General features: G+C 58.2%; 57 protein-coding genes (2 of these 57 only partly in view). 36 read left to right on the top strand and 21 right to left on the bottom strand.

The window, feature by feature from the left end:
* From KFS80_RS22380 to KFS80_RS22365, 4 genes are all read right to left on the bottom strand, one after another.
* Positions 1-208, bottom strand: the 5' end (the start) of a protein-coding gene (locus KFS80_RS22380; RefSeq protein ID WP_212545950.1) for a heavy metal sensor histidine kinase. Its footprint begins 1,199 nt before the window's first position; the window shows 208 of its 1,407 coding nt (coding positions 1-208); its start codon is at positions 206-208; its stop codon lies beyond the left edge, outside the window.
* Positions 205-876 carry a heavy metal response regulator transcription factor gene (locus KFS80_RS22375; RefSeq protein ID WP_159812423.1) on the bottom strand — a complete coding sequence of 224 codons (672 nt, stop codon included), beginning with the start codon at positions 874-876 and terminating at the stop codon, positions 205-207. The genes KFS80_RS22380 and KFS80_RS22375 overlap by 4 nt, the downstream gene beginning before the upstream one ends.
* Positions 877-885: 9 nt before the next feature.
* The gene (locus KFS80_RS22370) at positions 886-1,143 is read right to left on the bottom strand and encodes a DUF2790 domain-containing protein (RefSeq protein ID WP_053121035.1); all 258 of its coding nucleotides are present in this window, start codon (positions 1,141-1,143) and stop codon (positions 886-888) included.
* A 219-nt stretch (positions 1,144-1,362) separates the two neighbouring features.
* Positions 1,363-2,076, bottom strand: coding sequence for a murein L,D-transpeptidase catalytic domain family protein (locus tag KFS80_RS22365; protein WP_053121034.1), 714 nt, complete (start codon positions 2,074-2,076; stop codon positions 1,363-1,365).
* A 150-nt stretch (positions 2,077-2,226) separates the two neighbouring features.
* Here KFS80_RS22365 and KFS80_RS22360 point away from each other — a divergent pair, with 150 nt between their 5' ends.
* From KFS80_RS22360 to KFS80_RS22350, 3 genes are all read left to right on the top strand, one after another.
* On the top strand, positions 2,227-3,843 hold the full coding sequence (locus KFS80_RS22360; protein WP_212545949.1) for a L,D-transpeptidase family protein: 1,617 nt from the start codon (positions 2,227-2,229) through the stop codon (positions 3,841-3,843).
* A gap of 215 nt (positions 3,844-4,058) precedes the next feature.
* A complete protein-coding gene (gene glsB, locus KFS80_RS22355; RefSeq protein WP_212545948.1) occupies positions 4,059-4,967 on the top strand; it encodes a glutaminase B in 909 nt (302 codons plus the stop codon).
* A gap of 182 nt (positions 4,968-5,149) precedes the next feature.
* Entirely contained in the window at positions 5,150-6,652 is a 1,503-nt protein-coding gene (locus tag KFS80_RS22350; RefSeq protein WP_212545947.1) for an aldehyde dehydrogenase family protein, read from the top strand.
* Between the two features lie 117 nt (positions 6,653-6,769).
* Here the strand turns inward: KFS80_RS22350 and KFS80_RS22345 are convergent, their stop codons facing one another.
* Positions 6,770-7,429, bottom strand: coding sequence for a carbonic anhydrase (locus tag KFS80_RS22345; RefSeq protein WP_053121028.1), 660 nt, complete (start codon positions 7,427-7,429; stop codon positions 6,770-6,772).
* Positions 7,430-7,489: 60 nt separating this feature from the next.
* Positions 7,490-7,957 (bottom strand): cyanase, encoded by a 468-nt coding sequence (gene cynS, locus KFS80_RS22340; RefSeq protein WP_053121026.1) that lies wholly within the window; start codon positions 7,955-7,957, stop codon positions 7,490-7,492.
* Positions 7,958-8,077: 120 nt separating this feature from the next.
* Between cynS and cynR the strand changes: the two genes are divergently transcribed.
* Positions 8,078-8,965 carry a transcriptional regulator CynR gene (cynR, locus tag KFS80_RS22335; RefSeq protein ID WP_212545946.1) on the top strand — a complete coding sequence of 296 codons (888 nt, stop codon included), beginning with the start codon at positions 8,078-8,080 and terminating at the stop codon, positions 8,963-8,965.
* A 231-nt stretch (positions 8,966-9,196) separates the two neighbouring features.
* Here cynR and KFS80_RS22330 read toward each other — a convergent pair whose 3' ends face one another.
* From KFS80_RS22330 to KFS80_RS22320, 3 genes are all read right to left on the bottom strand, one after another.
* Positions 9,197-9,526 (bottom strand): hypothetical protein, encoded by a 330-nt coding sequence (locus KFS80_RS22330; protein WP_212545945.1) that lies wholly within the window; start codon positions 9,524-9,526, stop codon positions 9,197-9,199.
* 509 nt (positions 9,527-10,035) lie between these two features.
* Positions 10,036-10,539 (bottom strand): GNAT family N-acetyltransferase, encoded by a 504-nt coding sequence (locus tag KFS80_RS22325; RefSeq protein WP_212545944.1) that lies wholly within the window; start codon positions 10,537-10,539, stop codon positions 10,036-10,038.
* Between the two features lie 172 nt (positions 10,540-10,711).
* Positions 10,712-12,631: a DNA topoisomerase III gene (locus KFS80_RS22320; RefSeq protein ID WP_246541977.1), complete on the bottom strand. Its 1,920-nt coding sequence runs from the start codon at positions 12,629-12,631 to the stop codon at positions 10,712-10,714.
* Between the two features lie 367 nt (positions 12,632-12,998).
* On the opposite strand from KFS80_RS22320, the gene KFS80_RS22315 reads away from it, so the two are divergent.
* Positions 12,999-13,367, top strand: a complete 369-nt coding sequence (locus KFS80_RS22315; RefSeq protein WP_159815188.1) for a DUF427 domain-containing protein — start codon at positions 12,999-13,001, stop codon at positions 13,365-13,367.
* Here KFS80_RS22315 and KFS80_RS22310 read toward each other — a convergent pair.
* The 3 genes from KFS80_RS22310 to KFS80_RS22300 all read right to left on the bottom strand — a co-directional run bounded on the left by KFS80_RS22310 (position 13,364) and on the right by KFS80_RS22300 (position 19,300).
* On the bottom strand, positions 13,364-15,577 hold the full coding sequence (locus tag KFS80_RS22310) for a C1 family peptidase (RefSeq protein ID WP_212545942.1): 2,214 nt from the start codon (positions 15,575-15,577) through the stop codon (positions 13,364-13,366). The two genes, KFS80_RS22315 and KFS80_RS22310, sit on opposite strands and share 4 nt — an antisense overlap.
* 293 nt (positions 15,578-15,870) lie before the next feature.
* Positions 15,871-17,493: an MFS transporter gene (locus KFS80_RS22305; protein WP_053121012.1), complete on the bottom strand. Its 1,623-nt coding sequence runs from the start codon at positions 17,491-17,493 to the stop codon at positions 15,871-15,873.
* A gap of 160 nt (positions 17,494-17,653) precedes the next feature.
* Positions 17,654-19,300, bottom strand: a complete 1,647-nt coding sequence (locus tag KFS80_RS22300) for a GMC family oxidoreductase (protein WP_212545941.1) — start codon at positions 19,298-19,300, stop codon at positions 17,654-17,656.
* Positions 19,301-19,433: 133 nt separating this feature from the next.
* On the opposite strand from KFS80_RS22300, the gene KFS80_RS22295 reads away from it, so the two are divergent.
* The 17 genes from KFS80_RS22295 to KFS80_RS22215 all read left to right on the top strand — a co-directional run bounded on the left by KFS80_RS22295 (position 19,434) and on the right by KFS80_RS22215 (position 32,978).
* Entirely contained in the window at positions 19,434-20,321 is an 888-nt protein-coding gene (locus tag KFS80_RS22295; protein WP_212545940.1) for a LysR family transcriptional regulator, read from the top strand.
* Between the two features lie 138 nt (positions 20,322-20,459).
* On the top strand, positions 20,460-20,807 hold the full coding sequence (locus KFS80_RS22290; protein WP_212545939.1) for a metalloregulator ArsR/SmtB family transcription factor: 348 nt from the start codon (positions 20,460-20,462) through the stop codon (positions 20,805-20,807).
* 20 nt (positions 20,808-20,827) lie between these two features.
* Complete coding sequence (locus KFS80_RS22285) at positions 20,828-21,298, top strand: arsenate reductase ArsC (protein ID WP_212545938.1); 471 nt, start codon at positions 20,828-20,830, stop codon at positions 21,296-21,298.
* A 9-nt stretch (positions 21,299-21,307) separates the two neighbouring features.
* On the top strand, positions 21,308-22,006 hold the full coding sequence (gene arsH, locus KFS80_RS22280) for an arsenical resistance protein ArsH (protein WP_212545937.1): 699 nt from the start codon (positions 21,308-21,310) through the stop codon (positions 22,004-22,006).
* A 117-nt stretch (positions 22,007-22,123) separates the two neighbouring features.
* On the top strand, positions 22,124-23,386 hold the full coding sequence (locus tag KFS80_RS22275; RefSeq protein ID WP_212545936.1) for an MFS transporter: 1,263 nt from the start codon (positions 22,124-22,126) through the stop codon (positions 23,384-23,386).
* Between the two features lie 155 nt (positions 23,387-23,541).
* Positions 23,542-23,757: a DUF4287 domain-containing protein gene (locus tag KFS80_RS22270; protein ID WP_212545935.1), complete on the top strand. Its 216-nt coding sequence runs from the start codon at positions 23,542-23,544 to the stop codon at positions 23,755-23,757.
* A gap of 42 nt (positions 23,758-23,799) precedes the next feature.
* Positions 23,800-24,630, top strand: coding sequence for a diaminopimelate epimerase (gene dapF / locus KFS80_RS22265; protein ID WP_212545934.1), 831 nt, complete (start codon positions 23,800-23,802; stop codon positions 24,628-24,630).
* A 525-nt stretch (positions 24,631-25,155) separates the two neighbouring features.
* Positions 25,156-25,515 (top strand): DUF6124 family protein, encoded by a 360-nt coding sequence (locus KFS80_RS22260; protein WP_212545933.1) that lies wholly within the window; start codon positions 25,156-25,158, stop codon positions 25,513-25,515.
* A gap of 139 nt (positions 25,516-25,654) precedes the next feature.
* Positions 25,655-27,196 (top strand): DUF2235 domain-containing protein, encoded by a 1,542-nt coding sequence (locus KFS80_RS22255; RefSeq protein ID WP_053120993.1) that lies wholly within the window; start codon positions 25,655-25,657, stop codon positions 27,194-27,196.
* Positions 27,197-27,853, top strand: a complete 657-nt coding sequence (locus KFS80_RS22250; RefSeq protein ID WP_212545932.1) for a DUF2931 family protein — start codon at positions 27,197-27,199, stop codon at positions 27,851-27,853.
* Positions 27,840-28,523 (top strand): DUF2931 family protein, encoded by a 684-nt coding sequence (locus tag KFS80_RS22245; protein ID WP_212545931.1) that lies wholly within the window; start codon positions 27,840-27,842, stop codon positions 28,521-28,523. The genes KFS80_RS22250 and KFS80_RS22245 overlap by 14 nt, the downstream gene beginning before the upstream one ends.
* A gap of 81 nt (positions 28,524-28,604) precedes the next feature.
* The gene (locus KFS80_RS22240) at positions 28,605-29,258 is read left to right on the top strand and encodes a DUF2931 family protein (protein ID WP_212545930.1); all 654 of its coding nucleotides are present in this window, start codon (positions 28,605-28,607) and stop codon (positions 29,256-29,258) included.
* A 7-nt stretch (positions 29,259-29,265) separates the two neighbouring features.
* On the top strand, positions 29,266-29,919 hold the full coding sequence (locus KFS80_RS22235; RefSeq protein WP_212545929.1) for a DUF2931 family protein: 654 nt from the start codon (positions 29,266-29,268) through the stop codon (positions 29,917-29,919).
* Positions 29,906-30,589 (top strand): DUF2931 family protein, encoded by a 684-nt coding sequence (locus tag KFS80_RS22230; protein ID WP_212545928.1) that lies wholly within the window; start codon positions 29,906-29,908, stop codon positions 30,587-30,589. The genes KFS80_RS22235 and KFS80_RS22230 overlap by 14 nt, the downstream gene beginning before the upstream one ends.
* Before the next feature lie 11 nt (positions 30,590-30,600).
* Positions 30,601-31,260 carry a DUF2931 family protein gene (locus tag KFS80_RS22225; RefSeq protein ID WP_212545927.1) on the top strand — a complete coding sequence of 220 codons (660 nt, stop codon included), beginning with the start codon at positions 30,601-30,603 and terminating at the stop codon, positions 31,258-31,260.
* A 225-nt stretch (positions 31,261-31,485) separates the two neighbouring features.
* Complete coding sequence (locus tag KFS80_RS22220; protein WP_212545926.1) at positions 31,486-31,887, top strand: hypothetical protein; 402 nt, start codon at positions 31,486-31,488, stop codon at positions 31,885-31,887.
* Between the two features lie 686 nt (positions 31,888-32,573).
* Complete coding sequence (locus KFS80_RS22215) at positions 32,574-32,978, top strand: nuclear transport factor 2 family protein (protein ID WP_212545925.1); 405 nt, start codon at positions 32,574-32,576, stop codon at positions 32,976-32,978.
* A gap of 138 nt (positions 32,979-33,116) precedes the next feature.
* Here the strand turns inward: KFS80_RS22215 and KFS80_RS22210 are convergent, their stop codons facing one another.
* Positions 33,117-34,220 (bottom strand): Gfo/Idh/MocA family protein, encoded by a 1,104-nt coding sequence (locus tag KFS80_RS22210; RefSeq protein WP_192379754.1) that lies wholly within the window; start codon positions 34,218-34,220, stop codon positions 33,117-33,119.
* 223 nt (positions 34,221-34,443) lie between these two features.
* On the opposite strand from KFS80_RS22210, the gene KFS80_RS22205 reads away from it, so the two are divergent.
* Positions 34,444-35,664 carry an MFS transporter gene (locus tag KFS80_RS22205; protein ID WP_246541975.1) on the top strand — a complete coding sequence of 407 codons (1,221 nt, stop codon included), beginning with the start codon at positions 34,444-34,446 and terminating at the stop codon, positions 35,662-35,664.
* 1 nt (position 35,665) lies between these two features.
* On the opposite strand, the gene KFS80_RS22200 is transcribed toward KFS80_RS22205, so the two are convergent.
* On the bottom strand, positions 35,666-36,553 hold the full coding sequence (locus KFS80_RS22200; RefSeq protein ID WP_064118371.1) for a LysR family transcriptional regulator: 888 nt from the start codon (positions 36,551-36,553) through the stop codon (positions 35,666-35,668).
* Positions 36,554-36,781: 228 nt separating this feature from the next.
* Between KFS80_RS22200 and KFS80_RS22195 the strand changes: the two genes are divergently transcribed.
* From KFS80_RS22195 to KFS80_RS22175, 5 genes are all read left to right on the top strand, one after another.
* Positions 36,782-37,762: an MBL fold metallo-hydrolase gene (locus tag KFS80_RS22195; RefSeq protein ID WP_212545924.1), complete on the top strand. Its 981-nt coding sequence runs from the start codon at positions 36,782-36,784 to the stop codon at positions 37,760-37,762.
* A gap of 240 nt (positions 37,763-38,002) precedes the next feature.
* Positions 38,003-38,683 (top strand): alpha/beta hydrolase, encoded by a 681-nt coding sequence (locus KFS80_RS22190; RefSeq protein WP_212545923.1) that lies wholly within the window; start codon positions 38,003-38,005, stop codon positions 38,681-38,683.
* A 59-nt stretch (positions 38,684-38,742) separates the two neighbouring features.
* Positions 38,743-39,498 carry an SDR family oxidoreductase gene (locus tag KFS80_RS22185; RefSeq protein ID WP_062378588.1) on the top strand — a complete coding sequence of 252 codons (756 nt, stop codon included), beginning with the start codon at positions 38,743-38,745 and terminating at the stop codon, positions 39,496-39,498.
* A 237-nt stretch (positions 39,499-39,735) separates the two neighbouring features.
* Positions 39,736-40,842, top strand: a complete 1,107-nt coding sequence (locus tag KFS80_RS22180; protein WP_212545922.1) for an alkene reductase — start codon at positions 39,736-39,738, stop codon at positions 40,840-40,842.
* 120 nt (positions 40,843-40,962) lie between these two features.
* Positions 40,963-42,174, top strand: coding sequence for an MFS transporter (locus KFS80_RS22175; protein ID WP_212545921.1), 1,212 nt, complete (start codon positions 40,963-40,965; stop codon positions 42,172-42,174).
* A gap of 86 nt (positions 42,175-42,260) precedes the next feature.
* On the opposite strand, the gene KFS80_RS22170 is transcribed toward KFS80_RS22175, so the two are convergent.
* Positions 42,261-43,205: a GlxA family transcriptional regulator gene (locus tag KFS80_RS22170; RefSeq protein WP_064118086.1), complete on the bottom strand. Its 945-nt coding sequence runs from the start codon at positions 43,203-43,205 to the stop codon at positions 42,261-42,263.
* Between the two features lie 305 nt (positions 43,206-43,510).
* Here KFS80_RS22170 and KFS80_RS22165 point away from each other — a divergent pair, with 305 nt between their 5' ends.
* Positions 43,511-44,233 (top strand): SDR family NAD(P)-dependent oxidoreductase, encoded by a 723-nt coding sequence (locus KFS80_RS22165; protein WP_212545920.1) that lies wholly within the window; start codon positions 43,511-43,513, stop codon positions 44,231-44,233.
* A gap of 350 nt (positions 44,234-44,583) precedes the next feature.
* On the opposite strand, the gene KFS80_RS22160 is transcribed toward KFS80_RS22165, so the two are convergent.
* Both KFS80_RS22160 and KFS80_RS22155 read right to left on the bottom strand, forming a co-directional pair.
* On the bottom strand, positions 44,584-45,687 hold the full coding sequence (locus KFS80_RS22160) for a DNA alkylation repair protein (RefSeq protein ID WP_212545919.1): 1,104 nt from the start codon (positions 45,685-45,687) through the stop codon (positions 44,584-44,586).
* Between the two features lie 2 nt (positions 45,688-45,689).
* On the bottom strand, positions 45,690-46,295 hold the full coding sequence (locus KFS80_RS22155) for a glutathione S-transferase (RefSeq protein ID WP_212545918.1): 606 nt from the start codon (positions 46,293-46,295) through the stop codon (positions 45,690-45,692).
* Between the two features lie 576 nt (positions 46,296-46,871).
* Between KFS80_RS22155 and KFS80_RS22150 the strand changes: the two genes are divergently transcribed.
* From KFS80_RS22150 to KFS80_RS22140, 3 genes are all read left to right on the top strand, one after another.
* A complete protein-coding gene (locus tag KFS80_RS22150; RefSeq protein WP_007907888.1) occupies positions 46,872-47,276 on the top strand; it encodes a TraR/DksA family transcriptional regulator in 405 nt (134 codons plus the stop codon).
* A gap of 226 nt (positions 47,277-47,502) precedes the next feature.
* Complete coding sequence (locus tag KFS80_RS22145; protein ID WP_212545917.1) at positions 47,503-49,107, top strand: methyl-accepting chemotaxis protein; 1,605 nt, start codon at positions 47,503-47,505, stop codon at positions 49,105-49,107.
* 113 nt (positions 49,108-49,220) lie between these two features.
* On the top strand, positions 49,221-49,424 hold the full coding sequence (locus tag KFS80_RS22140) for a hypothetical protein (protein ID WP_053120974.1): 204 nt from the start codon (positions 49,221-49,223) through the stop codon (positions 49,422-49,424).
* Between the two features lie 6 nt (positions 49,425-49,430).
* Here the strand turns inward: KFS80_RS22140 and KFS80_RS22135 are convergent, their stop codons facing one another.
* Positions 49,431-49,667 carry a DUF2789 family protein gene (locus tag KFS80_RS22135; RefSeq protein ID WP_212545916.1) on the bottom strand — a complete coding sequence of 79 codons (237 nt, stop codon included), beginning with the start codon at positions 49,665-49,667 and terminating at the stop codon, positions 49,431-49,433.
* A 49-nt stretch (positions 49,668-49,716) separates the two neighbouring features.
* Entirely contained in the window at positions 49,717-49,968 is a 252-nt protein-coding gene (locus KFS80_RS22130; protein ID WP_082341449.1) for a hypothetical protein, read from the bottom strand.
* Positions 49,969-50,391: 423 nt separating this feature from the next.
* On the opposite strand from KFS80_RS22130, the gene KFS80_RS22125 reads away from it, so the two are divergent.
* From KFS80_RS22125 to KFS80_RS22115, 3 genes are all read left to right on the top strand, one after another.
* The gene (locus KFS80_RS22125) at positions 50,392-50,841 is read left to right on the top strand and encodes a hypothetical protein (protein ID WP_053120970.1); all 450 of its coding nucleotides are present in this window, start codon (positions 50,392-50,394) and stop codon (positions 50,839-50,841) included.
* On the top strand, positions 50,838-51,035 hold the full coding sequence (locus KFS80_RS22120; protein ID WP_053120968.1) for a hypothetical protein: 198 nt from the start codon (positions 50,838-50,840) through the stop codon (positions 51,033-51,035). Before KFS80_RS22125 ends, KFS80_RS22120 begins: the two co-directional genes overlap by 4 nt.
* Before the next feature lie 127 nt (positions 51,036-51,162).
* Entirely contained in the window at positions 51,163-52,176 is a 1,014-nt protein-coding gene (locus KFS80_RS22115; RefSeq protein WP_212545915.1) for an ABC transporter substrate-binding protein, read from the top strand.
* A gap of 106 nt (positions 52,177-52,282) precedes the next feature.
* On the opposite strand, the gene KFS80_RS22110 is transcribed toward KFS80_RS22115, so the two are convergent.
* Both KFS80_RS22110 and KFS80_RS22105 read right to left on the bottom strand, forming a co-directional pair.
* Entirely contained in the window at positions 52,283-54,415 is a 2,133-nt protein-coding gene (locus KFS80_RS22110; protein WP_212545914.1) for a TonB-dependent receptor, read from the bottom strand.
* Positions 54,416-54,514: 99 nt separating this feature from the next.
* On the bottom strand, positions 54,515-54,904 hold the full coding sequence (locus KFS80_RS22105; protein WP_212545913.1) for a DUF2946 domain-containing protein: 390 nt from the start codon (positions 54,902-54,904) through the stop codon (positions 54,515-54,517).
* Positions 54,905-54,999: 95 nt separating this feature from the next.
* On the opposite strand from KFS80_RS22105, the gene KFS80_RS22100 reads away from it, so the two are divergent.
* On the top strand, positions 55,000-55,156 hold the beginning of the coding sequence (locus KFS80_RS22100; protein ID WP_053120960.1) for a DUF3995 domain-containing protein. Its footprint extends 284 nt past the window's final position; the window shows 157 of its 441 coding nt (coding positions 1-157); it begins with the start codon at positions 55,000-55,002; the stop codon falls past the right edge of the window.

Here is a 55,156-nt window from a genome sequence, read left to right as displayed (position 1 = left end):
TCTTGATCAGCTCGAGGGTGTTACTGTCGTTAAGGAAGGTGCGCAACTGGTCGACGCGGCTGACCAGCGAAATGTCGTCGCGGCGAATCAGCTGTTCTTCCAGCTCGCTGTACAGCGCCGCGCCGAGCCCGGCCAGCGACGCAAAGGCGAGCAGGGCGAACACCAGCGCCAGGCGCAGGGTCAGGGAATACGTACGTTTCGCGCTCATGGCTGCGTGTCAAAACGGTAGCCGATGCCGCGCACGCTGTGGATCAGCTTGAGCTGGAACGGGTCATCGATTTTCGCCCGTAAGCGGCGTACGGCGACATCGACCACGTTGGTGTCGCTGTCGAAATTCATGTCCCACACCCGCGACGCGATCAGCGAACGCGCGAGCACTTGCCCGGTGTGCGTGGCGAACAGTTGCAGCAGGGCGAACTCTTTATTGGTCAGGGTGATGCGCACTCCGCCGCGACTCACTCGGCGTTTGAGCACGTCGATTTGCAGGTCGGCGACTTGCAGTTGTTCATCTTCATGAATCGGCCCGCGTCGGGTCAGGGTGCGCAGACGCGCCACCAGTTCGGCGAAGGAAAACGGTTTGATCAGGTAATCGTCCGCGCCCAGTTCGAGGCCTTTGACGCGGTCGGCGATGTCGTCGCGGGCAGTCAGGAACAGCACCGGCGTGTCGGCCTCCTTGCGCAGTCGGCGCAGGACTTCCCAGCCATCCATTTTCGGCATCATCACATCGAGCACGATCACGTCGAAGCTGTGTTCCAGCGCCAGGTGCAAACCATCGGCGCCGTTGCGCGCCAGGCTTACGCTGTAGCCGAGTTCCTGCAAGCCGTTGAGCAAGTAATTGCCGGCCTTGGGTTCGTCTTCGACAACCAGAATATTCATCGATCACTCTCAATGGTCATTGATGCAGCCGCTGCCTTGCACGTCATAGTTCAGCACATGTTCGCGGCCCTGATGGTCGAGGTAGTTGAGTTGCGCCGGAACCACACCGCAGGCCTGAGAAATATCGGTGCTGGAGAGTACTTTGTCGACATCCAGATTGACGTAGAAGGCGGATTTGTCATGGATGACGGCGGTGTCGGGCATGTTCGCGGCGAACACGGAGCCGGTGGCGAGGAGGGTGGTAAGGGCGAGCAGGAGGGTTTTCATGGTCAGTCACTCAGTGGTTGGTGTTGATCGGCGTTAGCGCCGGGACAACATCAGGCTACCGAGCGATCCGCACGGCAAACCGACAGCTGAATGACAAAGTTGTAATGAAACACACCCCTGTAGGAGCTGCCGAAGGCTGCGATCTTTTGATCTTGTTTTTAACAGTCAAAATCAAGAGATCGCAGCCTTCGGCAGCTCCTACAGGGGGATTTGTGTTGGTTAGCTCGCGTGGGTGCTGAGGATGCTCGCCACCTGCTGCGGCTGGCAGTTGAGGTACGGCGAGGATTTCAGCCAGCGCTGATCCGGGTACCAGGAAAACATGAACTGGCCATCCTTCAGTCGATCAATCACTTGCTTGGCAATCTGCGGCCGAACCGCCGGGCAACCCTGGCTGCGGCCGATGCGTCCCTGTTTCTTGCTCCACAACGGATTCACATAACTGGCGGCGTGAATGACGATCGCGCGATCGCGGGCCATGTCATTGAAGCCCGGTTCCAGACCGTCCATGCGCAACGAATAACCGTGGGCGCCGCTGTAACTTTCCTGGGTGCGGAACAGACCGAGGCTGGATTGGTAACTGCCTTCACGGTTGGAAAACTGCGTGGCGAAGTTTTCGCCGGAGTTGGAACCGTGCGCCACCAAATCGCGTAGAACCAACTTCTGTTTGCTCAGGTCGAAAATCCACAAGCGGCGTTCTGTGGACGGTTGCGAATAATCGATGACGGCCAGGTGGCGGGACGGCTTCGCCCCATTATTGACCGCGCATTGCATGGCGCTTAATGCACCTTTCAGCGCCTGGGGATTGAGTTCTGGCGCGGCGTGGGCGAGGCTGTTGTAGAGAACCGGCGATGGTTTGCCGGCGGCAAAAACTGGACTGGTCACAGCGACAAGGGTCGCGGTGGACAGCAGAAGTCGGCGCAAAAACGTCAACATTTATAAAGTGTCCTCACTTGCTACTCATTTGGCACTTTGGCTCCTGACTCCCAGTCATAACCGCCACGCCCGAAGATCGAGCCTGACTGTTCAGCACACCTGATGTAAGGTTGACCGTCATCTGGACGGCCATGGATTGGAGTAAAGCAGTTGTTCAAAAAGTACGCATGCTACTTGAGCATTTGTTTGCTCGCTGCGCCGTTTGTCGCTTGTGCCGATGAGCCGCTGCCGCCCTTGCAGACGCTGCCGACGCCACCGGCCGAGTTGCCGGTCGAACCGCAGAGTCCGTTGCAGGCTGTTTTGATCAGTCTGCCGCAGGCCTGTCCGGCGATTGCCGCGCGTCTGAGCGTGGCGGCGTTGACCCAGTTGCAGGCGTTCTATGAACAGCAGGACTGGATGCCAGTGTGGGCCAGTGAATCCGGACGTTTGCAGGCTTTACAAGCGCAATTGCCGCTGTTGGCCGACGATGGCCTGAATCCAAAACGCTACCCAGTAGCGAGCATTCCTCCGCAGGATGGCGAACTCTGCGCCGACATCGACATCAGCCGCTACTACCTGCAAGCCCTGCAGGATCTGCATTACGGCAGCCTGTTGCAGTCGCACTTCGAGCCGCTGTGGCATGCCGATGACACCCCGCGTGACCGTCAGGCGGAATTGTTGGCGATTGCCGTGCCGGGCATGCAGGACATTCCCGGCGCCTTCGATCGCGCGCGTCCACACCTCGCGCAGTATCAGAGCCTGCGTCACCTCTACGCCGCACAACGTCTCAAGGCCTTGCCGCAGTGGCAATCGGTCGGCAATGGCCCGTTGCTGCGTCCGGACATGGAAGACAAACGCGTGCCGGAACTGGCGCAGCGTCTGTACAGCGAAGGCTATCTGGCCCACGCCGGCAGCACGCCCGGCAACGCTTACGAGGGCGTGCTGGTCGAGGCGGTGAAAAGTTTTCAGGCCAACCATTCGTTGCAGGCCGACGGCGTGGTCGGGCCGGGGACGATTGCCGAACTCAACATCAGCCCGCTGACTCGCCGCGAACAGCTGCGGGTCAACCTCGAACGTTTCCGCTGGATGGCGCAGGACATGGAACCGGATGGGTTGCTGGTCAACGTCGCCGCTGCTGAACTGACTTTGTATCAGGGCGGCCAACCGGTGTGGCAGACCCGCACCCAGGTCGGACGCGCCGAGCGGCAGACGCCGCTGCTGAAATCCCGCGTCACGCGCCTGACCCTCAACCCGACCTGGACGGTGCCGCCGACCATCTGGAAAGAAGACAAACTGCCGGCGATCCGCAAGGATCAGACTTTCCTCAGCCGCCAGAATCTGCAAGTGCTCGATGCCAACGGCCAGCCTTTGGCTGCGGCGGATGTCGACTGGGACAATCCCGGCAACATCCTTTTGCGTCAGGACGCCGGCCCGCGCAATCCGCTGGGGCAGATGGTCATTCGTTTTCCCAATCCGTTCTCGGTGTATCTGCATGACACGCCGAGCAAGGCGCTGTTCGACAAGGGGCCGCGTGCGTTCAGCTCAGGTTGCGTGCGGGTCGAGCACCCAATGCAGCTGCGGGATTTGTTGCTGAGCCCGTCGGAAAAGGCCCGCACCGAAACGCTGTTGGCGACCGGGACGACTCACGAATTTCGTCTATCTGCGCCGGTGCCGATCCTGATGACCTACTGGACGGCGCAAGTCGGCAGCGACGGCCACGTGCGCTATGCGCCAGACATCTACAGCCGCGACAGCGCCTTGCTCGCCGGCCTCGACCGCGCACACTGACTCCCCAGCCATCCCCCAATCCCCTGTGGGAGCGGGCTTGCTCGCGAAGGCGTCGGCACACATTGCACTGATGTGGCTGACACACCGCCTTCGCGAGCAAGCCCGCTCCCACATTTTGTTCATCAGGGTGTCAGTGAGGTGTGATCTGATTTGCCCGCGCAACGTCTAGCCCCAGTGTCCCCGCAATCCCATGGGGCGAGACTTCGGAACCCGGCATGCAAGCGCTGTTGAACGAGATCCTTGACGCTGTCCGTCCTCTGATCGGACAGGGCAAGGTGGCTGACTACATCCCCGCCCTCGGCACTGTGCCGGCCAATCAATTGGGCATCGCTGTGTACGGCAATGACGGCGAAATGTACTGCGCCGGCGACGCCGACACGCCGTTCTCGGTGCAGAGTATTTCCAAGGTGTTCAGCCTGGTGCAGGCCATCGAACATTCCGGCGAAGCGATCTGGGAACGTCTGGGTCATGAGCCGTCAGGCCAGCCGTTCAACTCGCTGGTGCAGCTGGAGTTCGAACGCGGCCGACCACGCAATCCGTTCATCAATGCTGGTGCGTTGGTGATCTGCGACATCAACCAGTCGCGCTTCGCCGCGCCGACCCTGTCGATGCGTGATTTCGTGCGGCGCCTGTCGGGCAACCCGCAGATCATGATCGACGGCAAAGTCGCCGAGTCCGAATACCAGCACCGCGCGCGCAATGCGGCGATGGCGTATCTGATGCAATCGTTCGGCAACTTTCACAACGACGTTGAAGCAGTGCTGCGCAGTTACTTCAGCCACTGCGCACTGCGGATGAACTGCATCGATCTGGCTCGGGCGTTTTGCTTTTTGGCCAACGACGGTTTTTGCAAACACAGCGGCGAGCAGATTCTCGCGCGGCGACAGACTCAGCAGGTCAACTCGATCATGGCCACCAGTGGGCTGTATGACGAGGCGGGCAATTTTGCTTATCGCGTGGGTTTGCCGGGCAAGAGCGGCGTCGGTGGCGGGATTGTCGCGGTGGTGCCGGGGCAATTCACGGTGTGCGTGTGGTCGCCGGAGCTGAATGCTGCGGGTAACTCGCTGGCGGGGATGGCGGCGCTGGAGATGCTAAGCGCCAGAATTGGCTGGTCAGTGTTCTAACCCAAACACCTCAATCTGTAGGAGCAAAGCTTGCTCGCGAAAGCGTCCTGACATTCAACAAACCCGTTGCCTGATAAGCCGTCTTCGCGAGCAAGCTCTGCTCCTACAAGGGTTTTGTGTTGCCTGCGGGGAGGGTGTTCCTATACATTTTCCGGCCGCTCCCTGCATGGTGAATCCGCTTCATGTCTCTTGCACTCGAACGTCTCGTCGCTGGCACCCCGATCCCTTTCGCTGGCAACCGCGTCACCGTGGTCAGCCCCGAACTGGCCGCGCGGTTTCAGCCCGGAGACCACCTGCTGGTCGAGCAGGTGAGTGGCGAGTTGCTGCTGATTCCCGTGGTCGATCAACAAGCCGCCTCGGTGGCGATCGAACGCGCGGCCTCGGCTTTCATTGCGTTGTCGGCAGTCTCTGATGAAGCCATCAGCCAGTTTTTCGACCTGTTCGCACAGCGTCTGGAAACCGCAGAGTGCTGGGCGCAGATCGAAGCGGCGAACCTGGCCGACATCGAACGTGCCAAGTCCCGCGGCCGTTCCACCACCCGATTGCTCGCCGATGAGCGCATGCGCCGCGACATGATCGCCGGCCTGCGCGCCTGGCGTGATGCCGCCGCGACGCGCGGCAAAGTCATCAGCAGCGTCGAGCACGATGGCTGGAAAGTTGAGCAAGTGGTCTCACCGCTGGGCATCGTCGCATTTGTCTTTGAAGGTCGACCGAACGTGTTCGCCGACGCAGCCGGCGTATTGCGCACCGGCAACACCGCCGTGCTGCGCATTGGCAGCGATGCCTTGGGCACCGCGCAAGCCATCGTCACCCACGCCTTGAATCCAGCGCTGGCCGAGGCAGGTTTGCCGGCCGGTGCGGTGTCGTTGGTGGAAAGCGTCAACCACGCCGCCGGTTGGGCGATGTTTGCCGATCGGCGTTTGTCGCTGGCCGTGGCGCGCGGCTCGGGCCGTGCGGTGAGTCAATTGGGCAGCATCGCCCAGCAGGCCGGCACCGCCGTCAGCCTGCACGGTACGGGCGGGGCGTGGCTGATTGCCGATCGTCACGCCGATGCCAAACGCTTCGCCGCGGTGGTGCGGAATTCGCTGGATCGCAAAGTGTGCAACACGCTGAACGTCTGCCTGATCCAGCGTGAGCGTGCGGCAGAATTGGTGCCGCTGTTCCTCGATGCGTTGCAGCAGGCCGGCACCGCACGCGGTCAGGGCTGCAAATTGCACATCGTCGAGGGCAGTGACAGTTGCCTGCCGAGTGAATGGCAGAACGCGACGGTCGAGGTGTATCGCGCCGAGGGTTATCAGACTGAAGCCTTGGCTGAACCGCTGGCGCAATCGGCATTGGGCCGCGAGTGGGAGTGGGAAGAAACCCCGGAAGTCAGCCTGATGATCGTTGACGATCTGGATCAGGCAATTGCGCTGTTCAACCGCTATAGCCCGCAGTTCACGGTGTCGTTGATCAGTGAAGATGCGGCGGTTCAAGAGCGTTTTTACAACGCGGTGAATGCGCCGTTTGTGGGCAATGGCATCACCCGTTGGGTCGATGGGCAGTACGCGCTGAACAAGCCGGAGCTGGGGCTTTCGAACTGGGAGAGTGGGCGCTTGTTTGCGCGCAGCGCGATTCTTTCGGGGGATGGCGTGTTCACGGTGCGCAGCCGCATGAGCCAAATCGACCTCAGCGTAAAACGCTAACCCCCATCGACACGATTCGCTTCCTGTAGGAGCTGCCGAAGGCTGCGATCTTTTGATCTTGTTTTTTAAGATCAAGATCAAAAGATCGCAGCCTTCGGCAGCTCCTACAGGGGTGTTTCAGGCTGCGTCAGCGCTGTTTGCGTAAACCGCACACGTCGCCGGCTGTTCCGCCAACGGCACAAACGTGCGCCGATCCGACGACAGCGCATCGATCGATCCCGTCTCGATGTCGTACACCCAGCCATGCAGATTCAGCAGGCCTTTCTCCTGGGCCAGGCGCACGCTCGGATGCGTCTGAATATTCGCCAGTTGCGCGATGACATTTTCGCGCACCATCGAACTCAACTTCGCCGCATCACTGGCATGCGCTCGCGCTTCATTCACCACTTTCGCCGACTCGGCATGCTGCAGCCAACCGCTGACGGCCGGCAGGTGATCCATGCATTTGCACTGGGCGATCGCGGTCATCGCGCCGCAATCCGAATGCCCGCAAATCACAATGTCGGTCACACCGAGCACGGCAACCGCGTATTCCACCGTGGCCGAAACCCCGCCCGGATGCGGGCTGTAGGACGGCACGATATTGCCGGCGTTACGGATCACAAACAGCTCGCCGGGCTCTTGCTGGGTCAGCAATTCCGGCACGACTCGGCTGTCGGAACAGGTGATGAACAAGGTGCCGGGCTGTTGGGTTGTCGCCAAGTGTTTGAACAGTTCGCTGCGTTGCGGAAAGGCTTCGTGCTGGAATTTCAAGAAACCGTCGATCAGGGCTTTCATGTGCGTGTCCTCTTCAGGGGCGATCGGATGGCCCGCACGCGGGGTGCGGGCCGGGGCAGATCAGAACGGACGCAGCGGCAGGAATTTGCCGTCGAGGGTAACCACGGCGCGAGAACCGCCTTCCGGGTCTTCGACTTTTTTGATGTCGAGTTTGAAGTTGATTGCGCTGATGATGCCATCGCCGAACTGCTCGTGAACCAGTGCTTTCAGAGTGGTGCCGTAGATCTGAATCATCTCGTGGAAACGGTAGATGGTCGGGTCGGTCGGCACGCCGCTGAGGCTGCCACGCAGCGGAATGATTTGCAGCGATGCAATCGCATCGGCGTCCAGTTCCAGTTTGTCGCCGACGACCTGAGCAGCATTTTCCGGTAGCGGATGTTGGCCGAGCAGGGCAGCGGTGACGTAGGCCAGGCTCAGGCCAGTGCCGTCGGCAAGATCCTGCCATGAGAGATTTTTGCGCGCCTTGATGTCGAGAATGCGAGTGGTCAGGGCCAGGCTTGCGTCGTTGTAGGCGTGGGACTGTTGCATGGTGTCACTCCTTTCAGGGTTGGCTTGCTGTGTGGGAGCAATCTTCTGCCGATTGATCCATAGCGTCCAAGACCGATATACAATGCTTCGCATAAGCCCTGCCTATAGATGGTGTGCCCCATGCTGCTGCGACATTTGCGATACCTGCTGGCCGTTGCCGATCACGGCGGCTTTACCCGTGCGGCCGAGTCGCTGCACGTGTCGCAGCCGACGTTGTCGCAGCAAATCCGCCAGTTGGAAGAAACCCTTGGCGTGACGCTGTTTGATCGGACGTCGCGCACAGTCAAACCCACCGATGCCGGCGAGGCTTACATCGAATGCGCGCGGCGAGTGTTGGTTGAGCTGGAGGCAGGGCAGCGCGCGTTGCATGACGTGAAGGATCTGTCGCGCGGTAGCTTGCGCCTGGCGATGACGCCGACGTTTATGGCGTATCTGGTCGGGCCGTTGGTGCGCGACTTTACGGCGCGGTATCCGGGGATTCATCTGCAAATTTTCGAATTGTCGATGGACGACATCGAGGCGGGATTGGCGGATGACTCGCTGGACATTGCGATTGCATTTACGCCGGTGCGCAGTCCGGATATCGAGTGTATTCCGGCATTTACTGAGACGTTGGGGGTTATGGTCGGGCGTGAGCATCCGCTGTATGAGAGCACTGCGGTGCTGGCGCCGGATGACATTGCGCAGCTGGATTTCGCGTTGCTGGCGTCGGACTTCATCACGCGGTTATCGGTGGATGAGTATTTTCGTCAGCACGGGATTACGCCCCAAGTGCGGATCGAGGTGAACTCGGTGAGTACGTTGCTGGAAGTGGTTCGGCATTCGCCGATGGCGACGATGTTGCCGGAGGCGATTGCCACGGAGGATCGAGCGCTACGCCGGTTGCGGGTGGCGAGTGAGGCGCCGCAGCGGGGCGCGGCGTTGTTGCGGCGACGGAATAATTATCACAGTGCGGCGGCGGTGGCGTTTGTTGAAATGGTGTTGGAGCGGGAGATGCCCTCACCCTAACCCTCTCCCGGCGGGAGAGGGGACTGACCAAGGTGTTTGTGCAAGTTACGCCGACCTGAAAATGCTGTGCCGAACTCATATTTTGAAAGCACCACAAATCGGCTCCCTCTCCCTCGGGAGAGGGCTGGGGTGAGGGGCTACAATTCCAGTCAAGCCATATCAATAAAGCGAACAAAAAAGGGCCCGCTTCTTTATAAGGAAGCAGGCCCTTTCAATTATTAAAGTAGTGAATCAGCAGAACCGATCAATCACCCGAACTTCGTTCTTGTTCTGCATCGAGTCCCACGCCTGTTTCAGCGTTTGCAGAACATTACCGATGAAGTCCCGATCGGCCGCGGCTTTCTTGCCGACATAGCCGTGGCCGCGGCGGTACATCTTCAGGCGGGCCAGCAGGTTCTGGTTGTTCTGGTCGAACTCGTCTTCACCAGCGTGCGGCGCCAGGCAGTCGATATGCACCTGACCCGATTTGCTGATCCACAGAATGTGGCTGTCGTGGCTGTCTTTTTGCGCAGCGAACATACGAGCCAGCTCTTCGATAGTAGGTTGATTGTTCAGATTCATATTGTTGCCCCTTGACCAGTCTGGTTATCTTTCAAAGTTGATTCGCTAATACAGGTAGCCCATCGGTTAGTTGATCCCTGGCACCGAAACCAGGACGTCAGCGCTCGCCCGTTGAAATACGGGGTCGTGCATCTGTTGCATGTAGTCGTGTTGAATAACTGCTACGCAATAGCGTCACAACGAGGAGAAGCAGCGAAAACCGGGAGGCTCCTTGCCGACCTGTGCAGCGTCGACCACAAGCGTCTTGAGAATTTTCGCCAGCGCTTCTCGTCCTTGTACTGGACGTTCAGGCCAGGTCAGCTTCTTCAATCTGCCTTGTGGGCAGCGTGTATCCGGAAAAAACAACTCGGCGGTCAGACGAGTTTGCTCAAGCGTGTTACCGATGTTCCCGATCGGGGAACGTCTTCATCATGCAAAAGCAAAACGACGCCGTCAACAGTTATGTAGTGATTATTTTTGCTCACTACATATTGTCGGACAAAGCTGTTTTGGAATGAGAAAGGATCCGTTCAAGCAACGGAAAAAGGTGCGTGCAGGACGTAAAAGGTGCAAGGGTAACCGTCCACTTCGCGCTGCTGCCGGGTGAATTCGCCACCGCTCAATCGAGGGATGAGCCCGGCCCATAAGCGTTTTGCGGGCAGATTGGCGTCTATATGGAAAATTTGCCATTGCCCGGGGATCCGGCTCAAGAGGGTGGAGACGACAAACTGGGCGACACCTTGGCCACGCCAGCGTCGGGCGAGGAAGAAATAGCTGATGTTGTATTCGGTGTCGGGGAGGTGGGTCTGGTTGTCGACGATGATGAAACCGGCGAGTTCGTCGTCGACGTGGATCAGGAAGGGTTGGGTGGCAGAGTGGCGCCAGTAGCTTTCTTCGAGTTGGTTGGGGAAAAAGCCGTGGTGGGCTAGTTTTAGCGGGAGCCATTCGCTGAGATCGTGCAGATAGAACTGCATGAGATTGTTGACGGTGTCGAGGTCGTCGCGTTGGGCGGGGTGCAGGGTGATGATGGGCATGGCGTCGGCTCCGCAATGGCATTCCCCCAGTGTGGACTCTGTACTCTGTGGCGAGGGGATTTATCCTCGTTGGGTTGCGCAGCAACCCCTCTTTTGACTCTTAAAAAGCAGGGGACTGCTGCGCACTCCAGCGGGGATAAATCCCCTCGTCACAAGGTTGCAACAATCAGAATTATTTGGCTGTGCGCTTGGCCGGGCTGCGGGTGGATTTGCGCTTTTTCTTCCACGGTGTCGCCGCTTTGCCGGTCGGCGGTGGGCCGCTGATGGTCAGGCTCAGCGCGGAGCAGCGTGTCACTTGCTTGCTCATCCACGCCGCTTGTTTGGTGACGAATTCTTCCAGACTCATCTCGCCGCTTTGCACCATGTCCAGCGCCTGTTCCCAGATCGCCGTGGTGCCGGGGTCGGCAATCGCGCGGGGCACGGCGTCGATCAGGCTGAACGCGGCGGGTGTGGCGGCCAGCGCCTTGCCGTTCTTCACCAGATAACCACGATCGAGCAATCCTTGAATGATCGACGCGCGAGTAGCCTCGGTGCCAATCCCGGTGGTGTCCTTGAGTTTCTGCTTGAGCAGCGGATCTTCCACCAGTTTGGCGACGTTCTTCATCGCCTTGATCAGATCGCCCTCGGTGTAAGGCTTGGGCGGCTGCGTCCACAGATCCTTGAATTTCACATCGGCCACCGCGCACTCAACACCTTGGCTCAGCGCTGGAAGCGTTTGCGGTGCTGGCGCCTCACGTCCCTTGGCCGGTGCGAGTGCTTCGGGCAGTGCGCGTTTCCAGCCCGGCTCAATGATCTGCTTGCCCACCGCGCGCAGCGCTTCACCGGCGCAATCGAAGTCGGCCTGAGTGCGATCGTATTCGTGGTTGGGCAGGAACTGCGCCAGATAGCGCGCGCGAATCAACGTGTAGACCGCGCGATGTTTGCCGGTCAGGCGCTCAAGGTTCTTCGCTGCTGCTGTGGGAATGATGCCGTGGTGAGCGCTGACCTTGGCGTCGTTCCACGCCCGCGACTTGCGCTGAGGCTCGAGAAAGCCGTTCAACGCTTCAAGGCTCGGGTCGGCCTGGCGTAACGCCGCAAGAATCCCCGGCGCCTCGCTGTGCTGACTCAGCGGCAGGTAACCGCAATCACTGCGCGGGTAGGTGACGACTTTGTAGGTTTCGTAGAGTGCCTGGGCGATGTCGAGGGTTTCCTGCGCGCCGAGGCCGAGTTTCTTCGAGCAGACTTCCTGCAACGTGCCGAGATCGAAGGGCAGGGGGGCCACTTCGCGCATACGTTCGGTGCGCAGTTTGACCACTCGGGCAGTCGCCGCATTGCCGATGGCCGCCGCCGCTTGCTGGGCCAACGCTTGATTGAGGCAACGATCCTGATCATCACAAGCATCCGACGGCGCCCGCCACTGCGCAGTGAACGGCGTGCCGTTGTGCAGCAGATCCACGTCGATCGCCCAGAACGGCACCGGCACAAAATCGGCGATGCTGCGGTCGCGATCCACCACCAGACGCAGGGTCGGTGTCTGCACGCGGCCCACCGGCAATACGCCTTGATAACCCGACTGACGCCCCAGCAGCGTGAACAGCCGACTCATGTTCATGCCGATCAGCCAATCTGCCCGCGATCGCCCCAGCGCCGAGTGATACAGGCTGAAGGTTTCGGCACCCGGTTTCAGCGCGGCGAGCGCCTTGCGGATCGATGCTTCGTCCAGCGCCGACAGCCACAAGCGCCGAATCGGCCCGCGATAGCGGCAGTGCTCGACCAGTTCGCGGGCGATCATTTCGCCCTCACGGTCGGCATCGGTGGCGATGATCAGCTCGCTGGCCTCGCCGAGCAGACGCTTCACCGCTTTGTACTGGCTCGCGGTGCGCGGCTTGACGGTCATCTTCCATTTTTCCGGAATGATCGGCAGATCGGCCAGCACCCAGCGTTTATAGCGTGCGTCGTAGGCATCCGGCGGCGCGGTTTCCAGCAGATGGCCGATGCACCAGGTCACTGTGACATCCGTCCCCAGCCAGCAGCCGTCGCCCCGGCGCTTGGCACCGAGTACGGCCGCAATGTCTTTGGCCTGGGAAGGTTTTTCACAGAGGTACAGCCGCATAACCACCATCGTTGATCGTTGTTCTGGAGGTGCACAGGATGGCTTTTGTTGCGCTGGGGGGCAACTTTTATCTGTATGGATATACAGATAAAAAGTGTTGCGGGGTCTGTTGGCCCTCACCCTAGCCCTCTCCCAAAGGGAGAGGGGACTGATTGGGGGATATTGGGGAAGTACGCCGACTTGAATGATCGGTTGGGAATCCATAATCGACACAGCACATCCAGGTCGGCGCTTGACGCAAGACAACTTGGTTGGCCCCAGAGGGCTGGGGTGAGGGGCTCTTGCCGTTCGGCTGTCAACCACCCGCAACCACATCACTTGGGCTATACCTGAACCGGTCTCTTCGCAGTCCTCAGGAGAAACCCCCATGAAAACCTCCGGCCCCAGCCCTGTCATCAACCTCGAACAACTCGTCGGTTGCCTGCTGGTGAAATTCCACGGCATCCAGGTCGCCGCTTCCTCACACGTGCTGATCCTCAACGAAGCCAATTACCCGCCGGTCTATTACGTCCCCCGCGAAGACATCGACGAAAAATATTTCGCCCGCACCGACCACACCAGTTATTGCCCATACAAGGGCGACGCCAGTTATTTCAGCCTGCAAATCCCCGGGCACGAAGGCGCCAACGCCGTGTGGACATACGAAAACCCGAAAGTCTCGGTCGCGCCGATCCGCGATTACGTGGCGTTCTACCCCGATCAAGTGAAGTTCGAAGTGATCAAGGCCGAGCCCTAGTAGTTCAGGTCGATAAATGGCTGATCCAGTTTCGCATCGGGGCCGAGCCGCAGAATCGTCTTCAGCGTGGTGGTCATCGCGTTCAAGTCATTATCAAAACCACCGTGCGAGGTGTCTGCTTTAGTGCCCGGCCCATAGGTCATTTTCACGTCGTTGTAGAGGTGCAGGGTTTTCGCCGACTCTGCACTCAAGCCGTTGCCGGTCAGGGCAAAACCTGTGGGGATTTTGTTGCCCCAGTAGAAATTGTTCCATTGCACGGTCATGTCCTGCGCGGCGATGTTCCACTCGCACAAATCAGGTTTGCTGAAGTCCTGATACGCGCCGTCGAGACTCTTGGCCATGCCCAACAACGGCATGCGCTGCAATTCTTCATAGGAGCGCGACACCAGATAGAGCAGCGACTTGTGATAGATACCGATGACGTTGTCATCCTGCTCGCGGTTGTCCGACATCATGTGCAGGTGGAAGTCCTTGCGCTTGAGGCCGCCGCCCTCGATGACTTTGCGGAAGGTCGAGTTGGCGAAGTCGAGCGTGCAGGCTGGCGCGAGCAGCGTTGAAGTCGCAATCGTCAGGCCTCTCGCCCAGAGCAACTGGATCAGGTGGCCATTAATCAGCGAGCCGGCGGAGTGGCCGATCAGGTGCAATTCGATCTTGTCGGCGCCGACATCCGCCGTGAGTTTTTTCAGGTTATCAGCCGTTTCAATCAGCCCGCGCGGGGTGAATCCGGCCACCGACGCGGCCTCGGCGTTCTGCTTCATCTGGCTCCATTGATCGCCACCGAGTTTTTTCGTGGCCATTTCCACCGTGCGATCCAGACCTTCGGTGGCTTTGTCCTTGATCACTTTGAACACGTCGCCCAAGCCACCTGAATCTGGAAACAGGCCGGGCAGGGCATCTTTGACGATGTCGGCCAGCGTCTCCAGCACCCCGGTGCGCCAAGTGATGAACAGCGGATAGACGCCGTTTTCGAGGAAGTACGGCGCCATCGCGCAAATGCGTTTGATCGAATCCTGCTCCGAGTTGAGCCCGCCGTGGGCGTAGATCGCGATGCGCAGAATTTTCGGTTTTTGCCCGGCGGGGAGTTTGTCGAACCAGGCTTTGGGCGATTCGCGGACGATGCGCGCAACGGCGGCGCGCACGTTTTCCACATCGGTCAAGCGTGGGCCGATGCTGCCGTTGTTTTCCATGACGATGGTCAGCCCGTAAGCCTGATCGTTGGTCAGCGCGGCCGGGCCTTTGCGGGCGGCTGTCGGTGCTTCAGCGGAGAACAGCGAGACACCTTCACGCTTGGCGCTGGAGGTCGGCAAGGCATCGCGGAACACCGATTCTCCCTGCGCTTTATCGGGCCGCGCATTGCGTGAAATCGCGCCGTGTCTGATTGGCACACCGAGGCCGACGGCCCAGGCATCGGTGCCGTTGGCCAGCCAGTCCTCGTAGGTGAGAATCGCAAAACCCGAGTAACCCCAATCGGTGGACCAGGAGTTCTGCACGATAAAACCATCATGGGTGTAGCCGATCAACGCGAAGGCGTGGCCGCCCTGAGGCTTGGCGTTCCATTTGATCACCGGCAACTGCGCCGTGCTCTGGAAGGCTTTGGTGTTGGCCTTGGGTTTCAGCGCCCAACCGGAATGGACATTGGCCGACACGTACAGCGCGCCGGTTTCGTAGAGCGCCGCCATCATCGACGTGATGTCGTCTTTTTCCACACGGTAATAAACCCCGAGCGGGCGAGTGACGGCGTCTTCCGCCCAGTTCGGCGCGGGGGCTTCAAAGTCCGGCACCGAGCCGTCGGCGGCGACGGTGTAGGGCCACAGACTTTTCTCGCAGACGCCGTGCTTGTGCCAGCCTTTGAGCGCGCCACGGCAACTGGAACCGGCGTAATCCTCGCCAGGCCATTCGTCGTAGAGCTTGGCCAAATGGTAGAGCTGACGCGGGCTGGTTTTCACCGAATCGCGATCGCGGCGCCACAGCAAATAGTTGATCACGGCGGACAGGCCGAAGCCGGTGCAGGCGCCTTCCTTGCCTTGGTACAGCACCATTTCGCGGCCGAGATAATCGGCCAGTTGGCTGCTGACTTCAGTGTCTGCCGGGAACGAGGCGGGCAGTGATTGCACGCGCGCGGTGAAGATCCGGTCGCGCAGGTCGAGGCGATCAGGACGGGCGTCGAGGGTGATGGTGGTTTGCGCGAGGGCGAAGCGGGAGGCGGGCATGATGGAGTGCTCGATTCGACCCCACGTCACCAACGCAGTCCTGCGCCGCAGGGATTAAAAAGGGTGAGGGTTATCGTAGACGAGATTTGGCGGGTGGGCGCGAAACGCGATGGCCGAGCTGAGCCCCTGTGGTGAGGGGATTCATCCCCGATGGGTTGCGAAGCAGCCCCAATGCCTTCAACTCGGTGTGTCAGGTACACCTTGGTTGCAGGTTTTTGGGGCTGCTTCGCAACCCAGCGGGGATAAATCCCCTCGCCACAGGTTTTCTTTCTACTGGGAAATAATGGGTGGGGTTAGTTTTTATCGAGGTCGATGTTTTTGGTCTCACGCAAAAAGATCATCCCCACCACCAGGCTCACGCCGGTAATCAACACCGGGTACCACAGCCCATAAAAGATATCCCCGGTGTACACCACCAACGCAAACGACACCGTCGGCAGAAACCCGCCGAACCAGCCATTGCCGATGTGATAAGGCAGCGACATCGAGGTGTAGCGGATGCGCGTCGGGAACAACTCAACCATCAGCGCCGCCAGCGGCCCGTAACACATGGCCGAAATAATGATCAGCGCCACGATCAGCGCGACAATCATCGGCTTGTTGATCTGTTGCGCATCGGCCTGTTGCGGGTAGCCGGCGAGGGTGATCGCGCCGCGCAAAGCGGCTTCGTCGTAGCCGTCGAGCTTCACGTCACCGACGCTGATTTGTATCGCACTGCCAGCCGGCGCAGCGACGCTGGAGTAGGGCAGGCCTTGCTTGACCAGGAAGGTTTTCGCCTTGTCGCACGGACTGTCGAATTTCGCCTTGCCGACCGGATCGAACTGGAAAGTGCAGGTCGCCGGATCCGCCATCACCGTGATCGGCGCCTGACGGCTGGCCTGATCGATGGCCGGGTTGGCGTAGTGCGCCAGCGATTTGAAGATCGGGAAGTACAGCGCCGTCGCCAGCAGCAGGCCGAGCATCAGCACCGGTTTGCGCCCGACCTTGTCCGACAGCCAGCCGAAAATGATGAAGAACGGCGCACCGATCACCACGCTGATAATCAGCAAGGTGTTGGCCACCGCCGGATCCATTTTCAGGAACTGGGTGAGGAAGAACAGCACGTAGAACTGCGCCGCGTAGAAGGTCACCGCTTGCCCGGCGTTGATGCTGAACAGCGCGATCAATACGACTTTGAGGTTTTCCCATTTGCCGAAGGATTCGCGGATCGGCGCTTTCGAGGTTTTGCCTTCTTCTTTCATTTTCAGATAGGCCGGCGACTCGTGCAGGCTCAGGCGAATCCAGGTGGAAATGCCCAGCAGCACGATCGACAGCAGGAACGGAATGCGCCAGCCCCACACTTCGAACTGATCGCCGGTAAAGTAGCGGCAACCGAGCACGACGAGCAACGACAGCAACAGGCCGAGGGTCGCGGTGGACTGAATCCAGCTGGTGTGGAAACCGCGTTTACCGATCGGCGCGTGCTCCGCCACGTAGGTCGCCGCGCCGCCGTATTCACCGCCGAGCGCCAGGCCCTGGAGCATACGCAGCACCACCAGAATGATCGGCGCGGCGATGCCGATGCTGGCGTAGGTCGGCAGCAGGCCGACGCAGAACGTCGCCACGCCCATCAAAATGATCGTCGCGAGGAAGGTATATTTACGCCCGATCATGTCCCCCAACCGACCGAACACCAGCGCCCCGAACGGCCGCACGATAAAGCCTGCGGCGAACGCCATCAGCGCAAAGATGAACGCCGTGGTGTCGTTGACCCCGGCGAAAAACTGCTTGCTGATTACCGCCGCGAGGGCGCCGTAGAGGAAGAAGTCATACCACTCGAACACCGTCCCCAGTGATGAAGCGAAGATGACTTTTTGTGTGTCGTTGCTGGTTGTGGCGCTGCTCGCAGCGGCCAGCGGCTGAGCGTGTTCTGACATATCGGTATCCCTCACAGTGATTGTTTTTGTTGTTCCACTGATGCTCGATGTCCATGAATCAAACGCATATCCCTGTAGGAGCTGCCGCAGGCTGCGATCTTTTGATCTTGGTTTTGATTTCAAAAATTCAAAGTCAAAAGATCGCAGCCTTCGGCAGCTCCTACAGGGTTTGGGCCAGTTCCGGTTTTGCGGTGCTGCTCCTGGTGTTGGGGTTGAGAATGAGTTGTGCCGCTTTCTCGGCAATCATCAGCGTAGGCGAACAGGTGTTGCCCGAGGTGATGCGCGGCATGATCGAGGCGTCGGCGATGCGCAATCCGGGCACGCCGTGGACGCGTAGTTGCGCATCCACCACCGAGTCACCGTCGTTACCCATCCGACACGTGCCGACCGGGTGGAAAATCGTCGTGCCAATCGTCGCTGCCGCTTGCTGCAATTCTTCTTCACTTTGCAAACTCGCACCCGGCAAATACTCGACCGGTTTGAAGGCTTGCAAGGCAGGGGCGCTGACGATGCGCCGGGTCAGCCGAATCGCATCCGCCGCCACACGCAAATCCTCTGGATGACTAAGGTAGTTGGGTTGAATCAGCGGCGCTTCCCGCGGATCCGCCGAACGAATGTCGATGCGCCCACGACTCTGCGGACGCAGATCGCAGACAGAAGCAGTAAACGCGGGAAAGCTGTGCAACGGCTCGCCAAAGCGCTCCAGCGACAGCGGCTGCACGTGATATTCCAGATTCGCCGAGGTCTGCTCCGGCCCCGAGCGCGCAAACGCGCCCAACTGACTCGGCGCCATCGACAGCGGCCCGCTGCGGTCATACAGATAACGCAAACCCATGCCCATCTTGCCCCACACACTGCCGGCGATTTGATTCAGGGTGCGCGCGTTTTCCAGCTTGTAGATCAGCCGCAGTTGCAGGTGATCCTGCAGGTTGCCGCCGACGCCCGGCAACTCATGAATCACGCCGATACCAAGGCGTTCCAGCAGCGGTCGCGGGCCAATCCCGGAGCGCTGCAAAATGCTCGGCGAACCGACCGATCCCGCGCACAACACGATCTCTTTGCGCGCCTTGAACTGTTTGACCTGGCCTTCATGCCGCGCACTGACTTTTGAAGCGCGACCGTTCTCCAGCAGAACACGATCCACCTCAACCCCGGTCAGCACCGTCAGGTTCGCCCGGTCGCGTACCGGTTTCAGAAACGCCTTCGCCGCGTTCCAGCGCACGCCGGATTTCTGATTGACCTGAAAGTAGCCGCACCCCTCGTTGTCGCCCTGATTGAAGTCGTCGATGCTGGCGATGCCGCTCTGTTCCGCCGCACTGCGAAACGCATCGAGAATCGGCCACGACAAGCGCTGTTGTTCGACCCGCCATTCGCCCTTGGCACCGTGAAAATCAGCGGCGCCGGCATAGTGGTTTTCGCTCTGTTTGAACAGCGGCAGCACGTCGTTCCAGGCCCAGCCCGGATTGCCCTCGGCCGCCCAGCCGTCGTAGTCGTTGGCCTGGCCGCGCATGTAAATCATGCCGTTGATCGACGAGCAGCCGCCCAGCACTTTGCCGCGCGGATAGCTCAGCGCGCGGCCATTGAGGCCGGCTTGTTGTTCGGTTTTGAAGCACCAGTCGGTGCGCGGATTACCGATGCAGAACAGGTAACCCACAGGAATGTGAATCCACGCATAGTTGTCGCGTCCGCCGGCTTCGAGCAGCAAAACGCGCTGCTGCGGATCAGCCGACAGCCGATTGGCCAGCAAGCACCCGGCGGGGCCGGCGCCGACCACGATGTAGTCGAATTCATCGAGGGAAGTCTGCATTCGCTGACCTCACTTATTGTTTTTGTTGTCGGACACTCTAGTTGTTAGCTTTCGTCAAAAGAATGTTAGTTTTTGCGCAGCCGCTGTGCGTTTTTAAACAGCCTCACTAGACAATAGCCGACAAGGACACAGCATGTTCGACTGGAACGACCTGCGGTTTTTTCTCGAACTGCAACGCAGCGGCCGCCTGCTCACCGCCGCCCGGCGCCTCAACACCACCCACGCCACTGTCGCCCGCCACATCGAAGCCATCGAAAAAAGCCTCGGCACTGCGTTGTTTGTCCAGCACGCGCAAGGTTATGAAATGACCCCGGCGGGGGAGGCGCTGCTCAAGCATGCGGAGGCGATGGAGAACGTGGCGTTGCTGGCGCAGGAAGAGATCACTCAATCGACGGCGCCGCTGGGCAAGATTCGCGTCGGCGTGACTGAGGGGCTCGGCATCAAATTCCTCGCCAGCCGCATGATCGGCTTGTTCGAGCGCTATCCGGGACTGGAAGTGGAACTGGTCGCCGTGCCGCGATTTGTCAGCATTCTTAACCGCGAGGCGGAGATCAGTATTCATCTGGAACGGCCGGCGGCGGACATGCTGGTCACGCGCAAACTCACCGATTATCGATTGGCGCTTTATGCCAGCCAAAGCTACCTCGACAAGGCGCCGCCATTGAACAGCCGTGAGGATTTGGGAAGGCATGCGTGGATCGGTTATGTCGACGATTTGCTGTTCAGCCAGGAACTGATGTTCCTCAACAGCTTCTGCCGCAGCCCTCGGGTGGTGTTTCACAGCACCAGCGTCATCGCCCAGCAGGAAGCGGCGCGGTCGGGGTTAGGGATTGCGGTGTTGCCTTGCTACATGGCGGCGTCGGATCCTGATCTTGTGCCGTTACTGCCGGATGAAAGCATCGAGCGCAGCTACTGGATCAGCACTCGGCGGGAGCTGCACAAGTCGGTGCGGCTGCGGGTGGTTTGGGACTATGTGGTGGGGTTGTGTGAGGCGGAGCAGGGGTTGTTGCTTAACCTTTGAAAATCAAAAGATCGCAGCCTGCGGCAGCTCCTACAGAGATTGGTGTAGGAGCTGCCGAAGGCTGCGATCTTTTGATCTGGGTTGATTAATATATGGAAATCCGTATATTCGATTTTCCATATGTATCGAGCCCGCCCGATGATCAGCCCCACCGAAGTCTTCAAAAGCCTGGCCGATGAAACCCGTGTCCGCGCCATTCTGTTGATCGCCAGTCAAGGTGAGCTCTGCGTCTGCGAGCTGATGTGTGCGCTCGATGACAGCCAGCCCAAAATCAGCCGCCACCTCGCGCAACTGCGCAGCAACGGTCTGTTGCTCGATCGCCGTCAGGGCCAATGGGTCTATTACCGCCTCAATCCGGATCTGCCGGCGTGGATTGGCGACATCCTGCAAGTGACGGCCAAGGCCAACACCGAGTGGCTCAAGGACAACGCCGCACGCCTGCACAACATGGATGGCCGTCCCGTGCGCGACGCCGCTTGCTGCTGAATCTTCTACCGGAGCAACCCATGCGAATCCTGTTTATGTGCACGGCCAACAGCTGCCGCAGCATTCTCTCAGAAGCCCTGTTCAATCATCTGGCACCCGCCGGATTCGCAGCCGTCAGCGCTGGCAGTTTCCCGAAAGGGCAGGTGCTGCCGCGCAGTCTGACCACGCTGCAACAGGCCGGCATCGCCATCGACGGCCTGCACAGCAAAGGCAACGACGCCTTCGAAGATAACCCGCCCGACATCGTCATCACCGTCTGCGACAAAGCCGCTGGCGAGACCTGTCCGGTGTACTTCGGCCCGGCCCTCAAAGCCCATTGGGGACTGGAAGATCCGTCCGAAGTCAGCGGCGACGAAGCCGCGATCAACGCCGCTTTCCACGCCACCCTCGCGCGCATCGAACTGCGCTGCCAAACCTTCCTCGAATTGCCCTTCGCCCGACTCAGCCGCGAGCAACTGCAACGCGAGCTTGACCGCATCGGCGCGCTCTAAGGAGAACCCATGTCCGACCATTTGCCCAACCTCGACCCAAGCCTGTTCGACGACGTCAAACCCTCGACCCCAGGCGAACACAAGCCGCGCATCCTGCTGCTCTACGGCTCGACCCGCGAGCGCTCCTTCAGCCGCTTGCTGGTCGAAGAGGCCGCACGCCTGCTCGAACACTTCGGCGCCGAAACACGCATCTTCAATCCCTCCGGATTGCCGTTGCCCGATGACGTCCCCGTCGATCATCCGAAAGTACAAGAGCTGCGTGATCTGGTGCTGTGGTCGGAAGGCCAGGTCTGGTGCTCGCCGGAACGTCACGGCGCCATGTCCGCCGTGTTCAAGGCACAAATCGACTGGATCCCGCTGGAACTCGGCGCCGTGCGCCCGACCCAAGGCAAAACCCTCGCGGTGATGCAAGTCTGCGGCGGTTCGCAGTCGTTCAACGTGGTCAACCAATTGCGCGTATTGGGCCGCTGGATGCGCATGTTCACCATCCCCAACCAATCCTCGGTGCCGAAGGCCTACATGGAATTCGACGACGCCGGGCGAATGAAACCTTCACCGTTCTACGACCGCGTCGTCGATGTGATGGAAGAACTGGTGAAATTCACGCTGTTGCTGCGTGGCCAACAAACGCATCTGGTCGACCGCTATTCCGAACGCAAAGAAAGCGCCGAGCAACTCATGAATCGCGTGAATCAGCGTTCTATCTGAACTCGCCCGGCCGGCTGCTCGCCGCCGGCCCATGCAACTAAGTTCTCGCGCCGCAGGTCACTCACTCAGCGGAGGTTGATTCAATTCCCACGACCTCGAACATTGAAGACGCTGCCCGTGGCCACACACCTCGATCGTCGCAACAACCTGTCGCTCGACAGCCTCAACTTTTTCCTCGCGGACGTACGCGACGGGCTCGGCCCCTATCTGGCGATTTACCTGCTGGCGGTGCATCACTGGGATCCGGCGAGCATCGGACTGGTCATGACCATCGCCGGCATCGCCGCGCTCGTCACGCAAACGCCGGCGGGTGCGTTGGTCGATAACACCCGGCGCAAACGGGCGATCATTGCGATTGCGGCGCTGCTGGTGACAGGCAGTTGTCTGCTGCTGCCGTTCGTGACGTCCTTCAGCCTGGTCGCGTTGACCCAAGCCCTCAGCGCCGTCGCCGCTTCGATTTTTGCCCCGGCTATTTCCGCGATCACCCTCGGCATTACCGGCCCGCGCGCCTTCACCCGCCGCACCGGGCGCAACGAAACGTTCAACCACGCCGGCAACGCCTGCGCGGCATTGTTGGCCGGGGTGTTCGCCTACCTGTTCGGCCCGGTCGCGGTGTTCTATCTGATGGCGGCGATGGCGATTGCCAGCGTCATCGCCGTCTCTTTCGTTTCGCCCAAAGCTATCGACCACGACGTCGCGCGGGGCCTCGATCCCGGCGGAGCAGGGCACGCCACGCAACCGTCGGGGCTGACGGCGTTGCTCAAAAACAGACCGCTGCTGTTGTTCGCCATTTGCTGTGCGTTGTTCCACTTGGCGAATGCTGCGATGTTGCCGCTGGTGAGCCAGAAACTCGCGCAGGCCAATCTGCAGATGGCCACGCCATTGACCTCGGCCTGCATCGTCGCGGCGCAATTGGTCATGGTGCCAGTCGCGTTGCTGGTCGGGGCCAAGGCCGATGTCTGGGGACGCAAACCGCTGCTGCTCGCTGGCTTCATGATCTTGCCGTTGCGCGGCGTGCTCTACATCTTGTCCGATGACCCTTATTGGCTGGTTGCGGTGCAATTGCTCGACGGCATCGGGGCGGGGATTTTCGGGGCGCTGTTTCCGGTAGTGGTGAAGGACCTGACGTTGGGTACCGGGCACTTCAATGTCAGTCTGGGCGCGCTGTCGACCGTGTTTGGATTGGGCGCGGCGTTGAGTAATAGTTTGGCGGGGTTTGTGGTTCAGGCGGCGGGTTACAGTGCGGCGTTTTTGACGTTGGCGGGGGTGGCGGCGGTGGCGTTGGTGTTGTTGTGGGTGGCGTTTCCGGAGACGTTGCAGCGTTCAATAGTTGAAACTAATGATCGGCAAAACGAGAGGCCTCGAGCGACGGTGCCTTGAAGATCAAAAGATCGCAGCCTTCGGCAGCTCCTACTTTGATCGTGTGTAGGAGCTGTTGAAGGCTGCGATCTTTTGATTCTGGCGGCCTGAAAGCGCCAGAATCAGGTAGATTCTTCGGCAGCTTTATTGATGAATATTCACAGGGAGGCACCACCATGAGCGAAGACAACAAAGTAAAAGGCCCGGCGTCCTACTTCCCCTCCATCGAAAAGAACTACGGTCAGCCCATCGACCACTGGCTCAACCTGCTCGCCGGCCACACCGACAAAAAGCACATGGAACTGGTCACCTGGCTCAAGACCGAGCACGGCATGGGCCACGGCCACGCCAACGCACTGGTCGCGCATCATCTGGCCAACAGCAAAAAGTGAGGGCAGTCCTCATTCACACGACACACAGCCAAGGCGCCACCGATGCCGCTCAGCTTCCATAAAATGCACGCCAACGGCGACGACTTCATCCTCGTCGACGCCCGTCACAGCGCCAACCCGATCACCAGCGCAATTGCCCAACGACTGGGCGACCGCCACCGAGGCATCGGCTTCAACCAACTCGCCGTGCTGCTCGACTGTGCGGACGCCGATGTACGGCTGGAATTCTGGAACGCCGATGGTTCGGTGCTCGACGTTTGCGGCAGCGCAACCCGTGGCGCTGCCGACCGATTGATGCGCGAGGCCAGCCGAAAATCGATCACCCTGCGCACAACGCGCGGCCTGCTCAATTGCGAACGCACGTCCAGCGGATTGATCTCGGTTGATATGGGTGAGCCGCTTTTTCACTGGATGGACATTCCGCTGGCCGAGGAACACGAAACGCTTGCATTGCCACTGCCTGGCAATCCGGTCGCGTGCAGCATGGGCAATCCGCATTGCACGTATTTCATTGACGACCTCAGTGGCCTCGACATCGCCGCGCTTGGCCCGGCGATTGAAAGCAATCCATTGTTTCCTCGCAAAACCAATGTGCACTTCGTGCAGGTGATTGATCGTCAGCACATTCGCTTACGAATCTGGGAGCGTAACGGCGGTATTCCGCTCGGCTCCGGTTCATGCGCCTGCGGTGCAGCGGTCAATGGCATCCGCAAAGGCCTGCTCGATCACAACGTCGAAGTCGAATGCGACGGCGGCAGCGTTCACGTCCAATGGAACGGCAAAGGCAACGTCACCCTCAGCGGCCCGGTAGAACCGATCTACTCCGGCACAATTCCGGATAGCCAACTAAAACCCAACGCAACCCCACTGTAGGAGCTGCCGAAGGCTGCGATCTTTTGACCTTAACGCCGCCACATTCCCCCAATCCCAACACGTCACCAACCCTCAAACAAACACCCCTTCTCCCTCCGGGAAAGGGCCAGGGTGAGGGCCATCCCAAACCATCCAAAATCCCCCAAAACACCGCGCACACCATCGTTCTAAACAACAAAAACCAAACCTGTTTAACCGAAGCCTCCAGTAACCACCCAAGCCCTACAACGCCTTGCGCCTTTGCCTACGACTAAGCCAGAATCGCCCGGCTTGTGCGTCTAGGGCGTGGGCTCTATCGTCTGCCGGTCACTGAAAAACAGTGATCGGGTTTGGTAGCCCGCCATAACTAGTCGCATCGCGCACCGTTCGCAGACCGCTTCAGGTTTGTCGTCAATGGTGGCCATGCGCAGGACACCTTCGGGTGTGCCGGTTTCCTAGTTACCGGTCTACCAACCCGCGTGTGGCCGCCACCCTTCGTTTGGTAGCGAAGGTGAAGGCTCCTCTTTAATAACTAGGAGTTTCACCATGTTCAAAGTAACCCCCAACCCTCCTGCAACCGACACCACATCCCCTTACGAATCCCTCGATTCGAAAAAACTCCACGAAGCCGCCGACCGCGCCCTCGACCACTACCTCGGCCCCGCCGACATCATGGCCACCACCAACGAACCCGAATCCATGTTCCTCGCCAACCCGGCGTACGACACCGAATCACTGCTGGCCAACGCAAGCGAATCCCTCGGCAGCGCCACCACCATGCTCAACGACTTCGCAGCCGTGCTGAACACCTCGCATCGCAAGACATTGCTCGGCATCGCCCAGGTCGTGATGCTCGGCGAACTCGCCGTGAACCAGGCGCTGGACAACGTCGAAATCGCTAAATAGCCAGCCATCCGGTCGAGGAGGAAACCCTCCTCGACACACGGTGTCTCACGGTGGCTGGCACAGGGCCACGCCTTGCGCCCCCCGGCCTCGACTGTCACCCTTCGGGCCGTTCTTCAAGGATCAGAACAAGGAATCATGGATGAGTGGATACGTTCCCAACCCGCCTAAAAACTACCGCTACGAAGAAGCCAAACCCGTCGATATTCATGCCCAGCGTTGGGCTGAGTATGAGAAATATGGGAAAGCGCCTGCGCCTGAACCTGAGAAGATCGGGATCGCGTTGAGGATTGGGGTTTTCTTTGATGGGACGGGTAATAACGCGAATAACACAGCGGCTGGCTTGCTGTGTGGCGCGCAGCATCCGATTGCGCCGCAGGATATTCCTGCGAGTTGCAAACCGTATATGGGGGATCCGGATAGCAGTTATGGTGCTGGCGCGACCAATGTTAAAAAATTGGCTGACATGTATTACGAAGCCCCGATTGCAGAAGGCGACGGGTCATTAAAAACTGTTTCTCGCCCCATTTATATCGAGGGTATTGGTACCCGTGCCAATGAAGAGGACAGCATGGTCGGACAGGGTACCGGCCGTGGTGAAACAGGAGTAGCCGGGCGCGTGCAGACTTCTTTCACCTTCATCAAGCAGATTGTTATTGACGCTATCCAAGAAAATCCAGGTAGCGAGATAGCGTCCATTACTTTTGATACGTTCGGTTTCAGCCGTGGCGCTGCAGCGGCTCGTCACTTTTCGAATGAAGTAGTAAGGGGAAAACAAGGGCCGCTGGCGGAACTGCTCATCAGTCACGAGGCTGACTTTAGCCGTACGTTTGTCGCCCAGTACGGAAGCGGCATCACAATGGGCTTTATAGGGCTGTTCGACACTGTTCCGTCCATCGCAGGCTTTACCAATTTTGGGAGAGTGAAAAGCCCAATCGCTCCAGGTGTAAAACTGTACCTGGATCGGCGGTTCTTCAAAGATGTCGTTCACTTGGTGGCCCGAGATGAATGCCGGGCAAACTTCGCTTTGAGCCGAGTCAAACCTGATCATCCGGAGTATTCATGCCCCGGTGTCCATTCGGACATCGGTGGCAGCTACTTGGATCAGGTCGAAGAGTGCGTTTTGATCAGTCCCATGCAAACACTTGAGGTGTCGTTCAATACAGACGTCACATCCACCTCAATCTATCGAGACGCGGCCAAAGTAAAGAATCAATGGATAGCCAACGGATGGCCTGCCCATTTATTGGAAATTGTGACGCCCGAAGCATTCGACATTCCAATGGATCACCAGGACAGACTGGGGCCGAAGCAAAAACGTGTATACGCGGGGCTTCAGCTCAAGAGGCCCGTCAGTGGCAAGCTTTCTACGGTGTATCTGAAGTTGATGCACCAGCTAGCGAGGGAAAAAGGTGTTCCCTTTACCGATATACCTGCTAGAGCTGAGTATGCCGTGCCCAGCGAGCTACAAGGTCTCTACGACAAATTTTTAACGGGTAATTACGTCACTACTCCAGAAGAAGAGCAATTGCTTAGGCTGAAATACATCCATACCTCCGCTAATTGGAATCATCCTCTAGGTAGAAGAGATGGCAGCGGTCTTCGGGCCGTGTACATCAACGCCCCCACCGAAAATGGTGTCCGTGTACAACATCCTCACGTAGCTGATTGGAAACTCTGGTAAATGAGAATACTTGTAGCCCTGCTGGGCGCTTTATTTATCTCGGGATGTCAGGCCTCAAACTCACAATCGGGTGAAGATGACCCGAAATACGAGTGGTGGGAATTGGCATTCATCAAACCCAATTTTATGAATGTCTGGGTTGAAGACAGCGCCGTGGAAGACATCAACGGCAAAACTTATTTGCGGGCAGGAGGGGGGAACGCAAGTGGTGCCGAACCGAACGACGGCAAAGAGTCTGCGCGTGGATGGATCGGTGTGGGCGGCACTGGAAAACCGGTGATCGGCGCAGATCTTCCAAAACGTATTTTTGTGCGTTGGCAATCGATACCAGAGCGGAAGACCTATCGGGCATGGGTGGATATCCCTGAAGAGGCGAGGCAAGTGATGGTGACATCTACCCATCAACGTTGCCCGGAAACACCTGATAAAACTGCACGTTTCATGGCATCGGTCTATTTGGGATTGGCACCTGGTGGCGTTGTGCAGGTTTGGGTGAGGGATTTGTGTCGACGTCCGGTAAAAGTTGCTCGAGCACAAGCGGACTTAGAGCCGCTAGGGCCGGAGCAGGGTAAAAACGGGGGGCAGTATGCTTACCCTGTCAGCGAAAAGGCTCAGCTTTATATCGACAAGTACGGCATTCCATATGGGAGTTGGTAATCCGATTTCCTTTATCAGAAATGTCATCGTGGTGCTGTGCGTGTTGTTGACTAGTGGATGTCAGACTGCCGATCCATTTTCAGCGAAAAATGATCCTAAGTCTTCTTCGTGGGAACTAGGATTTACCGAGCCTTACTATATGAAGGTATGGGTCGAAGACAGTGCCGTAGAGGACATCAACGGCAAGGTATTCAGACGCACGGGCGGAGGTACTGCCGCAGGTGGGGAACCGGAAAACGGTAAAGAATCCGCACGAGGCTGGCACGCCGTGGGTGCTGCCACAAAAGCAGTGACTGGAGCAGATTTGCCCAAACGCATTTACGTGCGTTGGCAGTCCATCGTTGAGCCGCGAACCTATCAGGTTTGGGTAGATGTACCCGAAAAGGCAAGACAATTGATGGTTGCGTCGGTGAATCAACGATGCCCAGAAACGCCAACGCAACAGGCTAGCTACAGCGCCTCTATCTATTTGGGATTGGCTCCTGGGGGAGTCGTGCAGGTGTTTGTTCGTGACTCATGTCACCGTCCTGTCAAGGTAGCTAAAGCACAAGCCGAGATCGAACCTTTGGGGCCAAGTCTGGGAAAGAACCAAGGACGATACGCGTATCCAGTCAGTGAAAAGTCAAAGAGTTACATTGAGAAGTACGGCATCCCGTATGGGAGTTGGTAATCCTTAGGTGGGCATTAACGCGGCCCCTCCGAATGGAATATGCGTACAACATCCCCACGTACCTGATTGGACGCTCTTGTGATGAAAGTTCTTTTGGCTCTACTTTGTCTGACGTCTGTAGCGGGTTGTCATGCTGATCCTCTATCAGCAAAGAACGATCCGAAATCTCCATGGTGGGAGCTCGCCTTTACAGAACCTCGTTACATGAAAGTCTGGGTTGAGGACAGTGCCGTAGAAGACGTCAAAGGCCAGTTGTTCTCGCGTACTGGCGGAGGAACTGCGTCGGGAGGAGAGCCGGAAGACGGTACTGAATCTGCACGTGGCTGGCATGGCTTGGGTAGCTCCGCAAAAGCAGTGGTAGGTGCGGATCTGCCGAAACGAATCTTTGTCCGTTGGCAATCCATCGTAGAGCCGCAAACTTACAAAGTCTGGGTGGACATACCCGAAGAGGCGAGGAAGTTGATGTATACATCAGTGAATCAGCGCTGTGCAGAAACCCCGAATCAGACGGCTAGTTTTATCGCGTCGATTTATTTGGGCTTGGCTCCTGGTGGGGTCGTACAAGTATGGGTTCGTGACTCGTGTCACCATCCGGTCAAAGTGGCTAGAGCTCAAGCTGAAATCGAACCTTTGGGGCCGAGTCAGGGTAAGAATCAAGGGCGGTATGCCTACCCTGGCAGTGAAAAGGCCAAGCGGTATATCGACAAGTACGGCGTCCCGTACGGGAGCTGGTAAGTAGCTGATGTCCCGATTGATTGTTTTGTGCGCTCTGTTCATTGCTGGTTGCCAGTCAAATGATGCGCAGTCCGCCAACAACGACCCTAAATCCCCATGGTGGGAACTCGGCTTTGTCGAACCTGATTACATGAAAGTCTGGGTTGAAGACACGGCAGTCGAGGACATCAAGGGAAAAACGTTTCTGCGCACAGGCAGTGGATCTGCATCAGGTGGGCAACCAGAGGATGGAACCGATTCCGCCCGAGGTTGGGATGGTGTGGGCGCCTCTGCGAGACCAGTGGTTGGCGCCGATCTCCCGAAGCGAATCTACGTTCGCTGGCAATCTATCGTAGAACCTCAAACCTACCGCGCCTGGATTGATATACCGGAAAAAGCCAGGCAACTGATGCTTACTTCAATTAACCAGCGTTGCGAGAAAACGCCAGATCAAACAGCCACCTATATATCTTCGGTCTATCTTGGCTTGGCTCCCGGGGGCGTTGTGCAAGTGTGGGTCAGAGATTCCTGCCACCATCCAATCGAAGTGGCCAAGGCAAAAGCCGAGGTCGAACCGCTGGGGCCGAGTCAGGGGAAAACCGAAGGGCGTTACGCATACCCCATCAGTGAAAAATCTAAACGCTATATCGCAAAATTCGGGATTCCGTATGGGAGTTGGTAATCCGATTTCCTTTTTTAGGAACGTAGTATCCGTGCTGTGCGCGTTGTTGATTGGTGGGTGTCAGACCGCCGACCCACTTTCAGCGAAAAATGATCCCAAATCCCCATGGTGGGAAATGGGATTCATTGAGCCGGACTATATGAAAGTTTGGGTAGAAGACAGCTCAGTTCTTGATATCAACAACAGAGTGTTTTTCAGAGCGGGCGGAAGCTCAGCGGCTGGAGGTGAGCCGGAAGATGGCACGGAGTCTGCCCGTGGTTGGGGGCCTGTTAGCGGGTCCGGGAAGTCAGTAACCGGCGCTCAGCTTCCGAAACTGATCTTTGTGCGGTGGCAGTCCATATCCGAGCAGAAAACCTATAAAGGATTCATAGAGATTCCGGAAGAAGCGAGGCAACTGATGGTGAAGTCAACACATCAGCGCTGCCCGAAAACACCCGAAAGAGACGCGCGGTACAAGGCAACGCTTTATGTAGGTCTAGCGCCGGGAGGAATACTTCAAGCTTGGGTCAGAGACTCGTGCCACCGTCCAGTCAAGGTGGCTAGAGCTCAGGGTGAAATTGAACCGCTAGGTCCCGAGCAGGGGAAAAACGGTGGTCGCTACGCTTATCCAGTGAGTGAAAAAGCCAAGCGTTATATCGACCAGTACGGTATCCCTTACGGGAGTTGGTGAGCCGTACATTAATGAAGAAAATTATTTATCTGCTAGGCGCGATTTTCATTACGGGCTGCCAATCTGCTGATTCGCTTTCAGCGAAAAATGACCCGAAATCTGAATGGTGGGAGCTGGCGTTCACTGAACCGGACTATATGAAAGTCTGGGTAGAGAACAGCTCTGTGCAAGACATTAATGGCAAGATTTTCTTAAAGGTTGGCGGCGGCACCGCTGCGGGGGGAGAGCCTGAGGACGGGACAGAGTCAGCCCGGGGTTGGACTGGAGGAGTAGGGGGCAGTGGCAGGAGGGTAGTGGGGGCAGATTTGCCCGTTCGGATATGGGTTCGCTGGCAATCGATCGTCGAACAGAAAACGTGGCAAGCCTGGGTAGATATTCCAGAGCAGGCCAGGCAGTTGATGGTGCAATCCGTCAACCAGCGTTGTCTACGAGCCCCTGATCAAGAGGCCAGGTCTATGGCATCGGTCTACTTAGGTCTAGCACCCGGTGGTGTCGTGCAGGTTTGGGTAAGAGACTCTTGTAATCACCCGGTTAAAGTCGCGCGAGGGCAGGCCGAGATCGAGCCACTGGGGCCGAGCCAAGGAAAGAACGAAGGGCGTTATGCTTATCCGGTCAGTGAAAAGTCGAAGCGTTACATCGAGAAGTACGGCATCCCTTATGGGAGTTGGTAGCCGAAGGGCCAAAGTGTACGTTTTCCGAATATTGCCGCAAAATCTTATTAAGCAGAGGGTTTCGATTTCTTGCGATTGAACGTTTGCTTTGAACGTAAGAGACCGCTTTTGGCCGAAGCTGCTTTCGAACCAAAGCGGACGTTCAGCAGTAACTCCGGCAATGTGTTTTCTGACATGCTTTCCTTGAGTCCATCGCAAAACTGAATTCACGGGTACTTTGATCCCATGGCCACAGGTCTTAGTGATGCCAACCTTGATTACGTACTGGGGATCATTCAAAAAAACCCAAATACCGAATTAAGTGTTATGTGTGAGCACCTGCAGATCGACAGTCGCGATCTTCTGAATCAATTGGCGATCTCAGTAGCAAGACTGTTTATTACGGGCGCCCGCGATTTTCATTACTGTGATGAGGTGATGAATATTGTCATCAGGGATATCGTCGATTTGTCCCTGCACGCGGATATGCCCCAGCCGGCATTCTCTATCTACCAGGCATTTGATGCAGGCGAGTATTGGCACAGCGGCGATGACCGCAACGTATTTCCTTGGGAGAAGTGGACAAGGCCTGAGCTCGATAGAATTTTGTGTGAGGTCAATGGCGGCGTTACCGGGCTTTCGAAGTAGGGCCTACTGAACTCCCGAAGGATCGCTTCTGACCGATAGCTGCCACTCACGAACGACAGCTTTCGGCCAGAAGCGGATGGTCGCGACTGACCGCTTTCGACCCATAGCTGCCCTTCGCGAATGGCTGCTTATGGCCGATTTCCTGCTTGTCGCGAAGTCCTGAAAAATCGACCCTTGGCTGGCAGCAAAGGTCGTCCGATAGCGGGCTATGAACGCGGAAATGTCGCAGTATGACCTCCCCCGTTTTTGTTTCTGCAAATCATCGAGATTTCAGGCGTTTTTGAACAACGCCTTTGTCGTTTCGTACACGCGCACGATCACGAGGAAGCCTTTAACCAATACTCGTAAGCTATGAAAGGCGGCTAAGCGCCTGCCGTGGACTCAGATCTACCGTTGCTCCTCATGCTTAACAACGACGACTTGTGTATAGAAAGTCCTCGGTCAGAGTGAACGGTTTGGCATGAAATGTCGGTTTTTCGGCTTATACGGTTAAATCCTCAGGACTAGGATGTATTGCCTACAGCGTGCGGAACTCTGATGCGTTGTCCTTTGTTCGCTCTTTCACAACCGGACTTGACGGAATTTGAAAGCGCTCTAGAGGCCAACCCTGTCGTTTTAACTGTCCATTAGGACTCGCATGGCCTGCGTTCTATTTCCCTAAGCTCAACATACAATCAGGAGCAACTATGAATATTGAAGAAAAAAACAAATCTATCGTACTTAAAGCTTTCGATGCTTTATTCAATCAACGTGACTACGATGCAGCCGAGGACTATTGGTCAGCGGACTATATTCAGCACAGTGCGCTTATCCCTCAAGGACGGCAGGGTTTATTTGACTTGATCAAAAGTCTGCCCAATACACTGATGTATGAACCCAGCGTCATAATGGCAGAGGATGACAAAGTGATGGTTCATGGCCGTTTCTCTGGAAACGGTAGTCCGACTGCGCTCATCGCAGTAGACATTGTGCGTCTCGAAAATGGCATTCTGGTCGAACACTGGGACGTGCTCCAGGACGAGGCGACCACAGTCAGTTCTGCCAGCGGCCTACCGATGTTCGGCGCACGTTTCCCGGATTCAATTGAGTAAAAGGGCGGGCTGCGACGATCCAATTATGGCCTCTGAGATTAAATGGCGCTTCGGGGCGGGCATGTGTCCGCCCCGGCTGCGCCAACGAGGTTTCATACTCGATAGTTCAATATCGAGGGATTTCACAAGCATGAGTCGTCACACGATCCGTTTCAGGGGAGTTTGAGTCCCGCTCTTTGCCGCATCCAGCAACTGATGCAGGCGCAATGCATCGTTGAACGTCGCCGCCGCATGGGTGCCTTCGGCAACATCCTGCGCATACACGTGATAGAGCTCTGCCAGTTCAAGCACGGCTGACGGCAATGACGAGGCCGGCAGGCGCTGATAATTCTCAGGCACGGGCAACACTTCCAGCGTCAGGTTATCGCCATGCGCGCCCTCGACGACATAGTCGTCGCCGACATCGCCAAACGCCGAACGGTTGGTGATTTTCAGATCCCCCTGGTCGCCGGTGATGTCGATCTGCACACCCGAGCCGTTGCGTTTGCCGCCTTCGATGTGGATCGAAATGACGGCGCCGTCTTCGAGCATGCCGCTGAGCACGAGCTGGTCGGGGGCGGTGCTGTCCAGCACTTCGCCGGTTTCCTTGATGGTCACTTTCGGGAACTGGTTGACCATCAGCCCCGAGACGCTCACTGGCCAGCCGGTGGCGGTGAAGAGCATGTCGAGGAAGTGTCCAGCGTAGATGGCAATGACGCTGGAGAAGTTTTCCTCGGGGGCGGTCCAGCGCAGGGCGTTGGGGCGCAAGGCCTGGAAGTAATTCATGCTGACGTGCATCCGCACGGACCGCACCTTGCCGACGTAGCCTTGTTGCAGCAGGTCTTGCAGGTAGCGGTTGTGCGGCGCGTGGCGGCGTTGCAGGCCGACGATGTGACGCACGCCGGCGTCTTTGGCCAGGTGCAGCAATTGTTCGGAGTCTGCGGTGGTGGTGGTCAACGGCCATTCGCAGTAGACGTCTTTGCCGGCAGCGATGGCGGCACGCACGGTTTTTTCGTGTTGCGGGGCGGTGTTGAGCACCACGACCAGATCGACTTCAGGGTTATTGACTAACGCGTCGACAGAGTCGGCGACCTGGCTGATGGCGTACTCGCTGGCCGCGGCTTCGGCGCGTTCACGGCGTTCGCTGTACACCGCTTGCAGGTGATATTGCGGCAGCAGATTAAGCACGCGCAGGTGGCCGTGGCGAGCCCAGTTGCCAACGCCGATGATGCCGACGCGAATAGGGGAGTGTGCAGTTGTCATGGGAATGTCCTCGTAGGGTTTGGCTGACGAGGTGAAGTCTAGGGAGCGCAGCCCTGCGGAAAAACCGGCCAAAGGGCCGAACACTGCGGACAGGAAAGGCGCTAATGGCGGCACGCCTGTTCGATTGCGGAACGATTGATCCGCAGTGATCGGAGCTGCGCACTGTTTTTCCGCAGTGATCAGATACCTAGCATGGCGCCACTCATTACTGTGGAGCTTTGCCATGAACGATCTGTCTGCATCACCGGCCACCGCTGCGCTCGCGCCAGCTGAGCCGTCCTCCTGGCGCGACTGGCTGTCGGTGTACGCGGTGGCCCTGGGCGCTTTTGCCTTTGTCACCACCGAATACCTGCCTGTCGGCGTCCTGCCGCAAATTGCCAATAGCCTGGGCATCACCGATGGTATGGCCGGGTTAATGGTGACTGTGCCGGGCATGGTAGCGGCAGTGTCGGCGCCGGCGATCATGCTGGGCGCGGGGCGAATGAACCGGCGACATTTGTTGCTGCTGCTAACCCTGTTGCTGGTGGCGTCCAACGTCGTCTCGGCGTTGGCGCCGTCATTGCCGATCATGTTGTTGGGGCGCGGCTTGTTGGGGGTGGCGCTGGGTGGTTTCTGGGCGGTGGCGATTGCGGCGGCCGGGCGGTTGGTCAGCGAGTCAAAAGCGGCGAAAGCGACGGCACTGATCTTTGCCGGGATTACCTTGGCGACGGTGTTCGGTGTGCCGTTTGGTACGTTTGTCAGCACGCTGTTTTCGTGGCGGATGTCGTTTGCCGTGACCGCAGGGCTCGCGCTGCTGGCGCTGATTGCGCAAGCGTTGACCTTGCCGTCATTGCCTTCCAGTGAAGGCTTGAAGTGGCGCGCGCTCGTGGCATTTGTGTCACGCAGCAATGCCCGCCGCAGCATGCTGTTGCTCGGTACGGTGGTGGCGGCGCATTTCACGGCGTACACCTACATTGCGCCGTTCCTTGGGCATGACGCGGGTTTCTCGCCGAGTGCGATCACTTCGATTCTGTTGGGCTTTGGCCTGGTCGGCATGTTGGCGAACTTCGCCATGGCCGGTAGCATCACCACGCACTTGCGTGCGTCGCTGGGCGCCGTGGTGCTGCTGATGGTGATCGCGCAATTGGCCTTGCCCGGGTTGCAGGGTTGGGGCGTGACGTTGGCGGTGCTGGTGTGGGGTGTTGCCTACGGCGCAATTCCGCTGGGCGTGAGCAGTTGGATGCAACTGACGTCGCCGCAATTGCCGGAAGCCAGTTCCGCCATGTTGGTGACCACGTTTCAGGTGGCGATTGCTTCGGGTTCGCTGTTTGGCGGCTTGATGGTTGATCACGCGGGCGTGTCTTCAGCGTTGTGGCTGGGCGCCGCCATTGGTGTGCTCGGTTTGGCGGTGATGCTCAGTTTCGGTCTCGGCAAAGCGCCGATTGCCGAGGCACTGCAACGCTGATTCAAACCTTCAAGATGTTGTCTTTGAAAAAATCGATCAACACTCGCAACCTTGGTGCGGTCTGCTTCGACGCAGGCCAGAGCATCCACAGGTTGCCAGTGTGGTCGGTGTAGTCCGCCAACACCACTTTCAGCCTGCCATCGGCCAACGGCTGACGGATTGAAAAATCCGGTAGGCAGGCAATCCCCACCCCATCGATCGCCAGGTACGTCAGCGGGTCCATCGTGGTGCAGGTCAATGCTCGCGTCAGGTTCGGCTCGATGTGCGTATCGTCGACGCGCAGCGGCCAACGCTCGATCATCCCGGTGGCCGGAAACTTGTGCAGCAGGCACACGTGGCGGATCAAATCGTCCGGGTGTGTCGGATCGCCATGGCGCTCCAGATACGCTGGCGATGCCACCAATTGCAATTGATAACCCCCCAGCTTGCGCGCCATCAGCCGCGAATCCTGCGGCGCGCCCGTGCGGATCACCGCGTCGAACCCTTCCTCGATCACGTCCACCATGCGGTCGGACATGTCCACGTCCAGCTCGATGTCCGGGTAGGCACGCATGAACCCGGCCAGTACCGGCATGATCAACACGTTCTGGATCGGCACGCTGATGCGTACCTTGCCGCGCGGGGTGGCGGACAGTTCCAGCAATTCCATTTCTGCCGCTTCCACTTCGCTGAGGATGCGTTTGCAGCGGTCCAGGAACAGCTCGCCTTCGGTGGTCAGGGTGACACTGCGGGTGCTGCGATGGAACAGCCGCACCCCCAGGCGTTCTTCCATGCGCGCCACGCTCTTGCCGACGGCGGAGGAGGAGATCTCCAGCAAGCGACCAGCTTCGGTAAAGCTGCGGGTTTCGGCGACTTGAATGAAGGCCGTGATGCCGCTGAGGCTGTCCATCATTTGAGGTGTGCTCGGTGCTGGGAAAGGGTTCAGGCAGAGTAGAGGCGGGCGGGGAAATTGGAAAGGGAAGTAATAGGGAGCGAGGCGTTGGCGTTGGCCGCGTTTTTAATACGACCTCTCGAATGCTGAACTAAGATCAACAGCCAGTACCGTAGGTCGCTAGTGGGAGTTGCCGGTTGGCTTAGTCCCTTTGCAGTGCTCCTCTACCAACGAAAAGGAATGGGAATGAAACTCTCCACGCTAGCTTCTCGCGCCGCCTTTGCAGTAACGCTGGCTATCGGCGCAGGACTTTTCGCAGTCGAGCCGGTTCAGGCCGCAGCGCCTATGCAACACAAGCAAGTCCCGGGCTTCTATCGCATGATGATGGGCGATTTCGAGGTCACCGCACTCTTCGATGGCGGCATCAGTATTGATTCATCGCTACTCAGCGGCGACCCGGCTCTCATCCAGTCGCTGCTGCTGCGATCGTTTTTCGATGATCCGCAAAAGGTGTCCGGTTCGGTAACGGGCTATCTCATTAATACGGGTTCAAAACTCATCCTCATCGACACGGGCACCGGAGGCCATTGGGGAGGGCCGTCACTTGGCAAGCTCACTGACAACCTGAAGGCTGCTGGCTACAAACCCGCACAAATCGACCTGGTGTTGCTGACCCATATGCACGCCGACCACATTGGCGGAATCTACGACGCCAAAGGCCAGCGCGTGTTCTCGAAGGCACAGATTTCCATGATGAAGACCGAGAGTGACTTCTGGCTGTCGAAGGACATTGCGGAAAAAGCGCCGGAGGGCGCAAAAATATTCTTCCAGATTGCCCAGGCTGCTGCTGCGCCTTATCTGGCGGCTGGGAAATGGAAGCCATTGCAGGGCATGGATGAAATCGTGTCGGGCATTACTCCCGTTGCCATCCCGGGGCATACGCCTGGGCATGTGGGCTACAGGGTTTCGTCCAAGGGCCAATCGCTGCTGATCTGGGGCGACGTTGCCCACGTCGTCTCTGTGCAAATGCCACATCCCGAAGTGGGTATCGCGTTCGACGCTGACGGACCGACCGCAATCAAGACCCGCGAAGACCTTTTCGTGAAGTTGGCAGAGGGCAAAACCCTGGTCGGTGGTGCTCATATGCCGTTCCCTGGCTTTGGGCGCCTGCGCAAGGAAGACACAGGCTATTCATGGGTGCCGGTAACCTTCATGAACCTGAACTGATGGCCCAATCGACAAGGGATAAAGCCACCTGTAGATGATCATTCAAACCAAGAGTGACCACTGTGCAGAAAGTTGCCTTAATGCTGGCTGCACTCTCTGCAGAGTATGCCAATGCTGCAACCAGTGAGATGTCCCGAAACGTCGGTATTTCGACCCATCTGCTTCTTAGCTCGCGCCTAGCATAGACCCTGAATTCACAGCACGGGCAACCCGCCCGTCTACCCGAAATCAGGAGAAGGCATGAGCACTATCGAACACGTCATTCTTGTACACGGTGCCTGGGCCGACAGCACCAGCTGGAACAAATCGCGCGCCTTGATCGAAGCCGCCGGCCTGAGTACGACCACGGTCAACCTGCCGCTGACGTCGCTGGCAGCAGATGCGGACGTCGTGTCCCAGGCCATCGCCGCCGCTCCAGGACCGGTGTTGCTGGTGGGCCATTCCTATGGCGGTGCGGTCATCAGCGAGGCAGGTGTTCACGCCAAGGTGGCGGGCCTCGTCTATATCAACGCCTTTACCCCTGACATTGGCGAATCAGCTTTGGGGCTGACCGCATTGGCCGAGCCGTCGCTGATGAGTGCCGAGATCCGCATAGATCAGGCGGGTTCGTCGAGCCTCACTTACGAGGGTGTCCATGAAGGCTTTGCTCAGGATTTGAGTGCGCAGGAGAAGCGTCAGCTGTTTGAAAACCAGCGTCCGACCGCTGTAGCGGCACTCACCGCACCACTCACTCAAGCCGCCTGGCAGGACAAGCCCAGCTGGTATCTGGTGGCGACCCTTGATAACGCCATAGCACCGGCACTTCAAGAGCTGATGGTGAAGAAGATTGGCGCCGTCAGCGACCATGTCAATGCGGGCCATTGCTCAATGATTTCCAAACCTACGGTTGTCGCCGACCTGATCATTCGCGCCGCCAAGTAACCGATATTTTCCCTCCATTGTTCACGCTTTGCATTTCTGTAATCTCAGAGGACTCACCCATGAAACTCACTCAAAACACCATCTTCATTACCGGCGGCGGCTCTGGCATCGGCCGTGGGCTGGCCGAAGCACTGCACAAACTGGGAAACCAGGTAATTATCTCAGGTCGGCGCAAGGGCCATCTGGAAGCCGTCGTTGCGGCCAACCCGGGCATGCACGCGGTCGAATTGGATATCACCGATCCAGCCAGTATTACCGCGGTCGCGAAACAGTTGATCAACGAATTCCCGCAGCTCAATGTGCTGATCAATAACGCCGGGATCATGTTGCCGGACACCGCGGCCGGCCAAGTGGATGACGAATTGCTGGCGTCGACCATTACCACCAATCTGATGGGCCCCATCCGCATGACTTCGGCGCTGATCGAGCACCTCAAGAAGGCCGATGACGCCTATGTGGCGTACACCTCTTCAGTACTCGGTTTCGTGCCCATGGCGCTGACGGCGGTGTACAGCGCCACCAAGGCCGCGCTGCACTCTTATGCACTGTCTCAGCGCTTCATGCTGCGCGATACCTCGGTCAAGGTGCTGGAAATCGCGCCGCCATGGGTACGTACTGAGCTGATGGATAGCTCCGAAGCGGAATTGGCGATGCCATTGGATGAGTTTATTGCCGAGACGATAGCGGTGCTGGGCACGGACGCGGTGGAAATTCTGGTCGAGCGGGCCAAGCCATTGCGCGCTAATGCGGGGGCGGATGAACACGCCTTTGTCACTGAGTTCAATGCTCAGCTATTGGCACTCTACGCCCAGTGAGCACCTCGCGGCGCTCGCATGAGTGCGGGCGCCGTTATCCGGACATCGACAGTTCGATCTCCATGATTGCCAGCATTACAGCCAAAAAGTCCGAAGTGATGGGAAACGCGGCCCATTTATTCACTCCGGAAAATCACCTTTACTGATGCCAAGCGCCCCGCCCCCCGAAAGCCCACATGGCTATCGACCCGGGCGAATATCCAATGGTTCTACACATACACTTCAATCGAGGCAACCATGTCCAAACTTCATTCCCCAGTTAAAGTCGGGCGGTTCACCTTCGCCCACCGCATTGTATTGGCACCGCTGACCCGCATGCGTGCCGAAGAGGGCGCTCGTCCTGGCGCCCTGATGGCCGAGTACTACGCCCAGCGCACTTCCGAGGGCGGTTTGCTGATCGGTGAAGCCACAATTGCCGCGCCAAACGGCAACGGCTATCTCGGCGCACCTGGCCTGTTCGACGACAGCCAGATTGTGGGCTGGAAACACGTCACTGACTCCGTGCACGCTAAAGGCGGCAAGATCTTTCTGCAGCTTTATCATGCCGGTCGCCAATCCAATGTCGACGTGCAGCCTGCAGGCAGCATCCCCGTCGGCCCATCGGAAGTCCTGCATGGCGGCGTTGCTTACACCACCGAAGGTTGGGTACCCAATACCCCGAACCGTGCCCTGACCATCGAAGACATCTCAGGCCTGGTGGAAAGCTTCCGCACTGCTGCCGAACGTGGCGTGAAAGCCGGTTTTGACGGCGTGGAACTGCATGGTGCCAACGGTTATTTGATCGACCAGTTCCTGCAGGACAACAGCAACAAGCGCACTGACATTTACGGCGGCTCGTTCGAAAACCGCGCACGCTTTCTGCTGGAAGTGACCAACGCGCTGATTTCGGTGTGGGGCAGTGACCGGGTGGCAGTACGTGTCGGCCCGAGCGGCACTTGGGGTGACATGGGCGACAGCGATCCAGAAGGCCTGTTCACCTACGTCGCGCAACAACTGGCGCCGCTGAACCTGGCTTACCTGCACCTGATCGAGCCGCGCATCCTGGGCAACATCGAGGACGAGAATGCCGACCCGGCGCCGGTCGCAGCCCAACTGATGCGCAAACACTACAAAGGCGTGATCATTGCTGCCGGTGGCTTTGACGGCAAATCCGCCGAGGCCATCCTTCAGGCGGGCGACGCCGACCTGGTGGCCTTCGGTCGCCACTTCATCGCCAACCCGGACTTGCCGGAGCGCCTGCGCCACAACCTGCCGCTGAACGCGTATGACCGTCCGACCTTCTTTGGCGGTACCGAAGTGGGTTACACCGACTACGCGTTCTATAAAGAAGAAGCGACTGCGTAACGTCTTTCGCCGAGCTCGATTTGCTTTAGCGCAGAGACCAAGCGAAGCCCCCTCGCGGGGGCTTTTTTATGTGTACACGCGATCTACAGGGCGCCATCACTTTTTCACAGCTGGAATACCATGAACTCAACCCAATACATCAAAAGCAACCGGCCGCTGTATTGGCTGGCGTTAGGCACGTTCGCCGTCGGTACCGAAAGCTTCATGATCGCGGGCCTGCTTCCCGGCATGGCGAAGGATCTTGACGTTAGCGTTTCCATGGCGGGCCAGTTGGTCACAGTATTTGCTCTTGCCTATGCACTGAGCTCTCCGGTGCTGGCTGCACTGACGGGGAATCTCAACCGGCGCAGGCTGCTGATCGGTGCCATGGCGTTATTTGCGCTGGCCAATCTGCTGGCCTTCACGGCCAGTGGCTATTGGTCGTTGATGGCCGCGAGAGTGGTGCTGGCACTCGCGGCGGCAGTGTATGTACCCGGTGCGAACGCACTGGCCAGTGTGGTCGTGCCGCCCGAACAGCGTGGCCGCGCCATCGCTATCGTCAACGGTGGCCTGTCGCTTGCCATTGCCTTGGGTGTTCCGGCGGGCACTGTACTGGGGGCGGCAATGGGTTGGCGCGCCACGTTCGGCAGCGTCGCGATCATTGCCGCGTTGGCCGTTGCCGGTTTGCTGATAGGCCTTCCACGCGAGATAGGAACCGGACTCGCTACTGCCAGCCTGCGCCAGCGAATTTCCACTGCGGCTCAGCCTGCGGTATTGCATACGTTGCTGATCACTACGTTGTGGGCGATGGCGAGCTACACCACTTACACCTATCTCGCTCCGCTTTTGGAGGCCACCACCCTTATAAATGGCCCGGCAATAGGTTTCGTGCTATTTGGCTGGGGTGTTTCAGCCGCAATCGGCCTGGCCATCAGCGGCCGGGCGGTAGACCGAAGAGGTCCGCGCGCAGTGATCCTGCCAGCGTTGGCGACATCCACTACCGCATTCGTCGTCGTGTCGCTGGCGCCGCACTTTATCGGCAAACAGTTTGTCATTGTGCCGATTGTCCTCGCCATCGCTGCCTGGGGCGTGGCGCACTGGGCTTTTTATCCTGCACAGCAAACCACGCTGGTCGGCGTGGCTGGCGTTGCGAGCGCGCCAGTGGTGTTGTCGCTCAACGCCTCCTTCATGTACCTCGGTTTCTCACTGGGTGCGGGTCTCGGCTCTCTGACATTGCACTACAGCTCATTGGCCAACCTTGGCTTTGTCAGTGCCCTCTGCGCAGCAACGGCCTTGGCCTTGGCCTATACATCCGGCCGCCGACCTGCACCGCAACTTCAACCTTCAAATTAAATAATCTACACGCTCAAAAAGTAGCGTTCCAAGAATGAATAACGGCGGCCAATGGCCGCCGTTATTCTGCTGCGAAAAATAGAAGCTTATACCTCAGCGTTGGAACCGAAGGTCCGGCGCAACGATTGCGGGGATTGACCATACACGCGCAGAAAGGCCCGGCGCATGCGTTCACGGTCGCCAAAGCCGGTCTCCGAGGCCACCGCCTCAAGCGTTAGTCGTCCCTGTTCGATCATCAATCGGGCGGCCTCCAGACGTAGATTCTCAATGGCCTTGGCGGGTGAGCTTCCGGTCTGCTCGCGAAAGCTTCGACTGAACTGCCGAGGGCTCAGGCACGCTGCATCCGCCAGGTCTTCTACGGAAAGGTCGCGGCGCAGGTTTTTTCGAGCGAAGTCCAGCGATTGCTGAATGCGGTCGGAGCTCGGACTCAGTTCCAGCATCGCCGAATGCTGGGACTGCCCACCCGCGCGGCGATGGTATAGCACCAGCCGCTGCGAGACGGTCCGGGCCAGCGCGGCACCGTAATCCTTCTCGACCATACCGATGGTTAAATCGAGCGCAGCGGTCATGCCTGCCGAGGTCCAGATCTTGCCATCGATGATGAAGATGCGATCTTCTTCTACCTTAATTGCGGGGAATCTATCGCGCATTTCCTTGGCGCGAGCCCAGTGCACTGTGGCTCGACGGCCATCGAGCAATCCGGACTCGGCAAGCGCGAAAGCACCGACGCACAAAGCGCCTACCCGCCGTGAATGTGCATTGGCTTCAACCAGAAAGGAGTGAATACCGTCCGACGCCGAACTGCGATCCATTGCACCACTGATCAAGACGGTATCGAAATCAGTCTTGTTGAACTGCTGAGTATCAACCGACGTGAACAGGGAGCTGGCGACCAAGCCACCATGCTCGGATAGCACACTGATGTCGTAGAGTTTTTCACCCGCGGCCAGGTTGGCAAACTCGAAAGCTGAAAGCGCAGCAAGGCTCATCACTTGAAAATCGGGCCGTACGATTAACGCCACACTTTGCATAAAAACTCCCGTTCGCCCAGTTGAACACTGGCTTGACGCATGAATGTCTGGTGACAGGCGAAACGTAAGCATGCGCGAAAATCGTGGGACTGCAAGCAGAACCGCGATTTCGAGGGGGTTAGCGTTTTGCGCCGGATAAATTCAGTAAGACCGATACTGAGCTACGAGGAACTTCGGAATGCCAACATTTCCGGCCATAAACTTGACCAGACCAAGGCCGAAAATGATGGTTTTACGGCCTTTACCGACATACGGGCGTTCACTACTCTGGCCCTATTTCATGCACCGCCTTTGGAGCAAACCGCATGACTCATAAAGGCACGGCCGTTATAACGGGCGCTGGTACAGCAATAGGCATAGCTTTCGCCCACCGACTGACTCAACGGGGCTACGACTTGATTTTAATCGCGGTGGATCGGCCGCAATTAATGACGCTTGCTGCAGCGCTCACTGACTCCAGCGGACGATCGGTGGAAGTGCTGAATGCTGATTTGGCAGTGTCCGCCGAAGTTGTCCGCATCGAGACCTTGTTAAGCCAGGACGCCAGTATCACATTGCTCATCAACCATCACGACATCACTGAGGAAAATGAGATAGGGGCCACAATCGCCTTGGGGATCACTGCTCCCGTACGCTTGTTCTACGCATTGGCAAATGGTTTCGTAAAGAGGGGCGCCGGAACGGTTATCAATCTGGTGCCCGTGTTCGAGGCGAGTTCCGGTGCTGCCATTGAGTCGGCGAACAGCGCTTTTTTACTCTCGCTATCCCACGCGCTGCGGCAGCATTTCAATAAAGTCGCAGTACGCGTTCAAGCAATTTTGTATGCAGGTTCACAGCAAACCCAATATCAAGGCGCAGTGGCCATTGTGGATGCCGCGCTAGAGGATTTTGATTCTGGAGAAGCCATCTCGCTACCCAAGTTTGCCGATCGGGTGATATGGAATAAATTCGAGGTTGCCCGACTGGAATTGCTCAGTCGGGTAGCAGGGGGGCCCAATATCGTCTCACCTGCACGTCTGCTCCATTGACCTAGGGTGGGTAGCGAATGCATGTCTCCCCGTTAAGTGATTACAGGTATCCTCGTCCAAATAGAGCGGATATCCGACCATCTTAGTTCAGGACCTCTGGGCACGACATAGGTCATCCTGTTAACCAAGCTGTTGGACGCGGCGCACCTATCCTGGTTTGCTAATGATGAAAATCCCCGGGTCGCTTCTGCCGGGTAGACTGCTCATGACGGTGAGCCACTTTCCGCAAACGGCCGCTTTGGGGCGATTTCGGCTTGTGACGACAGGCAGCTATTGGCCGAAAGCAGCCCTACCAACACATTCATCTTCACGAGCTGTTTCCGGGCAATCACTGGCTCGCTTGGTATTCCTCAACCAACGATCGTGAACTCAGCCCCACCCAAAACCTCCCCATTAACCATCACCCACACCCCATGCACCCCACCAAAATGCTTCCGCGTCGTAAAATCCTTTATCACCTGCCTTCTACCCACAACCACCTCCCCAAACCCCACCAAATCCACCACCTTCAACTTAAAAACCTTCCGCGAAACCCCGCCATTCGCCTTCACATAGTCAATCGCATAATCAATCACCAGCCGCTGTTCATGTGCCACCGTCGACTTCACCGAAAACGATAAACCAATCGCATCCCCCAACCGCACCACCCCCGGCTCAACCCGCACATCCACCAACTCAACCTCAGCCTTCTTCCCCGCACCAATCACCGCCAACGCCCGCATATCTCCCTGCTTAATCAAACTCCTCAGCGCATGCTTGGCAATCCAGGCCGTATGCTTTTCCTCCAGCGACCACCCCTCAATCACGTCCAGCACCCAACCCGGATGTTCCTTCGTTACATCATTCAAATGATTTGCCACGGACTTGCGCACGTACAAACTCTCGTCCGCCTTCAACCGATCCAATATCCCCGCCGCTAAATTCGGATTCGCCTGCACCGCTTCCAGTCGAAACGACCAAGGCAGGCGAGGGCGGCTGCCTTCGCTGGCCAGGCGACGCACATGATGGTTCTCATCCAGCGCCCAGTCATGCATCAGTTCCAGCGAGCGTTCCAGGTCACTGCGCAGAAAGTGGCGGATGGCGAATTCAGAAGAACCAAACGTGGTGAAGTACTTCAGCGCCTCCATCGAGGTATCGAACGCATGTCCGCCATAGCTGGCGACGTAGTTCGGCAGGCACATGCTGACGAATCCGCTGTTCAGCCTCGGAGCAAGTTCAAACAACACTTCGAGGGAATCTTCATACCCGAGCGGCAAAACAGCGTGCAGGCTTTCGCTGACGCGGGCCATGCGTTGCATCACCGATAGCTCGGCGAGTCCTTGATTGGCATGTTTGAGAAACGCTTTGACCTTGAACGCGGGGTACACCGCGCTCATTTCGTCGGCGATGTGCTGCAGGCGTTCGGCGTTGAAGATTTCTTTGAGCGCCGGTGCGGCGGTGTCGGTCGTGCTCATGGTCAGGTCATCGGGGTGTTGATGAAGGCTTCGAGGCTTTCCGCGTAGGCGGTGTATTGGGCGATGCGCGGGTAGCGGTGGTTGTCGATCTGGTCGGGTACGACGAGGCCGGTGAAGCTCCACGCGACCGCGAGGCTGATGCCGTCCTGGGCGAGCGTGCCGTCGGTGGGCAGGTGGTAGGTTTCAAGTTGTTTTTCGAGGGCGGTGAAGGCGGCGGCGAGTTGGCTTTCGACGCGTTCGACCCACGGTTGGTATTGGATGTCGGCCGGGCGCAGGTTGCGTTCGTAGTAGAGCTGCACGGCTTTTTCGCAGGCGGCGAGGCTGAGGCCGATCAGGCGCAGGGCTTGGGCGCGTTGGCTGAGGTCTTTCGGCAGCAGGCTTTTGCCGGTGGCGGCTTCGAGGTAGTCGAGGATGAGCGTGGAGTCCATCAGCACGATGCCGTCGTCGAGGATCAGTGTCGGCGCTTTGACCACCGGGTTGATCTGCTGGAATTGTTCGAAGTGGCGGAACACCGAGACCGACTCGTGTTCGAGGTCGATGCCCAGGCGCTTGGCGGAGATCGCCACGCGCCGCACGTAAGGGGAGTCGAGCATGCCGATCAGTTTCATGACGCGTTCCTTCAAGTCGAACCGGTGGGAAGGCATAACCTAGCCGAGCTTGAAGCAATTGTCAGTCGCCGAAGTCTACCTGTTGGTGAATTCATCGACCCTGATCCGCTCGCTTTGCGGGCGCCTGTCGCTGGCGATGCGTTTGGTGCAGATCTGTACTGGATATGGGCAATCCTGCTGATCTGTTCTTTTATATGGACGGCAGCGCCCCTGAATCCGGGGGGATGCGAAGGCTACAGGGCAGTTCTGAATGAAAACTCTGGCGGTCGAGAGTCATCGGTCGCAGGTCTTCGTTAGCCGTTTGTCTTCTATATACAGCCGCTCGATTGAATTTCTTGCTATAAACGCACTCCGAGTACCGCCATGAAGCCTGTGTCAGAGCAGTTTCCGGGCTTTGTCGGACGAATTCGCTGGATTTTCTGTTGCTGAGGTCGCAAGTCGGCCTTAGACTGCCGCCCCTCGTAAATTGAGTGCCGGGTGGCATTTGCAATAAACGATGCCTTTTCGACGGCCGCACGCGGTTTGCCGAAACGCTCCCTAATTCGCCTTAATGCACGTTTTTTTATAGAGATATCAATGACAAAGGACAAGTTGCTGGCCATGCCGGCAGATGACTACATGAATGCCGAGCAGCACGCTTTTTTCTCCGAGCTGTTGCAGAACATGAAAGTCGAAACCCACGAGCGCATTGAGCAAAATCGCATCGCCATCGAAAGCCTGGACACTCCGGCTGATCCGGCGGACGCGGCTTCGGTTGAAGAAGAGCGCACTTGGCTGGTGAACGCGATCGATCGCGACCAGCGCATGCTGCCGCAACTGGAACAAGCCCTTGAGCGCATCAAGGAAGACAGCTTTGGCTGGTGCGACGACAGCGGCGAGGCCATTGGCCTGAAGCGTCTGCTGATCAGCCCGACCACCAAGTACTGCATCGAAGCTCAAGAGCGTCACGAGCAGATCGACAAGCACCAGCGTCAGGCTTGATGCTGTGCGGTGACCCATGAATGTGGGTCGCCAGCAAAAGATCGCAGCCTTCGGCAGCTCCTACACGGAGATGTCGGGGCTGCGATCTTTGCTTTTGCTCGTCCGCAACATTTCCCGCCGATTCATTGACCTGCTGCAAGACCCCACGACTAACGGACCATGGATAATGGCGTTGTAGTGGCGTTTAATGCAGTCACAACAATGAAAACAAGCGTGGGGTGATGATATGACGAGAGATGGATCTCTGGTTGGGGCTCTGCCTGCACCAGTGCTGTTGCCGAAAAACCGCTGGCTCGCACCGACCCTGCAAAGCATCGCCCTGATGCTGTTGTTGGCCGGCATGACCCTGGGTGAGTGGTCGCTGTACCTCGCAATGCCGTTGGCGGTGCTGATTGTCTGGCTGCCGCGCCTGCGTTCCCGAGCCGTCCCCGCTGCACAGCCTGCCGATTCCGGTAGCGCTATTTCTGAATTGACCCGCGACCTTTCCTACACGACCAGCCATAACGCCTTGTCGGCGGCCGGCGTTGCCTTTTCGGTGAAGGAACTGGCGAGCAAACTCGAATCGCAACTGAATGCCGCCGCGCAAATCGTCAGCAACGCCGAAGTGATGATCGCCACTGAACACGCGACCTCGCAACTCAGCCGCGAAGCGCTCAGCGCTGCCAGCGAAGCCCATCACAGCAGTGCGGCGGGGCGCACGCAATTGCTCGATTCGATCTCGCGCATGCACCAACTCAGTCAACGCGCCAACGCCAGCCGCGAGCTGATCGAAGCCTTGAGCGTGCGCAGCGATGACATTCAGCGAGTGACGCTGGTGATTCAATCCATCGCCAGCCAGACCAATCTGTTGGCACTCAACGCCGCCATCGAAGCAGCCCGCGCTGGCGAACACGGGCGCGGTTTTGCCGTCGTTGCTGACGAAGTGCGTGGATTAGCAGCGCGAACCGCGTCGGCGACCGGCGAAGTCGGCGAGATGGTTGCCGACATTCAGCAACGCACCGCGCAAGTGGTCGAGCAGATTCGCGAGTTGTCCAGCGACCTGCACACCGGCGTAGAGCAGGTCGAGCACACCGGTCAGCACCTGGAAAACATCGCGCGACTGGCTGCTGGCGTGGAAACCCAGGTCGGCGAAATCGCCCGGGGCGCGGAAACCAACCGCGAGCAACTCGACAGTCTGTTCAAAGCCATCGAGCAGATGCGCAGCGATCTGGCGATCAGCGATCAGCAAACCCGCCGCCTCGCCGACGCCGCCGTGCAGATGGAAGGGCAGGCGGAAACCATCAGCGAACGGCTCGCCGAAGTCGGCCTCGATGACTATCACCAGCGTATCTACGACCTGGCGCGCGAAGGCGCTAATCGGATTGCTGCGCAGTTTGAAGCCGATATAGATCAGGGCCGGGTCAGCCTGGAGGATCTGTTTGATCGCCAGTACCAACCGATCCCGAATACTCAACCGGCGAAATTTCAGACGCGTTTCGATCGCTACACCGATCAGGTGCTGCCAGCGATTCAGGAGCCGTTGCTGCCACGTCACGAAGGGCTGGTCTTCGCCATTGCCTGCACGCAACAGGGCTATGTGCCGACGCACAATCAGGCATTCAGTAAGCCGTTGACTGGCGATGCGCAGGTCGATGCGCTGAACAGTCGCACCAAACGCAAGTTTGCCGATCGCACCGGGATTCGCTGCGGTAGCCATCAGCAACCGGTGTTATTGCAGACCTATACCCGCGACACCGGTGAGTTGATGCATGACCTGTCGGTGCCGATCATGATCAAGGGCCGGCATTGGGGCGGTTTGCGTCTGGGCTATAAACCCGAAGGTGCGCGCTGAGCGATTGTTACCTTTGCTGCAATGAATCTGTGCACGGCCGTTGCTGTTTCCTCCCGTAGAAAACCATTAATCTAACTACGTAGTTAGCTAGCTAATGATTTTGGGAGGTCAGCATGCAGTGCAGAGTTGATGTCGCCGTGATGATCGGCAGCGGTGTCCCCGAGGGTTTGCGCGCGATGGGGCAGAGCGTCTGCTGGGTGGTGTTATTGAATGGAGAGCGGCGCGGCACCGCGTTCGCCAGTCGCGATGAGGCGGAAGAGTGCAAGGCCGCATGGCTTGCAGAATTACAAGCCAAGGCGGGTGACAGCCTGCACTGATCGGTTTTACTTGCCGCGGTGCAGGCGAACGTTCAATTCATCGACCATGACCGCTTCATCGCCGTCGGCACGTAACCATTCCTTGAGCAATTGCGCTTGTTGCGGCTTCCAGAAATCGGCGTCGATCAATTTAACTTCGGCAGGCAGTGGGTGGGCCTCGATGAAATCGTCGATAGCGGAGCCTTCTGAAGGCAATCCCAGTTGGTCGAACAGGGTCGTCAGATTGTTTGCTGTCAGTTCCATCGTATGCTCCTTGGTGTGGGCGCCGGGGTGACGCGATCGAACACTCTCTTTATCTGAGGCAGCCGTTCGCCAGGAGTTCGATTTTCGATTCAAGTGAACGGGCGAGCGCACAGGCTTCGTTATGGTCTTCGCGGAAACCTCTTACACGACCCGTCGATTTTTCCTTGATGTGAAAAAACGAGTTGCCGGCCGGTACCACTTGAAAACGAGGTGTCTGATCATCTGGTGTGGCGATACGCAGGATCAGCGGCGATGTGGTGCGTGCATCAGAGGGCAGGGCAAAGTGGGTTAGAGTGCACATATGAAGTCCTTTTCATCGTTCGACCCCTATTTACAGGTCGTTTCGGGTAGTCGTAATGAGCATTGCTGCTCTAGAATCGCCAATACCTGTTGACGACGGGGGTTATCTAAAGCAATTTTTCAGTTGCGATATGTCGGAAAAGTGCTTTTTTTCGTGAGAATTTTCCCTAAAGTTCGTAGTCAGTTTTATCTGTCGGCCACTGAGGATTTTTCCTTCAAGCTCTGGCGACAGTTGAGGCAAGTTTCGCGAGTGACATTCCAGTAGTCTAAGAACCTCGCGAACGATGAGCTGTCTGCTCGCTTCGGACTTTTATTTGAGTTATTTGGCAACACTGTCGGCCTGGCCGTTTTTTTGCCGTGCGCGTTTTCCGTGTGCGGCTTTTTCAGATGTGGGGATGTTTCTTTGGCAGTCAGTAACCTCGATATGCATGCTTTGTTCGTGCTGGGTGATTTGCGCGCGAAGCTGGTCAAGCTGTTTCAATCGCGTTTTGTTTACATCACCGAGCAGAGCGCCGAAGGCATTTACGTCGCCGAAATCGACACCGAAAGTGCCTTGGTGGTCGATGACAAACCCGGGCTCAAGCTCAAGGTTGGCGATCATTTCAGTGCGTCGGTCTTGCCCAGTCGTGAAGGCGGCAAGATGGACATCCGTTTTCGCGAAATCAAACTGACGGTCTATGGCTTGGGCGACTACGCCTTTGTCACGACGGCCGATGGCCAGGCGATTCTGTTCAAAGAAGGCCACAGCGTAGTCACGGTGTTCGCCGCCAATGAGCAACTGCAGGAAGGCCTGACCAAAACGCTGAAAGCCGTCACCGCCAAAGCCGCCAAATGGCGCAAAGGCGAACTGGTGACCTTCAAGGCCAGCGAGTGAGCCGGGCGGATTTCCACTCGCAGAACCTCGACACGGCGCGCGAGGAAGCCCAGCGTTTGTACGCGGCGAAGGCGCCAATGCAGGGCGCCTGGCTGGGCTGGGTGGCGTCGCAGATCTACACCTTGCGGCCGGCGGAATACGCCGCCATGGTCAGACGCGAGCTACAAAGCTTGCAGGAAAAATCTGAAACATAACCTCGACCGGATCATCTACCTGAAAACACTGGAACCTCGGCTACAGTCAGTTGACTGAGTATTCAGAGGCTTGCGGTCTTCTGTCAGGCCATCCTGCCAATGCTGTGAACAGCACGAGGGGTAATAGATGAACGGATTTCGACGGTTATTGGCCGCCAGCGTGGCGACATTCGGGATGCTGACGTCGGCGCAAGCGGTGATGGCGGCCGAGACGCCAATCCATTTCGCTGACCTGAACTGGGAAAGCGGCAGCCTGATCACTGATGTGTTGCGCATCATCGTCGAGAAGGGCTACGGGCTGCCGACCGACACGCTGCCCGGCACCACCATCACGCTGGAAACCGCGCTGGCCAACAATGACATTCAGGTCATTGGCGAGGAGTGGGCCGGGCGCAGTCCGGTGTGGGTCAAGGCTGAGGCGGAAGGCAAAGTGGTCAGCGTCGGCGATACCGTCAAGGGCGCGACTGAAGGTTGGTGGGTGCCGGAATACGTGATCAAGGGTGATGCGGCCAAAGGCATCAAGCCGCTGGCGCCGGACTTGCGCAGTGTCAGTGACCTGAAGAAATACAAGGACGTGTTCAAGGATCCGGAAAACCCGAGCAAGGGCCGGTTCCTCAACAGCCCGATCGGCTGGACCTCGGAAGTGGTCAACAAGCAGAAGCTGACGGCGTACGGGTTGCAGGACGACTACACCAATTTCCGCAGTGGTTCGGGCGCGGCGCTGGATGCGGAAATCAGTTCGTCGATTCGTCGCGGTAAGCCGGTGTTGTTCTACTACTGGTCGCCGACGCCGCTGCTGGGCAAATTCAAACTGGTGCAACTGGAAGAGCCGGCGTTTGATGCCGAAGCGTGGAAGACGCTGACGGATGCCGATAATCCCAATCCAAAACCGACCCGTTCGCTGGCTTCGAAGCTGTCGATTGGCGTGTCGACGCCGTTCCAGAAACAGTATCCGCAGATTACCGACTTCTTCAGCAAGGTCGATTTCCCGATTGAGCCGTTGAACAAGGCGCTGGCCGAGATGAGCGAGAAGCACACGGCACCACGGGAAGCGGCGGTGGCGTTTATGAAGGCGCATCCGGATGTGTGGCAGGCTTGGTTGCCGAAGGATGTGGCAGACAAAGTATCCGCAAGTCTATAGCCGACCCGATCCTGTAGGAGCTGCCGAAGGCTGCGATTTTTTGATTTTGATTGTTTTAAAAGCAAGATCAAAAGATCGCAGCCTTCGGCAGCTCCTACAGGTTTTTTTAGAATTTAGTTGCCACCGCCAATTCAAAGGTACGCGGCGTCCCGAGGTAATACGCCGGCGACACATGCGCAAATTCGGCATACACCTCATTGGTCAAATTGCGCACCCGCCCGGTCACAGTCGTGTGCGAATCGACCTTGTAGCTGAGGAAGCTGCCAAACAACGTATACGACGGCACCGTCATCGTATTGGCCGTATCGGCAAACACCGACGCCACATACCGCGCATCAACCCCACCTTGCCATTGCGGCGAAAAATCATAAGTCAGCCACAGATTGCCGACCCGATCCGGCACGTTTGTCGGCGTGTTGCCCTTGCGCGACACCACCACGCCGGCAGCGTTTTTCTCGGTGAAATCGTCGTACTGCGCATCGACCCAAGCGAAGTTGCCTTCGGCCAACAGCTTGTCGCTGATCCGCAGCGAACTGGCGATCTCAATGCCTTTAGAGGTTTGCTGACCCACCGGAATGCTGCTGGTCGGATCCAGTGGATCGGTCACGGCGAAGTCTTTGCGCTCAATCGTATACGCCGCCACCGTCGCCGAACCGCGCCCGTTCAGATATTCGAACTTGCTGCCGATTTCCCATTGCTTGCCCGTCGAGACGTCGAAGTCCTGGGTGCCGTTCGGCTGCTCGGCGGCGGTGCTGTATTGCACGTAAACGTTGGACGACGGGATGAACTGGTACGTCAGGCCGGCGCGGCCGGTGAGCGGCTCCCAACTGCGCTTGAGGTGCTTGGGATTAGCGGCGGTCACCACTCGGTGGTTGGTCACGTCGAGGTCGATATCGTCATAACGCAGACCGGTGAGCAGCGACAGTTTGTCGGTGAGCGCCAAGCGGTTTTCCATGAACAGCGCTTTGGTGGTGACCTGGTTGGTCTTGTCGCTGATCAACGCCGGGTTGGTGCCGGGTATGTCGTAGAAATGCCCCGGCCGGTAGTTGTTCGGATCAACCGTGCTGGCGCCTTTGACGTTCAGCGGGTAGTTGGTGGTCTGGTTGACCTTGTATTCGAAACCACCCGACCACGTCGTCTCAAGTCCCAACAGCGTGTTGTCGTGGCGCAGTTCGAACTGGTTGCCGTTCTGCTCGCCCTGATGGCGCACTTGATACGCGGTTGAGCGGTTCACCGCCGTGTTGTCGGCGTTGTACTGGTAGGTTTCGAGGTTGCGGTAATCGCGCTGGCTGTCGAGGTGATACAGCGTGTTGCGCAGGGTGGTGCTGTCGTTGATGCGGTAGTCGATGATCGAGCGCACCCAGATCGTGCGCTGCTCGTAGCGACCATCTTCGACGTTGTAGTTGTTGAAGCGGTTGTGTTTGTCGATCTTCAGCTCGCCGGCCTTGGGATTGAGCACTGGGGTTCCCCAATACGGACTGTCCTCGTGCTCGTCCTGGTACTCCAGCGCCAACGTATGTGACAGATCCGGCGTCAGGTCGCTGAGCAACGAGAACGCCACGCTCCAGGCATCGCGTTCCTGGCGGTCGATGTAGCCGTTGCTGGTGTTGTGGCTAACGTCGAGTCGGGCGTAGTGCTGGATGTCGGCGCTCGGGGCGGTCAGCGCATGGTTGAGGCCGAACGCGGTTTCGGTGGTGTCGTAAGTGCCGTAGCTGACCCGGCCTTCGATGGCTTGTTCATCGCGCGTGGCGAGTTTGGTCACGTAGTTCAGCGAACCGCCGACCGAGCCTGCGCCGTTGATCAGCGACGACGGGCCGCCGACCAGTTCCACCCGGTCGTAGATCCACGCGTCCACCGGTCGGGCGAGACCGCCGGAGACGTTGATGCCGTTGAACATCTGGGTGATCTGGCTGCTGGTGAAGCCGCGATAAGAGACGAATCCGCCGAAACCCGGCGGTGCGCTGGCATTGACGCCGGGCAGGGTGTTGGCGGCGTCCTGGAAGTTCTGCGCGCCGTGGCGTTCGATGTCGTTGCGGTTGGCGATGGCCACCGAGGCCGGCGTGTCGCGCACGCTTAGACCGAGGCGCGAGGCCATGCCGCTGGATTGGTCGAGGCTCAGGCCCGGTTCGGCGCCGGATTCGCCATCGATGGTGATGGGCGCCAGATCCACGGTGGATTGCGCCCAGACGTTAACGGACAGGCAGCCGCACAGGCTCGCCAGCAAAGTGAGTTGTTTCATCATTGAATCCTGAATGCTTGTCTAGGCGTCAGCGCACAGGCACAGGCACACGCCGCGCATTGGCGCAGTGGGCTGACGGATCAAAAAAGGCAGAAACACTCAGGCGAGCGGTGGGGCGCGAGGGTTGGCCGAGGGCCAGGTGAAGCGGGCAGGGAGGTCGGCGCTGACGATGGGCGCCAGCGGTGGGCTGTGTTGCTCCGGCAGAACGGCGAGGGTCAGGCTGGAGTTGAACGCCGGGCCCATGCCGCCGCCGACCGAGCACAGCGGACAGCCGAACGCCTTGGACAGGGTCGGCAGTTTTTCTTCGGTGGGGTTGCTGGCGATTGGCGCTTGCGTGGCCGGGTCGACCGTACAGAACTGGCCGCCGATACCGTTCAGCTGCATGCCGACCATTTGTCCGTGACCGATGCTGCAGGCGAACACGTTGAACAGGACGCAGCAATACAGCATCCAGGCCAGCAGTGAGCGATCGGTACGGGAGAATTTCATGGGGCGGCACTTTACCGTACCGCCGATCGGTCGTGCACTTCAAAAAATGCCAACTAGGATGATTTGTTCAAATCCCTTTCCAAGGATTCTCGACCATGACCTTTGTGTTGGCTCAATGGCTGGTGACGGTTTTTGCGGTGATCGCCCTGGTGCATGTGTACTGGGCGCTGGGCGGACAATGGGCGGCGGTGGCGGCCGTGCCGCAAGTGCCGGTGCAAGGTTTGGTGGCGACGGTGCGCCCGGCGTTCAAAC

Source organism: Pseudomonas rustica (genome assembly GCF_018336155.1).
Taxonomy (GTDB): Bacteria; Pseudomonadota; Gammaproteobacteria; order Pseudomonadales; family Pseudomonadaceae; genus Aquipseudomonas; species Aquipseudomonas rustica.
This window is presented reverse-complemented; position numbering and strand designations above follow the sequence as displayed.

What these genes read in the sequence shown, in the direction of transcription:
- KFS80_RS22115 (WP_212545915.1), top strand. Translation starts at nt 51,163, where the DNA reads ATGAACGGATTTCGACGGTTATTGGCCGCCAGCGTGGCGACATTCGGG.
- KFS80_RS22135 (WP_212545916.1), bottom strand. Translation starts at nt 49,667, where the DNA reads ATGGAACTGACAGCAAACAATCTGACGACCCTGTTCGACCAACTGGGA.
- KFS80_RS22250 (WP_212545932.1), top strand. Translation starts at nt 27,197, where the DNA reads ATGAGAATACTTGTAGCCCTGCTGGGCGCTTTATTTATCTCGGGATGT.
- KFS80_RS22110 (WP_212545914.1), bottom strand. Translation starts at nt 54,415, where the DNA reads ATGAAACAACTCACTTTGCTGGCGAGCCTGTGCGGCTGCCTGTCCGTT.
- KFS80_RS22270 (WP_212545935.1), top strand. Translation starts at nt 23,542, where the DNA reads ATGAGCGAAGACAACAAAGTAAAAGGCCCGGCGTCCTACTTCCCCTCC.
- cynS (WP_053121026.1), bottom strand. Translation starts at nt 7,957, where the DNA reads ATGCAACAGTCCCACGCCTACAACGACGCAAGCCTGGCCCTGACCACT.
- KFS80_RS22240 (WP_212545930.1), top strand. Translation starts at nt 28,605, where the DNA reads ATGAAAGTTCTTTTGGCTCTACTTTGTCTGACGTCTGTAGCGGGTTGT.
- KFS80_RS22245 (WP_212545931.1), top strand. Translation starts at nt 27,840, where the DNA reads ATGGGAGTTGGTAATCCGATTTCCTTTATCAGAAATGTCATCGTGGTG.
- KFS80_RS22375 (WP_159812423.1), bottom strand. Translation starts at nt 876, where the DNA reads ATGAATATTCTGGTTGTCGAAGACGAACCCAAGGCCGGCAATTACTTG.
- KFS80_RS22320 (WP_246541977.1), bottom strand. Translation starts at nt 12,631, where the DNA reads ATGCGGCTGTACCTCTGTGAAAAACCTTCCCAGGCCAAAGACATTGCG.
- arsH (WP_212545937.1), top strand. Translation starts at nt 21,308, where the DNA reads ATGTCCGACCATTTGCCCAACCTCGACCCAAGCCTGTTCGACGACGTC.
- KFS80_RS22220 (WP_212545926.1), top strand. Translation starts at nt 31,486, where the DNA reads ATGGCCACAGGTCTTAGTGATGCCAACCTTGATTACGTACTGGGGATC.
- KFS80_RS22150 (WP_007907888.1), top strand. Translation starts at nt 46,872, where the DNA reads ATGACAAAGGACAAGTTGCTGGCCATGCCGGCAGATGACTACATGAAT.
- KFS80_RS22200 (WP_064118371.1), bottom strand. Translation starts at nt 36,553, where the DNA reads ATGGACAGCCTCAGCGGCATCACGGCCTTCATTCAAGTCGCCGAAACC.
- KFS80_RS22370 (WP_053121035.1), bottom strand. Translation starts at nt 1,143, where the DNA reads ATGAAAACCCTCCTGCTCGCCCTTACCACCCTCCTCGCCACCGGCTCC.
- KFS80_RS22325 (WP_212545944.1), bottom strand. Translation starts at nt 10,539, where the DNA reads ATGCCCATCATCACCCTGCACCCCGCCCAACGCGACGACCTCGACACC.
- KFS80_RS22310 (WP_212545942.1), bottom strand. Translation starts at nt 15,577, where the DNA reads ATGCCCGCCTCCCGCTTCGCCCTCGCGCAAACCACCATCACCCTCGAC.
- KFS80_RS22185 (WP_062378588.1), top strand. Translation starts at nt 38,743, where the DNA reads ATGAAACTCACTCAAAACACCATCTTCATTACCGGCGGCGGCTCTGGC.
- KFS80_RS22160 (WP_212545919.1), bottom strand. Translation starts at nt 45,687, where the DNA reads ATGAGCACGACCGACACCGCCGCACCGGCGCTCAAAGAAATCTTCAAC.
- KFS80_RS22260 (WP_212545933.1), top strand. Translation starts at nt 25,156, where the DNA reads ATGTTCAAAGTAACCCCCAACCCTCCTGCAACCGACACCACATCCCCT.
- KFS80_RS22180 (WP_212545922.1), top strand. Translation starts at nt 39,736, where the DNA reads ATGTCCAAACTTCATTCCCCAGTTAAAGTCGGGCGGTTCACCTTCGCC.
- KFS80_RS22130 (WP_082341449.1), bottom strand. Translation starts at nt 49,968, where the DNA reads ATGTGCACTCTAACCCACTTTGCCCTGCCCTCTGATGCACGCACCACA.
- glsB (WP_212545948.1), top strand. Translation starts at nt 4,059, where the DNA reads ATGCAAGCGCTGTTGAACGAGATCCTTGACGCTGTCCGTCCTCTGATC.
- KFS80_RS22305 (WP_053121012.1), bottom strand. Translation starts at nt 17,493, where the DNA reads ATGTCAGAACACGCTCAGCCGCTGGCCGCTGCGAGCAGCGCCACAACC.
- KFS80_RS22215 (WP_212545925.1), top strand. Translation starts at nt 32,574, where the DNA reads ATGAATATTGAAGAAAAAAACAAATCTATCGTACTTAAAGCTTTCGAT.
- KFS80_RS22175 (WP_212545921.1), top strand. Translation starts at nt 40,963, where the DNA reads ATGAACTCAACCCAATACATCAAAAGCAACCGGCCGCTGTATTGGCTG.
- KFS80_RS22165 (WP_212545920.1), top strand. Translation starts at nt 43,511, where the DNA reads ATGACTCATAAAGGCACGGCCGTTATAACGGGCGCTGGTACAGCAATA.
- KFS80_RS22230 (WP_212545928.1), top strand. Translation starts at nt 29,906, where the DNA reads ATGGGAGTTGGTAATCCGATTTCCTTTTTTAGGAACGTAGTATCCGTG.
- KFS80_RS22205 (WP_246541975.1), top strand. Translation starts at nt 34,444, where the DNA reads ATGAACGATCTGTCTGCATCACCGGCCACCGCTGCGCTCGCGCCAGCT.
- KFS80_RS22125 (WP_053120970.1), top strand. Translation starts at nt 50,392, where the DNA reads ATGCATGCTTTGTTCGTGCTGGGTGATTTGCGCGCGAAGCTGGTCAAG.
- cynR (WP_212545946.1), top strand. Translation starts at nt 8,078, where the DNA reads ATGCTGCTGCGACATTTGCGATACCTGCTGGCCGTTGCCGATCACGGC.
- KFS80_RS22155 (WP_212545918.1), bottom strand. Translation starts at nt 46,295, where the DNA reads ATGAAACTGATCGGCATGCTCGACTCCCCTTACGTGCGGCGCGTGGCG.
- KFS80_RS22225 (WP_212545927.1), top strand. Translation starts at nt 30,601, where the DNA reads ATGAAGAAAATTATTTATCTGCTAGGCGCGATTTTCATTACGGGCTGC.
- KFS80_RS22290 (WP_212545939.1), top strand. Translation starts at nt 20,460, where the DNA reads ATGATCAGCCCCACCGAAGTCTTCAAAAGCCTGGCCGATGAAACCCGT.
- KFS80_RS22210 (WP_192379754.1), bottom strand. Translation starts at nt 34,220, where the DNA reads ATGACAACTGCACACTCCCCTATTCGCGTCGGCATCATCGGCGTTGGC.
- KFS80_RS22195 (WP_212545924.1), top strand. Translation starts at nt 36,782, where the DNA reads ATGAAACTCTCCACGCTAGCTTCTCGCGCCGCCTTTGCAGTAACGCTG.
- KFS80_RS22170 (WP_064118086.1), bottom strand. Translation starts at nt 43,205, where the DNA reads ATGCAAAGTGTGGCGTTAATCGTACGGCCCGATTTTCAAGTGATGAGC.
- KFS80_RS22345 (WP_053121028.1), bottom strand. Translation starts at nt 7,429, where the DNA reads ATGAAAGCCCTGATCGACGGTTTCTTGAAATTCCAGCACGAAGCCTTT.
- KFS80_RS22365 (WP_053121034.1), bottom strand. Translation starts at nt 2,076, where the DNA reads ATGTTGACGTTTTTGCGCCGACTTCTGCTGTCCACCGCGACCCTTGTC.
- KFS80_RS22255 (WP_053120993.1), top strand. Translation starts at nt 25,655, where the DNA reads ATGAGTGGATACGTTCCCAACCCGCCTAAAAACTACCGCTACGAAGAA.
- KFS80_RS22285 (WP_212545938.1), top strand. Translation starts at nt 20,828, where the DNA reads ATGCGAATCCTGTTTATGTGCACGGCCAACAGCTGCCGCAGCATTCTC.
- dapF (WP_212545934.1), top strand. Translation starts at nt 23,800, where the DNA reads ATGCCGCTCAGCTTCCATAAAATGCACGCCAACGGCGACGACTTCATC.
- KFS80_RS22145 (WP_212545917.1), top strand. Translation starts at nt 47,503, where the DNA reads ATGACGAGAGATGGATCTCTGGTTGGGGCTCTGCCTGCACCAGTGCTG.
- KFS80_RS22350 (WP_212545947.1), top strand. Translation starts at nt 5,150, where the DNA reads ATGTCTCTTGCACTCGAACGTCTCGTCGCTGGCACCCCGATCCCTTTC.
- KFS80_RS22300 (WP_212545941.1), bottom strand. Translation starts at nt 19,300, where the DNA reads ATGCAGACTTCCCTCGATGAATTCGACTACATCGTGGTCGGCGCCGGC.
- KFS80_RS22105 (WP_212545913.1), bottom strand. Translation starts at nt 54,904, where the DNA reads ATGAAATTCTCCCGTACCGATCGCTCACTGCTGGCCTGGATGCTGTAT.
- KFS80_RS22235 (WP_212545929.1), top strand. Translation starts at nt 29,266, where the DNA reads ATGTCCCGATTGATTGTTTTGTGCGCTCTGTTCATTGCTGGTTGCCAG.
- KFS80_RS22140 (WP_053120974.1), top strand. Translation starts at nt 49,221, where the DNA reads ATGCAGTGCAGAGTTGATGTCGCCGTGATGATCGGCAGCGGTGTCCCC.
- KFS80_RS22315 (WP_159815188.1), top strand. Translation starts at nt 12,999, where the DNA reads ATGAAAACCTCCGGCCCCAGCCCTGTCATCAACCTCGAACAACTCGTC.
- KFS80_RS22330 (WP_212545945.1), bottom strand. Translation starts at nt 9,526, where the DNA reads ATGAATCTGAACAATCAACCTACTATCGAAGAGCTGGCTCGTATGTTC.
- KFS80_RS22190 (WP_212545923.1), top strand. Translation starts at nt 38,003, where the DNA reads ATGAGCACTATCGAACACGTCATTCTTGTACACGGTGCCTGGGCCGAC.
- KFS80_RS22295 (WP_212545940.1), top strand. Translation starts at nt 19,434, where the DNA reads ATGTTCGACTGGAACGACCTGCGGTTTTTTCTCGAACTGCAACGCAGC.